At 71.6% G+C, this 57,671-nt stretch carries 39 protein-coding genes and 1 other RNA gene; 13 read left to right on the plus strand and 27 right to left on the minus strand.

The annotated features are described in order from the left end of the window. Positions 1 to 318 precede the first annotated feature (318 nt). Entirely contained in the window at positions 319 to 2,697 is a 2,379-nt protein-coding gene (locus B082_RS0132360; RefSeq protein WP_026250416.1) for a HelD family protein, read from the minus strand. A gap of 174 nt (positions 2,698 to 2,871) precedes the next feature. On the opposite strand from B082_RS0132360, the gene B082_RS0132365 reads away from it, so the two are divergent. Next, positions 2,872 to 3,411 carry a GNAT family N-acetyltransferase gene (locus B082_RS0132365; RefSeq protein WP_018555935.1) on the plus strand — a complete coding sequence of 180 codons (540 nt, stop codon included), beginning with the start codon at positions 2,872 to 2,874 and terminating at the stop codon, positions 3,409 to 3,411. 131 nt (positions 3,412 to 3,542) lie between these two features. On the opposite strand, the gene B082_RS0132370 is transcribed toward B082_RS0132365, so the two are convergent. Continuing rightward, entirely contained in the window at positions 3,543 to 4,115 is a 573-nt protein-coding gene (locus B082_RS0132370; RefSeq protein ID WP_018555936.1) for a GNAT family N-acetyltransferase, read from the minus strand. Between the two features lie 100 nt (positions 4,116 to 4,215). On the opposite strand from B082_RS0132370, the gene B082_RS0132375 reads away from it, so the two are divergent. Next, complete coding sequence (locus B082_RS0132375; RefSeq protein ID WP_018555937.1) at positions 4,216 to 4,794, plus strand: DUF1772 domain-containing protein; 579 nt, start codon at positions 4,216 to 4,218, stop codon at positions 4,792 to 4,794. On the opposite strand, the gene B082_RS0132380 is transcribed toward B082_RS0132375, so the two are convergent. The 10 genes from B082_RS0132380 to ftsE form a co-directional block, all read right to left on the minus strand. Then, entirely contained in the window at positions 4,743 to 5,894 is a 1,152-nt protein-coding gene (locus B082_RS0132380; RefSeq protein ID WP_026250417.1) for a uroporphyrinogen-III synthase, read from the minus strand. The two genes, B082_RS0132375 and B082_RS0132380, sit on opposite strands and share 52 nt — an antisense overlap. A 126-nt stretch (positions 5,895 to 6,020) precedes the next feature. Continuing rightward, positions 6,021 to 7,355 (minus strand): nitrate/nitrite transporter, encoded by a 1,335-nt coding sequence (locus tag B082_RS0132385; protein WP_018555939.1) that lies wholly within the window; start codon positions 7,353 to 7,355, stop codon positions 6,021 to 6,023. Positions 7,356 to 7,486: 131 nt separating this feature from the next. Beyond that, a complete protein-coding gene (locus B082_RS0132390) occupies positions 7,487 to 8,827 on the minus strand; it encodes an acyltransferase family protein (RefSeq protein ID WP_018555940.1) in 1,341 nt (446 codons plus the stop codon). Continuing rightward, positions 8,824 to 11,022 (minus strand): glycosyltransferase, encoded by a 2,199-nt coding sequence (locus B082_RS0132395; RefSeq protein ID WP_026250418.1) that lies wholly within the window; start codon positions 11,020 to 11,022, stop codon positions 8,824 to 8,826. Before B082_RS0132395 ends, B082_RS0132390 begins: the two co-directional genes overlap by 4 nt. Beyond that, positions 11,023 to 11,700 (minus strand): hypothetical protein, encoded by a 678-nt coding sequence (locus tag B082_RS0132400; RefSeq protein ID WP_018555942.1) that lies wholly within the window; start codon positions 11,698 to 11,700, stop codon positions 11,023 to 11,025. A gap of 342 nt (positions 11,701 to 12,042) precedes the next feature. Continuing rightward, positions 12,043 to 12,429: a transfer-messenger RNA gene (gene ssrA, locus B082_RS37645) on the minus strand. A gap of 122 nt (positions 12,430 to 12,551) precedes the next feature. After that, on the minus strand, positions 12,552 to 13,040 hold the full coding sequence (gene smpB, locus B082_RS0132405; protein WP_018555943.1) for an SsrA-binding protein SmpB: 489 nt from the start codon (positions 13,038 to 13,040) through the stop codon (positions 12,552 to 12,554). A gap of 18 nt (positions 13,041 to 13,058) precedes the next feature. Continuing rightward, on the minus strand, positions 13,059 to 14,240 hold the full coding sequence (locus tag B082_RS0132410) for a S41 family peptidase (RefSeq protein WP_018555944.1): 1,182 nt from the start codon (positions 14,238 to 14,240) through the stop codon (positions 13,059 to 13,061). Between the two features lie 68 nt (positions 14,241 to 14,308). Further along, entirely contained in the window at positions 14,309 to 15,226 is a 918-nt protein-coding gene (gene ftsX, locus B082_RS0132415; RefSeq protein ID WP_018555945.1) for a permease-like cell division protein FtsX, read from the minus strand. A 23-nt stretch (positions 15,227 to 15,249) separates the two neighbouring features. Next, positions 15,250 to 15,939 (minus strand): cell division ATP-binding protein FtsE, encoded by a 690-nt coding sequence (ftsE, locus tag B082_RS0132420; RefSeq protein WP_018555946.1) that lies wholly within the window; start codon positions 15,937 to 15,939, stop codon positions 15,250 to 15,252. 268 nt (positions 15,940 to 16,207) lie between these two features. On the opposite strand from ftsE, the gene B082_RS0132425 reads away from it, so the two are divergent. Continuing rightward, the gene (locus tag B082_RS0132425) at positions 16,208 to 16,405 is read left to right on the plus strand and encodes a hypothetical protein (protein WP_018555947.1); all 198 of its coding nucleotides are present in this window, start codon (positions 16,208 to 16,210) and stop codon (positions 16,403 to 16,405) included. Positions 16,406 to 16,491: 86 nt separating this feature from the next. Here B082_RS0132425 and B082_RS0132430 read toward each other — a convergent pair whose 3' ends face one another. The 4 genes from B082_RS0132430 to B082_RS0132445 form a co-directional block, all read right to left on the minus strand. Next, complete coding sequence (locus B082_RS0132430) at positions 16,492 to 17,172, minus strand: LPXTG cell wall anchor domain-containing protein (protein WP_018555948.1); 681 nt, start codon at positions 17,170 to 17,172, stop codon at positions 16,492 to 16,494. Positions 17,173 to 17,475: 303 nt separating this feature from the next. Next, the gene (gene prfB / locus B082_RS0132435) at positions 17,476 to 18,582 is read right to left on the minus strand and encodes a peptide chain release factor 2 (RefSeq protein ID WP_018555949.1); all 1,107 of its coding nucleotides are present in this window, start codon (positions 18,580 to 18,582) and stop codon (positions 17,476 to 17,478) included. Between the two features lie 92 nt (positions 18,583 to 18,674). Further along, a complete protein-coding gene (locus B082_RS0132440; protein ID WP_018555950.1) occupies positions 18,675 to 19,916 on the minus strand; it encodes a serine/threonine-protein kinase in 1,242 nt (413 codons plus the stop codon). Between the two features lie 207 nt (positions 19,917 to 20,123). Beyond that, positions 20,124 to 21,803: a serine/threonine-protein kinase gene (locus B082_RS0132445; RefSeq protein WP_018555951.1), complete on the minus strand. Its 1,680-nt coding sequence runs from the start codon at positions 21,801 to 21,803 to the stop codon at positions 20,124 to 20,126. 408 nt (positions 21,804 to 22,211) lie between these two features. Between B082_RS0132445 and B082_RS0132450 the strand changes: the two genes are divergently transcribed. From B082_RS0132450 to B082_RS0132470, 5 genes are all read left to right on the plus strand, one after another. Further along, the gene (locus tag B082_RS0132450; RefSeq protein WP_018555952.1) at positions 22,212 to 25,502 is read left to right on the plus strand and encodes an FHA domain-containing protein; all 3,291 of its coding nucleotides are present in this window, start codon (positions 22,212 to 22,214) and stop codon (positions 25,500 to 25,502) included. A gap of 658 nt (positions 25,503 to 26,160) precedes the next feature. After that, entirely contained in the window at positions 26,161 to 27,531 is a 1,371-nt protein-coding gene (locus B082_RS0132455) for an ABC transporter substrate-binding protein (RefSeq protein WP_199783879.1), read from the plus strand. Between the two features lie 4 nt (positions 27,532 to 27,535). Then, complete coding sequence (locus tag B082_RS0132460; RefSeq protein WP_078622711.1) at positions 27,536 to 28,960, plus strand: carbohydrate ABC transporter permease; 1,425 nt, start codon at positions 27,536 to 27,538, stop codon at positions 28,958 to 28,960. After that, positions 28,957 to 29,880 carry a carbohydrate ABC transporter permease gene (locus tag B082_RS0132465; RefSeq protein WP_018555955.1) on the plus strand — a complete coding sequence of 308 codons (924 nt, stop codon included), beginning with the start codon at positions 28,957 to 28,959 and terminating at the stop codon, positions 29,878 to 29,880. The genes B082_RS0132460 and B082_RS0132465 overlap by 4 nt, the downstream gene beginning before the upstream one ends. Before the next feature lie 391 nt (positions 29,881 to 30,271). Beyond that, the gene (locus tag B082_RS0132470) at positions 30,272 to 32,446 is read left to right on the plus strand and encodes a bifunctional glycosyltransferase/CDP-glycerol:glycerophosphate glycerophosphotransferase (RefSeq protein WP_018555956.1); all 2,175 of its coding nucleotides are present in this window, start codon (positions 30,272 to 30,274) and stop codon (positions 32,444 to 32,446) included. A 68-nt stretch (positions 32,447 to 32,514) separates the two neighbouring features. On the opposite strand, the gene B082_RS0132475 is transcribed toward B082_RS0132470, so the two are convergent. From B082_RS0132475 to B082_RS0132495, 5 genes are all read right to left on the minus strand, one after another. Continuing rightward, positions 32,515 to 32,889: an EamA family transporter gene (locus B082_RS0132475; protein ID WP_202453469.1), complete on the minus strand. Its 375-nt coding sequence runs from the start codon at positions 32,887 to 32,889 to the stop codon at positions 32,515 to 32,517. Between the two features lie 70 nt (positions 32,890 to 32,959). After that, the gene (locus tag B082_RS0132480) at positions 32,960 to 34,474 is read right to left on the minus strand and encodes a bifunctional glycosyltransferase/class I SAM-dependent methyltransferase (protein ID WP_018555958.1); all 1,515 of its coding nucleotides are present in this window, start codon (positions 34,472 to 34,474) and stop codon (positions 32,960 to 32,962) included. Continuing rightward, positions 34,471 to 35,670 carry a glycosyltransferase family 39 protein gene (locus B082_RS0132485; RefSeq protein WP_018555959.1) on the minus strand — a complete coding sequence of 400 codons (1,200 nt, stop codon included), beginning with the start codon at positions 35,668 to 35,670 and terminating at the stop codon, positions 34,471 to 34,473. The genes B082_RS0132480 and B082_RS0132485 overlap by 4 nt, the downstream gene beginning before the upstream one ends. 157 nt (positions 35,671 to 35,827) lie before the next feature. Beyond that, positions 35,828 to 39,370 (minus strand): CDP-glycerol glycerophosphotransferase family protein, encoded by a 3,543-nt coding sequence (locus tag B082_RS0132490; protein WP_018555960.1) that lies wholly within the window; start codon positions 39,368 to 39,370, stop codon positions 35,828 to 35,830. Between the two features lie 241 nt (positions 39,371 to 39,611). Beyond that, positions 39,612 to 40,235: a TetR/AcrR family transcriptional regulator gene (locus B082_RS0132495; protein ID WP_018555961.1), complete on the minus strand. Its 624-nt coding sequence runs from the start codon at positions 40,233 to 40,235 to the stop codon at positions 39,612 to 39,614. 338 nt (positions 40,236 to 40,573) lie between these two features. Between B082_RS0132495 and B082_RS0132500 the strand changes: the two genes are divergently transcribed. Together B082_RS0132500 and B082_RS0132505 are read left to right on the plus strand one after the other, a co-directional pair. After that, positions 40,574 to 41,482: an ABC transporter permease gene (locus B082_RS0132500; protein WP_018555962.1), complete on the plus strand. Its 909-nt coding sequence runs from the start codon at positions 40,574 to 40,576 to the stop codon at positions 41,480 to 41,482. Next, positions 41,475 to 42,266, plus strand: coding sequence for an ABC transporter ATP-binding protein (locus B082_RS0132505; protein WP_018555963.1), 792 nt, complete (start codon positions 41,475 to 41,477; stop codon positions 42,264 to 42,266). Before B082_RS0132500 ends, B082_RS0132505 begins: the two co-directional genes overlap by 8 nt. A gap of 426 nt (positions 42,267 to 42,692) precedes the next feature. Here B082_RS0132505 and B082_RS0132510 read toward each other — a convergent pair whose 3' ends face one another. The 3 genes from B082_RS0132510 to B082_RS0132520 form a co-directional block, all read right to left on the minus strand. Then, a complete protein-coding gene (locus B082_RS0132510) occupies positions 42,693 to 47,726 on the minus strand; it encodes an NAD-glutamate dehydrogenase (RefSeq protein ID WP_018555964.1) in 5,034 nt (1,677 codons plus the stop codon). 392 nt (positions 47,727 to 48,118) lie between these two features. Next, complete coding sequence (locus B082_RS0132515; protein ID WP_018555965.1) at positions 48,119 to 48,802, minus strand: HAD family hydrolase; 684 nt, start codon at positions 48,800 to 48,802, stop codon at positions 48,119 to 48,121. Between the two features lie 38 nt (positions 48,803 to 48,840). Then, positions 48,841 to 49,347: a DUF6912 family protein gene (locus B082_RS0132520; protein ID WP_018555966.1), complete on the minus strand. Its 507-nt coding sequence runs from the start codon at positions 49,345 to 49,347 to the stop codon at positions 48,841 to 48,843. Positions 49,348 to 49,637: 290 nt separating this feature from the next. On the opposite strand from B082_RS0132520, the gene B082_RS0132525 reads away from it, so the two are divergent. Further along, positions 49,638 to 50,057 carry an Rv3235 family protein gene (locus B082_RS0132525; RefSeq protein ID WP_026250419.1) on the plus strand — a complete coding sequence of 140 codons (420 nt, stop codon included), beginning with the start codon at positions 49,638 to 49,640 and terminating at the stop codon, positions 50,055 to 50,057. 749 nt (positions 50,058 to 50,806) lie between these two features. On the opposite strand, the gene secA is transcribed toward B082_RS0132525, so the two are convergent. Next, positions 50,807 to 53,635, minus strand: coding sequence for a preprotein translocase subunit SecA (gene secA, locus B082_RS0132530; RefSeq protein WP_018555968.1), 2,829 nt, complete (start codon positions 53,633 to 53,635; stop codon positions 50,807 to 50,809). Between the two features lie 240 nt (positions 53,636 to 53,875). Here secA and B082_RS0132535 point away from each other — a divergent pair, with 240 nt between their 5' ends. After that, a complete protein-coding gene (locus B082_RS0132535; RefSeq protein WP_018555969.1) occupies positions 53,876 to 54,466 on the plus strand; it encodes a GNAT family N-acetyltransferase in 591 nt (196 codons plus the stop codon). Between the two features lie 10 nt (positions 54,467 to 54,476). Further along, a complete protein-coding gene (locus B082_RS0132540) occupies positions 54,477 to 55,652 on the plus strand; it encodes a winged helix-turn-helix domain-containing protein (RefSeq protein WP_037711335.1) in 1,176 nt (391 codons plus the stop codon). 59 nt (positions 55,653 to 55,711) lie between these two features. Here B082_RS0132540 and B082_RS0132545 read toward each other — a convergent pair whose 3' ends face one another. Both B082_RS0132545 and hpf read right to left on the minus strand, forming a co-directional pair. Further along, positions 55,712 to 56,467, minus strand: coding sequence for a response regulator (locus tag B082_RS0132545; RefSeq protein ID WP_018555971.1), 756 nt, complete (start codon positions 56,465 to 56,467; stop codon positions 55,712 to 55,714). Positions 56,468 to 56,651: 184 nt separating this feature from the next. Continuing rightward, complete coding sequence (gene hpf, locus B082_RS0132550) at positions 56,652 to 57,341, minus strand: ribosome hibernation-promoting factor, HPF/YfiA family (protein ID WP_018555972.1); 690 nt, start codon at positions 57,339 to 57,341, stop codon at positions 56,652 to 56,654. Between the last annotated feature and the right edge of the window lie 330 nt (positions 57,342 to 57,671).

The raw sequence follows: 57,671 nt of genomic DNA on the forward strand, positions 1-57,671 counted from the left end.
CATACGAGAAGATGGGGGTGCGACGGAACCCCTGCCGGGGGCCGCGCGGGGGAACGGGGAAGGAAGAGGGGAACGGGGAAGGAACGGGGAGGGAACGCGAAGAGGCCCGCGCCACCGGAGGGTGACGCGGGCCTCTTCGTTCAGTTGAACGGCACCGGCCCGCCATGCTCGCCTCGCGGCAAGTGGTCGCTCGAAGCGACTAAGGTTGGGCCCGGGGGCTTGGATCGAGCCGGTGCCGCTTCCAGGCTAACAAACCACCTGGAAAAGTGATTCCCCCGCGCGGGTTGACCCGGAAAGCGACCGTCCGCCGCCCCCGCTTCAGTCCCTGAGCAGGTCCGGCACCCCGTCCCCGTCCGGCAGGTCGCGCTCCCCCGAGACCACCGTGAGCTGCTGCGTCGCCCGGGTCAGCGCCACGTACAGCACCCGCAGCCCCGCCGGGGACTCGTCCGCGATCTCGGCCGGTGAGACGACCACCGTGGCGTCGTACTCCAGACCCTTCGCCTCCAGGCTGCCCAGCGCCACCACCCGCTCGCCCAGCTCCGCGAGCCACTCGCGGGCCTGCGCGCGCCGGTTCATCGCCACGACCACCCCGACCGTGCCGTCCACCTCGCCGAGCAGCCGCCCCGCCTCCGCGCGCACGGTGCCGGCCAGGTCGCCGTCCCGCACGGTCTCGAAGCGCGGCACCACACCCGTGGAGCGGACCGCCGCCGGGGACTCCATGCCCGGCATCGCGAGCGCCAGCACCTTCGCGGCCAGCTCGGCGATCTCCGCCGGGTTGCGGTAGTTGACGGTCAGCGTGAAGTTCCGGCGCGGGCGGCTGCCCAGCGCCTCGTCACGGGCGGCCGCCGCCTCGTCCGGGTCGGACCAGGAGGACTGGGCCGGGTCGCCGACGATGGTCCAGGTGGCGTGCCGGCCTCGCCGGCCGACCATCCGCCACTGCATCGGCGTGAGGTCCTGCGCCTCGTCCACGATGACGTGGGCGTACTCCGTGCGCTCCGCCGCGAGCCGCTCGGCGCGCTCCCACTGGGTCTCCTCGCGCCGGGGCATCAGCTCCTCCAGGCCGGTGAGCTGGTCCAGCGGGTCCGCCTCGCGCTTGCGCTTGGGGCGGCTGGGAGTGCCGAGCAGCGTCTGGAGCTCGTCCAGGACCGCCACGTCGTGGACCGAGAGCGGCCCCCGCCCCGCGGCGTCCAGGCGCTTGAGGGAGCGCGCGAGCCGGCGCACCTCGCCCTGGTTGAGGGTGCGCCGCGCCCACCGGGCGAGCCGCTTCTCGTCGGCCATCGCGGCGAGCACCCCGCGCGGGGTGAGCTCGGGCCACCAGGCGTCCAGGAATTCGATGAACGGGGTCTCGGTGGACACGTCCTCGTCGAACGAGGAGCGCAGCTCGGCGGCCAGCTCGGGGTCGGTGTAGCGGCCCCGGCCGGAGGAACGATTCCACAGCGCGTCGAGCAGCAGCCGGCGGGCGCGCGGGCGCAGCAGGTTGACCGGGGCGGTGCCGCTGAGCACGTTGTTGCGGATGCGCCGCAGCTCGTCCTCCAGCAGCTCGACCCGGGCGCCGAAGGCCACCACGCGCAGCCGGGTGGGCGTGCCGGTGCGCTGCGGGGTCTCGTCCGCCCCGCCGAACTCCAGCTGCCCGTCCCGGGGCGCGGGGCGCGGGGCGGGCTGCTCCAGCGCGCCGCGGGCCGCCTTGCGCAGCACCGGGAGCATCCGCGAGGAACCCTTGATCCGGGCGACGGCCGGCTCGTCGTACGTGGTCGCCCCGTCCGGCCCCGCCGCCTCGTCGGAGAGCGAGCCGACGGCGCGGATCGCGACCTGCCCCTCCTCGCCGAGCGAGGGCAGCACGCCTTCGGTGTACGCGACCAGCAGCGGCGTCGGCGAGACGACGAGGATGCCGCCCGCGTACCGCCGCCGGTCCTGGTAGAGCAGGTACGCGGCGCGGTGCAGGGCGACCGCGGTCTTGCCGGTGCCGGGGCCGCCGGAGACCTCGGTGACGGAGGCGGCGGGCGCCCGGATCACGAGGTCCTGCTCGGCCTGGATGGAGGAGACGATGTCCCGCATGGTGTGGCTGCGGGCCTGCCCGAGCGCCGCCATCAGGGCGCCGTCGCCGACGACCGGGAGCTTGTCGCCGTCCAGGTACGCGGTCAGCTCGGGGCGCATCAGGTCGTCCTCGACGCCGAGGACCCGGCGGCCCTTGGAGCGGATGACGCGGCGGCGGACCACCCGGCCGGGCTCCTTGGGCGTCGAGCGGTAGAACGGCGCGGCGGCCGGGGCGCGCCAGTCGATGACGAGCGGGGCGTAGTCGGAGTCGAGGACCCCGATGCGGCCGATGTGCAGCGTCTCGGCGATGTCCGCGGTGCCGTCCTCGCGCACCACGTCGTCGGCGGGTTCGACGGAGGTGAAGGCGCCGTCGGGGCCGCGCTCGCCGTCCTTGCCCAGCAGCAGGTCGATCCTGCCGAAGAGGAAGTCCTCGAACTCGCTGTTGAGCCGGTTGAGGTGGATTCCGGCGCGGAAGACCTGGGCGTCGCGCTCGGCGAGCGCCCCCGGTGTCCCCACCTGGCCGCGTTTGACGGCATCGTTCATGAGAAATTCCGCCTCGTGGATCTTCTCCTCAAGGCGGTGGTACACACGGTCGAGATGTTCCTGCTCGACACCGATCTCCCGGTCCCGCAACGAATCGACAGCGGCATCCTGCGCGGCCACCGAGGCCCCCTTCTGACGTGCATTGGGCAGCCGTCAAGCCTATGCGACGGGGGCCCTTCGCGCACCTGCCGCCCCGCCCGCGCGGGGCGCTTCCGGATATCGATTGCGTGACGGGCCCCCGGGGCACCGCCGGTGCCGGGGCGGCCGCGTCAACTCCACTCGTACGATGACCGGATGAACGCCGATCCGCGCGACGACCGTCTCCTGGCCGGTTCCCTGGTGCTCCGCCCCTGGCTGCCCGGCGACCTCGGGGTGCTGCTCGACGCCTACCGCGATCCGGCGATCCGGGCGGGCTCGCGGGCGCCCGTGGCGGACGAGGCGGCGGCCGCCGCGTGGCTGCGGACCCAGGAGGAGGGCCGGGCCTCGGGTCTGCGGTACGGCTTCGCGGTGGTGGACCCGGGGCTCGGGGACGGTCCGGTGGGCAACGTCGCCCTCTCCTTCCCGGCGCCCGGCTCGCCCTCGGCCGAGGTGGGGTACTGGACGGCGGCGCCCGCACGCGGCCGGGGCCTCGCCCCGCGCGCCCTCGAAGCGCTCTCGGACTGGGCGTTCTCGCGGTTCGCCGGGGACGGGCTCGTCCGGCTCGAACTGCTGCACCAGGTGGGCAACGAGGCGTCGTGCCGGGTGGCGGAGAAGGCCGGGTACGCCTTCACGGAGCTGCTGCCCCCGTGCCCGCCGTGGCCGGACGAGGGCCACCGCCACACGCGCGCGGCGTAGCCGGGTCCTCCTGGGCGATGCGTCCGGCCATCAGGGCCACCGCCACGCGCGCGCGGCGTAGCCGGAGCACCACCGAGCCGGGTTCCACGAATCAACGCCACCGCACACGCGCGCGGGGTGGCCGGCCGGCCTCAGTCCCGCGCGCCGGTCACCGGGCCGTCGTGCAGGATGCGCTGGAAGAGCCGGTGGTCGCGCCACTCGCCGTCGATGTGGAGGTAGCGCGGGGCCATGCCGAACTCCTCGAACCCGCATTTTTCGAGCACCCGTTGGGACGCCGTGTTGTGCGGGACCGTGCCCGCTTCGATCCGGTGCAGCCGCAGCTCGTCCCGGGCCAGCCCGCAGATGAGCCGCACCGCCGCCGTGGCCAGGCCCCGGCCCGCGTACGCGACGTCCACCCAGTAGCCGAGGGTCGCGCTGCGGAACGGGCCGAGCACCACGGCGTTGAGGTTGAATCCGCCGACCGCCCGGTCCTCGCCGTCGCACAGCACCCACGGCACCACGCGACCCGCCGCCCGCTCCGCGAGGAGTCCGGCCAGCCGCTCGCGCTGCCCCTGCGGTGTGTAGAAGGAGTCGGGCCGCTCCGGCTCCCAGGGCTTCATGTACGCCCGGCTGCGGGTCAGCGAGGCGGCGAGGGAGGCGGCGTCGGACGCCGACGCGGGGCGCAGCCGGATCTCCGCGTCGAGCGGGTGCACGTCATCGATCATGACCGCACGCTATCCGGGCCGCCGATGGCGTGGACGCTCGCGTAGGCGGCTGCGCTTCCCGGCCATGGAACGGGCGCCTCGCCGCCCCTTCACTGGACCCATGACCACCACCGCCCGGCCCGACCGGCCGACCCCCGCATCCCACCGTCTCGTCCTCGGCGCCGCCGCCGTCACCACCGGTCTGACGGCCGGCACCTTCTACGCGTTCTCCTGCGCGGTGATGCCCGCGCTCGGGCGCAGCGACGACCGGACCTTCATCGCGGTCATGCGGGACATCAACGACGTCATCGAGAACCCGGTCTTCTTCGCCGGCTTCTTCGGCGCCCTGCTGCTGACCGCCGTCGCCGCCTGGCAGCACCGCCGCTCCCCCGGGCCGCGCGGGTGGATCGTCGCCGCGCTCGTGGTGTACGCCGTGGCGTTCCTGCTCACCTCGGGCGTCAACGTGCCCCTCAACAACGCCCTCGCCGACGCCGGGGACCCCGCGCGCCTCTCCGATCCGGCCGCCGTGCGGGACCGGTTCGAGGACGCCTGGAACGCGTGGAACACCCTGCGCGCCCTCCTGTGCACCGCCGCGCTCGCGCTCTTGCTGCGCGCCCCGTACGCCGGTGCGCGCCGGAGTGGCCCCGCTCAGGAACCGGCGTATTTGGCGTCGGCCGCCGGGTCCAGGGCCAGCCGGTAGCCGCGCTTGACCACGGTCTGGATCAGCCGGGGCACGCCCAGCGCGGTGCGCAGCCTGGCCATCGCCGTCTCCACCGCGTGCTCGTCCGTACCGCTGCCGGGCAGGGCGCGCAGTAGGTCGGCGCGGGAGACCACCCAGCCCGGCCGGCGGGCCAGGGTGTGCAGCAGGGCCATCCCGGCCGGCGGCACCGCGCGCAGCTCCTCGTCGACCAGGACGGCGTGGCCGCGGATCTCGACGCGGTGGCCGGCGACGGGCAGCGTGCGGGCGCGGGCGGGCAGTTCCCGGCAGATGAGCTGGACGAGCGGACCGAGCCGGAAGCGTTCCGGCTGGACGGTGTCGATGCCGCGCGCCTGCAACGGCACGGCGGTGACCGGGCCGACACAGGCGGGCACGACGTCGCCGCGCAGGGCGGTCACCGCCTCGGCGAGCAGCCCGCGCTCCTCGGCCCGGCGCAGCAGCGAGGCGGCGGCCGGGGCGCTGGTGAAGGTCACCGCGTCCAGGGCGCGCGCGACGGTGAGGTCCAGGAGACGGTCCAGGGGCGCGATGTCCTCCGGCGGCATCCAGCGGTAGACGGGGACGCCGACGACCTCGCCGCCGGCCTCCCGCAGCGACTCCACGAAACCGGGGAGGGGTTCGCCGTGCAGCTGGAGGGCGACGCGGCGGCCGTCGACGCCCTGGGCCAGGAGCCGTTCGAGGACCTCGGCCATGGACTCGGACGCCGGTGACCAGGTTTCGGTCAGGCCGGCGGCGCGGACGGCGCCCTTCACCTTGGGGCCGCGCGCCAGGAGTTCGACGCCGCGCAGGGTCTCCAGGAGCCGGTCGCCGATGCCCCAGCCGTCGGCGGCCTCGATCCAGCCGCGGAAGCCGATCGCGGTGGTCGCGACGACCACGTCCGGGGCGTCGGCGATCAGTTCCTCGGTGGCGGCGAGCAGTTCGCCGTCGTCGGCGAGCGGCACGATCCGCAGGGCGGGGGCGTGCACCACGGCGGCGCCCCGGCGCCGCAGCAGGGTGCCCAGCTCCTCCGCCCGGCGTGCGGCGGTGACCCCGACCGTGAAGCCGGAAAGGGGCCCGTGCTGTGCGTCGTGCTGTCCGTCGTGCATGAGGTCTACCCGGCTCTCGTCCCGCTGCTGCTCGATGGTGCGGAGGACCGAGCCTGCCAACGCCGCGTGACAGACCCGGTTCAGCCGTATTTCCCGCTCGTTACGGCGCCGGGCGCCGCCCCTGCATCATCCCACCTCGGCGTGGCTGAGCTGGGGCTTCGCGAGGGCCGCCGCGGCGGGGCGAAGGTATACCGCCCAGGTGAGCGCCGAACACACCGCGTAGAAGGCGAGGAAGGACCAGAAGGCGGCCGTTCCGGTGCCCGAGGTCTCGAAGGACCGGCGGAAGGCCAGGTTGACGGCGAGCCCGCCGAGCGCCCCGGCCGCGCCGATCAGGCCCATCGCCGCCCCGGACAGCCGCCGCCCCCGGGCCGCCGCCTCCTCGCCGCGCAGCCCCCGGGCGAGGGCCTGGGCGTGGAAGACGCCGGGGATCATCTTGTACGTCGAGCCGTTGCCGAGCCCGGACAGCGCGAACAGGGCGGTGAAGCCGACGAGGAACACGGGCAGTGACGCGGTGCGGGACGCGTATACGACGACGCAGGTCGCGGCGGCCATCGCGGCGAAGTTGACGAGGGTGATGCGGGCGCCGCCGTACCGGTCGGCCAGCCGGCCGCCGACGGGCCGGACCAGCGAGCCGAGCAGCGGGCCGATGAAGGTGAGCGAGGCGGCCTGGAGAGGGGTGCGGCCGAACCCGGTCTGGAGGACGAGCCCGAACGCGAAGCTGTAGCCGATGAACGAGCCGAACGTGCCGATGTAGAGCACCGCCATGATCCAGGTGTGCGGGTCGCGCACCGCGTCCTTCGCGGCCCCGGTGTCGTTCCGTACGGGCGCCAGGTTGTCCATGAAGAGCGCGGCGCACACCGCGGCCAGCAGGATCAGCGGGATGTACGCGCCGAGCACGATCCGCGGGTGCGCGGCCCCCGCCGTGCCGATCACCAGGAGCCCGGCCAGCTGCACCACGGGCACGCCGATGTTGCCGCCGCCCGCGTTGAGGCCGAGCGCCCAGCCCTTGTGGCGCAGCGGGAAGAAGGCGTTGATGTTGGTCATCGAGGAGGCGAAGTTGCCGCCGCCGATCCCGGTGAGCGCGGCCACCGTGAGGAAGGTGGCGTACGAGGTCCCCGGCTTCATCACCACGAGGGCGGCGACCGTCGGCACGAGCAGGGTGAGCGCGCTGAACACCGTCCAGTTCCGGCCACCGAACCGGGCCACCGCGAAGGTGTACGGCACCCGGACGAGGGCCCCGACCAGCGTCGCGGTGGAGATCAGGAAGAACTTGCCGGCCGGGTCGACCCCGTACTCCGGTCCCATGAACAGGACCATCACGGACCACAGGGTCCAGACGGAGAAGCCGATGTGCTCGGACAGGACGGAGAACCAGAGGTTGCGGCGGGCGATCCGCTCGCCCCTGGTCCGCCAGAAGGTCTCGTCCTCCGGGTCCCACTGCTCGATCCAACGGCCGGCCATCACGCGCCTCCACGGGGGGCTCGGGGGTGTTGTCCCGAACCTAGGGAGCGCGCGTTTCGGCGCGGTGCCGCGAGGTGACCTGTGGGCAACCTTGCTCTCACCGGGCCGGGGCCGGCCCGGTGAGACGGGGGTCAGTGCCGGGCGCGGGGTTTGCCGGTCCCGTTGGGCCAGAGCCTCGGGCGGCGCTTGGCCGCGACGTCCTCGACCCAGCCGACGGAGACGATCATCAGCCCTATCAGCGGCCAGATGAGGATGAGGGCCAGCGTGTTGTACGAGGCGTCGATGTAGGTGCCGAGGTGGTCGCCGACCCAGGGCACCTCCCACAGCTGGTCGATGATCGGGAAGGTGGCCATCAGCAGCAGGTTGTGCCAGAGGTAGATCGTCACCGCCCGGTTGTTGGCGAGCGTGACCAGACTGTCCCAGCCGGCCAGCCGCCCCGGCAGCTCCCGCCAGGAGGGCGCGTACTGGAGCAGGATCACGCAGAAGCCCAGCGACCAGGCGGACTGGGCGAGCGGGATCTCGTCCAGGTTCCAGCCCTCCTCGGTGAGGTGGCCGGAGGCCCACCACAGCGCGAAGGCCATGAGGATCGCGGCCAGCGACACCGAGAGGTAGCGCGGAACGGTCTTCAGCAGCCCGTCGTTGTGCGCGAAGCCGAGGATCCAGCAGGAGCCGAACACCGCGAAGTCGACCAGCCCCTCACCGGCCGTGCCCGGCACGGTGACCAGGCCGGTGCCGATGACGGCGGTGAGCCCGACCGGGGCGAGCATCGTCACCCAGGGCAGCTTCCGGAAGGCCTTCAGCAGCAGCGGGGAGGCCAGGACGAACCACAGGTAGGCGCGGATGTACCAGAGCGGCCCGAGGGCCTGTTCGGCCCAGGAGGACTCCAGGAGGCCGCTCTCGGAGCCGTTCTCCCAGGGGAAGGGCGGCGTGCCGATCGGGAGGACGTAGCAGGCCAGCTTGAGGAACCACCAGATGCCCTCCTCCCGCACCGGCTTCCAGCCCAGCAGGAAGACCACCGGTACGACGACCGCGGCGAACGCCCACATCGGCGGCAGCAGCCTGCGCACCCGGCTGCGGATGACGCTCCACGCGGGCCGTGAAAGCGACCGGGCCATCAGCGATCCGGCCAGGGCGAACATGACGCCCATGGACGGGAAGACGACGGTCAGCCACGCCCAGCCGAAGAGGTGGAAGACCACGACACGGACCAGCGCGACGGCCCGCAGCAGGTCGAGATAGCGGTCCCGGCCGCCCTTGGCGGGCGCCGGGGCGGGCGCCTGCTCGGGGGCGGGCGCGAGCGTCGCCGCGGGCGCCGGCTCCCGGACCCAGGGCTCGGGCGGCTCCGCCCACGGCGCCGGACCGCCGGCCGGGCGCGCCCGGTGCCGCGGCGGCGGCTGCACCGGGAACGGCACGGTGTGCGGCTCCCCGTACGGCTGCTGCGGGTGCCCGGAGGGGTGGTTCGGGTAGGTCATGCGACGGGCCTCCGGTCGTTGCCGCGCCTGCTCTGGGACTGCATCGCACCGGGCGCCTCGACGACCCCCGTACGGCGCAGCTTCTGCCAGCGCAGCCGGCCTCCGGTGAGAGCGGTGATCCAGGACTGGAGCAGCACCACGTACATGAGCTGCCGGTAGAGGACCTGCTGGAGGGGCAGCGAGATCAGATGCGTCATCCGCTCCCGGTCGAGCCGGAAGGCGTACGCGGCGCAGACGAGCTGCACCCCGAGGACGCCGAGCCACGCGACGACGGTCTTCTGGGTGGGGCCGAAGACGATCCCGTAGAGCAGGAAGACGTCGATGAGGGGGGCGAGCAGCGGGGCGACGACCATGAACAGGGCGACGAAGGGCAGTCCGACGCGTCCGAAGCGGCCCGAGGGACCCCGTTCGATGACCGCGCGGCGGTGCTTCCAGATGGCTTGCATCGTGCCGTACGACCACCGGTAGCGCTGCGACCAGAGCTGCTGGACGGTCTCCGGCGCCTCGGTCCAGGCGCGGGCGTTCTCCGCGTAGACGACGCGCCAGCCGTCCCGGTGCAGGGCCATGGTGACGTCGGTGTCCTCGGCGAGGGTGTCCTCGCTCATGCCGCCGATGCGGTCCAGCGCGTCCCGGCGGAAGGCGCCGACCGCGCCGGGGATGGTGGGCATGCAGCGCAGCAGGTCGTACATGCGGCGGTCGAGGTTGAAGCCCATCACGTACTCGATGTGCTGCCAGGCGCCGATGAGCGAGTCGCGGTTGCCGACCTTGGCGTTGCCCGCGACGGCCCCGACGCGCGGGTCGGCGAAGGGCTGCACCAGCTCACGGACGGTGGACGGCTCGAAGACCGTGTCGCCGTCCATCATGACGATGATGTCGTTGCGGGCGTGCGCGATGCCGTTGTTCAGGGCGGCGGGCTTGCCCGCGTTGCGCTGGCGCACCACCCGGACGTTCGGCAGGCGCATCCGCTGGACGATGTCCGCGGTGTCGTCCGTGGAGCCGTCGTCGATCACGATGACTTCGACCGGATAGTCACTTGCCACGAGCGAGTGCACCGTGTTCGCGATGCACTTGCTCTCGTTGTACGCGGGCACCAGGACGGTCACCGGGCGGGTGAGCGGTTCGCCCCAGCGGAAGCCGCGTCTGCGGACCCGCCGGGCGTGCGCGAAGGACAGCAGCAGCATCAGTCCGAAGCGGGCGAAGACCAGCACGCCGATGACGGCGAGGCCGACCACCATCACATCGGTGATGTGGTCCGAGACGTCCACGGCGTAGACGAACGCCTTGCCCTTCCACAGGTCGAAGCCGGTGACCGGGGTGTGCGCGCTGGGCGCGCCGAGGGCGTCGGTGAGGTTGGCGAACGTGTAGCCCTGCTTCTGCATCTTCGGCAGGAACTTCCCCAGGGCGGTGACGGTCTGCGACCGGTCGCCCCCGGAGTCGTGCATCAGGATGATCGCGCCCTTGCCGTGCCTGGGCGTGGCCCGCTTGATGATCGACCTGACGCCCGGCCGCTTCCAGTCCTCGCTGTCGGTGTTGTTGACGACGGTGAGGTAGCCGCGGCTGCCGACGTACTGGGTGACCGGCCAGGACTTGTTGTCCATGGCGTCGGCGTACGAGGAGTAGGGCGGCCGGAACAGCGAGGTGCGGATGCCGGCCGCGCCCGCCAGCACCAGCTGGTTCTGGGACAGCTCCCAGTCGATGCGGCTGGTGGACTGGTAGGAGAGATCGGGGTGGTTGAAGGTGTGCAGCCCGACCTCGTGGCCCTCCTTGACCATGCGCGCGACCAGGTCCGGGTAGCGCGAGGCCATGGTGCCGGTGACGAAGAAGACACCGTGCGCGTCGTACTTCTTCAGCTCGTCCAGCACCTTCGGCGTCCACACCGGGTCCGGGCCGTCGTCGAAGGTCAGCACGATCTTGTGGTCGGGGATGCGCAGGGACTTCGCGGGCTCGGTGGTGCTCCGGGCGTCGATGACCGGCCCGCCCTCCAGCACCTCGTCGGGCACGCGGTCGGTGCCGACCGGGTGCTGGACGCGGTGGTCGGCGAGGATTTCGCTGTGTACGTAGCCACGCAGCATCAGCATGGCGAGCAGGGCAACGAGAAACAGGAGGGGCAGCATGTAGCGCATGGGAAGTCTGCGCCGGCGCGTCTGCTTCTTCCTGTGGTTGTTGCGCCTGCCCCGGGGGGCAGGGGTGGTCATCTAGTTGGCGCCTTCTTGTTCTTGCGCGGGCGGGTCCGGGGGCTCGGCGGTGGGAGACGTGGTGTCGGGGGCCGGCGGATCCGGATCGGCGACCGGGGTCCCGTCGTCGGCGGGCCGCCCGGAGGCCGTCGCCTCCCCGGCGGGTGTGCTGCTGCCGCTGCTCCCGGCGGTGCCCGCGTCCCCCTTCGGGGTGGCCTGCGTCGAGGCGGCGGAGCTGGTTCCGGGGGCCGGGGAACGTTCGGTGCCGGTGCCGCCCGGCAGGGCCGCGCTGCTTCCGGGGTCGGGGGCGGGCTGCGAGGCGCCGGTGCTCGCACCGGGGGTGGCTTCGGTGCTGGGGCTCGCGTCGGGCGATGCGGGCGCCTGCACCTCTTCCGTCTTCTGGTGCTCCTCCTGGCCGGAGATCGGGAGGGAGGGGGCGCTGGAGTTGCCGCCGAGCATGGCGATGACCAGGGTCACCGCGTAACAGACGAAGACCGCGGCCAGGACCCAGCCGACCCGGCGCAGCGTCTTGCCGCGACGGCCGCTCTCGTCCACGAAGACGGGGCCGTCGGAGTCATCCGGAGCGCTGGGTTCCGGGAGGAGCTCGGAGAGCTGCCGTCCCAGGCCGTCCAGCTGGATGGTGACTTCGTTCGGCTCGTGTGTGTGCCCTGTCCGGGCATCTTCACGCCAAGTTTCCACTGGTGTACGCACTTCCCCCACTCAGGATCGGGTGCGCACAACTGACCGGCCGTGTGTCTCAGGACCGGGCCCCCACCCTGTCCACGAGCCCATACCACGTGCACCCGGTCCATGAATGTAGCGCACGCCGAGGACAGTCCGAACCCGCTGACCGTTGTTGTTCAACATGAGAGATACATCTGTTTTCGAACCGTGCTGCGACCGTCTCTCCGGTGGGAGCGCGGCACAGGCACGCACGCCGGGCGCACGCCCCCTCGCGCCGGACCCGCTCGTGAGCCTGTCCGGGCGCACAACGCGAGGACCCCGCTGCCGGTGGCAACGGGGTCCTCGTTCACATGGGAATTGTGGAGATGGCGGGAATCGAACCCGCGTCCAACGGTGCGGAACCAGGGCTTCTCCGAGTGCAGTCCGCTGCGCTTTTCTCGGCCCCGGAGGTCACACGGACAAGCCTCCGACAGGCCCAGTCACTGTTTGATTTCCTTCAGAGACCCGTGACCGGACTCAGAAGTTTAGATCCCTGAATGATGCCAGGATCCGGGTCGGGATCACCCCCGGGCTGACACTCCGCAGAGTCTTCGCTAGCTGCTAATTAGGCAGCAAGGGCGAAGGCGGAGGAATCGCGCTTGGAATTGGCGATTATTGGTTGCGACATATGGTTTACGAGATCATTGCCGCTTCCTCGACTCGCTTCCCCTGCTTCGACATCCGCTGTCGAAACCGATCATCCCCATGTTGATTTTTCAAAGGTGGTACACACCCTCGCCGGGGTGCAGTGCCATCGTACGTGACCAACGCGGGCCGATGCCAGCGTATTCCCGCCGGACCGGCCGGCGGCCGGTGCCGGGACCCGCTCAGGCGCTCCGCTGACGGCGGCGGGCCGCCGCCATGGCGCGGTTCGTCTCCCTCGTGTCCTGCTTCTCGCGCAGCGTCTGGCGCTTGTCGTACTCCTTCTTGCCCTTGGCGAGCGCGATCTCGACCTTGACCCGGCCGTTCAGGAAGTACAGGGCGAGCGGCACGATCGTGTGCCCGGTCTCCTGCGACTTCGACTCCAGCTTGTCGATCTCGGCGCGGTGCATCAGCAGCTTGCGCTTGCGCTTGGCGGAGTGGTTGGTCCAGGTGCCCTGGACGTACTCCGGGACGTGGATGTTGTGCAGCCACGCCTCGCCGCCGTCGATCTGGACGAACCCGTCGACCAGGGACGCGCGGCCCATGCGCAGCGATTTGACCTCGGTGCCCATGAGCACGAGGCCGCACTCGTAGGTGTCGAGGATGGTGTAGTCGTGGCGCGCCTTCTTGTTCTGCGCGATGAGCTTGCGCCCGGTGTCCTTTTCCTTAGCCATAGTGCGGCCATTTTCGCACTACGACCCACCCCCGAGGCCACTCAATACCGTCTCGGCCCGCTCCTGGGCCCGCGAGCTGACCGCGAGGTCCGGTGTGATGCCCTTCCCGTCGACCCCGCGCCCGGCCGGTGTGCGGTAGTGGCCCACGGTCAGCTCGGCCACCGAACCGCCCGCCAGCTCGCTCGGCATCTGGACGGAACCCTTGCCGAAGGTGCGCGAGCCGACCGTGACGGCGCGGCCCCGGTCCTGGAGGGCGCCCGTCACCAGCTCGGCCGCGCTCATGGTGCCGCCGTCGACGAGGACGACGACCGGGCGCTCGGTGTCCCCGCCCGCCCCCGCGTACAGGGCGTGCTGCTCACCGTGCACGTCGTACGTGGCGACCAGGCCGCCGTCCAGGAAGGCGGAGGCCGCGGTGACCGCCTCCTTGACGAGCCCGCCCGGGTTGCCGCGCAGGTCCAGCAGCACCCCGGCGCCCGCCGGCGCCTGCCGGACCGCGTCGCGCACCGCCGTACCCGAGCCCTTGGTGAACGAGCCGACCTCGATCAGCACCGCCCCGGCGGAACCGGAACCCCCGATCCGCCGCACGGTCACCGCCTCGACGGCGAGACGGGCCCGGCGCAGCGTCTCGGTCCTGCTGACGGTCCCGCGCCGGACGCCCAGGCTGACCGTGCTCCCCACCTCGGCCGATGTGGCGTCGCCGCGCAGCAGGGCCACCACGTCGGAGACCGGCAGGCGGTCGACGCGGCGGCCGTCGATGGTGCGGAGCAGGTCGCCCGCGCGGATGCCCGCCCGGTCGGCCGGGCTGCCCGGCTGGACGCGGGAGACGGAGACCTGCCCGTCCGCCGAGCGCCTGGCGGCGAGCCCGACCCCGGTGTACGTGCCGTCGAGGGCCTGCTCGAACTCCTGGTACTCCCGCTCGTCGTAGACGGCGCCCCAGCGGTCGCCGCTGCGGCTGACGACCTCCTCGGCCGCCTCCGTACCGGACTTGCCGTCGGCGACCGCCTCCGCGGCGGCCTCGGCCACCGCGTCGCGGTCGGCGGTGGCGGCCACGGAGCGGACGTGCACCGGGGGTTGCGGTTTCTCCCCGTAGGGCAGCGCACCGGTCGCGGCTCCGGCGGCGAGGACGCTCGCGAAGACCAACGTCAGGGCCGCCCCGCGGCGCAGACCGCGGGGCCCGACGCGACACTCGGGGTCCGACATGGCGCCGATTCTAGGACAACGTCCAGGGGGCGCATGGTGCGTTGGCCACGCGCCTCACGGGGCGCACATCACACCTTCAGGTACTTGCGCAGCGCGAAGAGAGCGGCAACGGCGGGCATCAGAAGGCCGATCGCCAGCACCAGGGGCAGCTTGGTGAGGACCGCGTCCCAGCCGATGAAGTCGATCAGATTCAGCTTGTCCTGGAGGGCGAGTCCGCCGTCGATCAGGAAGTAGCGCCCGGCCAGCAGCATCACGCAGGCCAGCACACCGCCGATCAGGCCGGCGAAGGCCGCCTCCATGATGAACGGCGCCTGGATGTAGAAGCCGGAGGCACCGACGAGCCGCATGATGCCCGTCTCCCGGCGCCGGCTGAACGCGGAGACACGGACGGTGTTCACGATCAGCATCAGCGCGATGACGAGCATCAGCGCCATCACGAACAGCGCGGCGACGTTCATGCCGTTCATCAGACCGAAGAGGTTGTCCAGGATGCTTCTCTGGTCCTGGACCGACTGCACCCCGTCCCGGCCGGCGAAGGCGGTGGCGACCACCTTGTACTTGGTCGGGTCGTGCAGTTTGACGCGGAAGGACTCCGGCATCTGGTCCGGCGTGATGTTGCCGGCCATCGGGGAGTCGCCGAACTCCTCCTGGTAGTGCTTGTACGCCTCGTCGGAGGACTCGTAGAGCACCTTCTCCACGACGTCCATCTTCTTGAGATCGGCTTGGATCTCGTCCTTCTGCTGCTTGGTGACCGCACCCTTGGCGCACTGGACCACCGTCTCCGCGTCGCCCTTGCCGCAGAGGTAGATGGAGACGTTGACCTTGTCGTACCAGTAGTCCTTCATCGTGCTGACCTGCTCGCGCATGAGCAGCGCGCCACCGAACAGGGCGAGCGAGAGGGCGACGGAGACGACGACGGCGAAGGTCATCGTGAGGTTGCGACGGAGGCCGACGCCGATCTCCGACAGGACGAACTGGGCGCGCATGGCGTCCTTTCAGTGCTGGGTGCTCAGTGCTGGTAGCCGTAGACGCCGCGCGCCTGGTCGCGTACGAGACGGCCCTTTTCGAGCTCGATGACGCGTTTGCGCATCTGGTCGACGATGTTCTGGTCGTGCGTCGCCATGATCACGGTGGTGCCGGTCCGGTTGATCCGGTCCAGCAGCTTCATGATGCCGACGGAGGTCTGCGGGTCGAGGTTTCCGGTCGGCTCGTCCGCGATCAGCAGCATGGGCCGGTTGACGAAGGCCCGCGCGATCGCCACGCGCTGCTGCTCACCACCGGAGAGCTCGCCGGGCATCCGGTCCTCCTTGCCGCCGAGTCCGACGAGGTCGAGGACCTGCGGCACCGCCTTGCGGATCTCGCCGCGCGGCTTGCCGATCACTTCCTGGGCGAACGCCACGTTCTGGGCGACGGTCTTGTTCGGCAGCAGCCGGAAGTCCTGGAAGACGGTGCCCAGCTGGCGGCGCATGTGCGGCACCTTCCAGTTGGACATGCGCGCGAGGTCCTTGCCGAGGACGTGGACGGCCCCCGTGCTGGCGCGTTCCTCACGCAGGATGAGTCGCATGAAGGTGGACTTGCCGGAGCCGGAAGAGCCCACCAGGAAGACGAACTCGCCCTTCTCGATATCGAGAGACACATCCCGCAGAGCGGGACGGCTCTGCCTCGGGTAGGTCTTGGAGACGTTGTCGAATCGGATCACGGATGCACCACGGTCGGCCGGGAGTAGGTGAGCGTGACCATACGCGAACCGGGCTCAGGCGTGCAGGCACGCGTACCGGGATGGGTGATTTACGGTGAAACGGCCCCGATTCCCGGGCGATGCGGCGGGGAATAGGCGGGGGCGTATCCGCCGGGACGGGCCGAAAGCCCGGCGAGCTGGCACAGTGGTAGGGGAACGGTTGCGTTTCCGTGAGCGTTGTGCGGAGAGATTGCTTGTGCGGCTCCGCCGCGCGGGAGGAGGAAAGCGCATGACCTATGACCGACTGGTGTGCGCGAACTGCGCGGCGCCGGTGAACGAGGGCCGGTGCCCCGTGTGCCGGGCGAGCCGCGAGCGGATGCGGGAGCAGGGACAGGGCCCGTTCGCCGGGATCAGCCCCGCGACGCTGGCCGTCCTGATGGTGGTGCTCCTGGGCGCCCTGGCCGTGCTGGCCCACCAGACCGTGTAGACCGACACCTGCCACCGGCTCACACGGGAGGGGCCCGGACCGCCGATCGCGGTCCGGGCCCCTCTCGTAGCTGTGCGTCAGCGCCCTCAGGCGGCCGTGCGGCTGTTCACCAGGCGCGGCAGGATGCGGAAGCCGATGCCTCCGGCGATCATCGTCGCGGCGCCGACCAGCAGGAACGTGGTCTCGGCTGCGCCGGTCTCGGCGAGCTCGTCCTTGCCCTTGCCCTGCTCGACCGGCTGGTTGCCGACCGAGTCGGTGTCGGTGTTGCCGCCGCCACCGGTCGAACCGGTCTGACCGGCGGTGGCGCTGCCGTCACCGGGGTCGGTCGGGTCGGTGGTCGGGTCCGAGGGGTCGGTCGGGTCCGTCGTCGGGTCCGTCGGGTCCGGGGTGGGGTCCGTCGGGTCGGTCGGCGGGTCCGTGGGATCCGTCGGGTCCGTGGGCGGGTCCGTGGGATCGGTCGGCGGGTCGGTCGGGTCCGTGGGCGGGTCCGTCGGGTCGGTCGGGTCCGTGGGCGGGTCCGTCGGGTCCGTCGGCGGGTCCGTGGGGTCGGTCGGCGGGTCCGTCGGCTCGCACCGCGGGTCGACCGGGCTGCACGGCTCGCCGTCGTCGTCACCCGGGTCGTCGGCCGACGACCCGGCGCCGATCTGCACCCCTGCGACATTGATGCCGACGGCCTGCGCCGCGCCCGCGGCGGTCAGCGAGGCACCCGCGGCGATGACCGCTCCCGCCGCGATCCGCGCGACGCGTACGCGCGTCTTCTTCGTCATGTACTGCTACCCCCAGTAGCCGTTCTCGTCAGTGGAGCAGCGGTATACGGGGTGGTTCTCCGGCAGGGTTCGCTCCGAGCGCCGGCTCACGTGGTGCTGTGGCCATGCCGCCCGCCCCCGCTCACAACCGTCCAGACATACACACGCTGCCCCAGCACCCTTGCCAGAGTTAAGGAGAACGTCAAGGCGGTTCCGGGGCGGTATGGCCGGTTTCAGGGGGAGTTGACGGCGCTTCAGGGCCACGACTGTGACGCACCCGCCACACCTTCTCCGTATTCCGGCCCGCGGGGCGCCGCCTGCCGGCTACTTCTCGCTCTGCTTGCGCCAGCGGATACCGGCCTCGATGAAGCCGTCGATCTCGCCGTTGAAGACCGCTTCCGGGTTGCCCATCTCGAACTCCGTACGCAGGTCCTTGACCATCTGGTACGGGTGCAGGACGTAGGAACGCATCTGGTTGCCCCAGGAGTTGCCGCCGTCGCCCTTGAGGGCGTTCATCCTGGCCTGCTCCTCCTGGCGGCGGCGCTCAAGGAGCTTCGCCTGGAGGACGTTCATCGCGGACGCCTTGTTCTGGATCTGCGAGCGCTCGTTCTGGCAGGAGACGACGATGCCGGTCGGCAGGTGGGTCAGGCGCACCGCGGAGTCCGTGGTGTTGACGCCCTGGCCGCCGGGGCCGGAGGAGCGGTAGACGTCGACGCGCAGGTCGGACTCGTCGATCTCGACGTGGTCCGTCTGCTCGACCACGGGCAGCACCTCGACACCCGCGAAGGAGGTCTGGCGGCGGCCCTGGTTGTCGAACGGGGAGACGCGGACGAGGCGGTGGGTGCCCTGCTCCACGGAGAGCGTGCCGTAGGCGTACGGGACCTCGACGGCGAAGGTGGTCGACTTGATGCCGGCCTCCTCGGCGTACGCCGTCTCGTAGACCTCGGTCTTGTAGTTGTGCCGCTCGGCCCAGCGCAGGTACATCCGCTGGAGCCGCTCGGCAAAGTCCGCCGCGTCGACGCCGCCGGCCTCGGCCCGGATGGTGACGAGCGCCTCGCGGGCGTCGTACTCGCCGGACAGCAGCGTGCGGACCTCCATCTCGTCCAGCGCCTTGCGGACGGCTTCGAGCTCGGCCTCGGCCTCGGCCTGCGCGTCCGCGTCGCCCTCGTCCTCGGCGAGCTCGAAGAGGACTTCGAGGTCGTCGATCCGGCCGCGCAGGGCCTCGGCCTTGCGGACCTCGGCCTGGAGGTGCGAAAGCTTGCTGGTGATCTTCTGCGCCGCCTCCGGGTCGTCCCACAGGGACGGGGCGGCCGCCTGCTCCTCAAGCAGGGCGATGTCCCCCCTCAGCGCATCCAGGTCAAGGACGGCCTCGATCGACCCCATGGTCGAGGAGAGGGACTTCAGCTCTTCGGAAATATCGACGACTGCCACGGGTCCAGCGTAACGGCTGTCGGCGCGTACGTTCCTCGGGCCGCCCGATCACCGCCCGACGGGCCGTCCGGGCGCGGCGGGCCGGGCCGCCCTCAGGGGGCCGCGGGGGCGGAGTTCCTGGTGTCCTGCGGGCCCTCGCCGGAGTCGTCGCCGCTCAGCGCGAACCAGCCGCCCACCCCGATCCCGGCCACCAGGAGGAGCGCGGCCGCGCCCAGGGTGAGGCGGCGCTTGCGGATGGCGGCGGACCTGTTGCGGGCCGAGCCGGGGCGGGGCCGGCCGGGGGCGCGCGGGGCGCGGGCGGTGCCCCGGGGGCCGCCGGACAGCTCGTCGGGGGCCGGGACGCGCATGCTCGTGTGGGTGTCCCGGTTGGAGTCCGGGGAGGAGCCGGGGACCAGCGGTACGGCTCCCCGCCTGCGGGGCTCGTCGCCGGCCGGGGTGTACTGCTGCTCGTCGTAGCCCTGCGGGGCCTCCGGCTCGTCGTCCGGCTCGTCCACCTCCAGCGGCGGGATGCCGGCCAGGTGCGGCAGCTGCTCACGGAGGCGGGCGGCCAGCTCGGAGGCGCGCAGCCGGGAGGCCGGGGCCTTGGCCAGGCACTGGACGAGCAGCTGCCACAGCTCGTCGGGGATGCCGGGGAGCGGGACGACGGTCTCGGTGACATGGCGGCGCAGGACGGCGCCGGGGTGGCCGCCGCCGAACGGCGTGAAGCCCGCGAGGAGTTCGTAGAGCACGGTGGCCAGCGCGTAGATGTCGACGGCGGCGCGCGGCGGCAGGCCCTCGACGATCTCGGGCGCCAGGTAGTCCGGGGTGCCGATGATCTTGGTGGTCTTGGTGCGGCGCGGGGTGTCGATGAGCTTGGCGACGCCGAAGTCGGTGAGCAGCGCGGGGTGGGCGTTGCCGGGGCCGAGCGGGCCCTCCATGTCGAGCAGGATGTTCTCGGGCTTGACGTCGCGGTGGACGATGCCCGCGGCGTGCGCTGCGGCGAGGCCGTCGGCGACGTCCGCGACGATGGCGACGGCGGCCTCGGGGGCCAGCCGGCGTTCGCGGTCGAGCCGGGTGCGCAGATCTGTGCCCCGGACCAGGTCCATGACCAGGGCGAGGTCGTTGCCGTCGACCACGAGGTCGCGGACGGCGACGACATGCGGATGGGCGAGCCCGAGCAGCGCGGTGCGCTCCTGGACGAAGCGGCCGACGAGCTCCTGGTCGGACGCGAGGTCCTCGCGGAGCAGTTTGATGGCCACGGGCCCCTCGGGGCCGTCCCCGAGCCACACCGTGCCGGCGCTGCCGCGCCCCAGTATTTGGTGGGCGGTGTACCGGCTGCCGATTTTCCGTGCCAAGACTGCTCCCTCAGCGGCTGGCGATGGACCCTCGCTCAACAACCCCCGGTCGACAAAGTTACGCGGCGATCGGGGGCCTGTGCGCCCTGGTTGGCGCCAACCTTCACTTCTGCGGGCGAATTGCCTCGGAATTGGTCCGCGGAAGTCGATATAGCTACAGAGTTGTGCGGCCGGCCGGGGTTCTCCGGCCGGCCGGTGGCGGCGCGGTCAGGCTTGGCCGCCCAGGTCGGAGATCCAGTCCTTCACCGTGGAGACGGCGTCGGTGATCGCGTGCCAGTAGCTCTGGCCCTCGCCGATCCAGTCCTTGAGCGGGGTGAGTTCCCAGATCAGCCAGCTCGCCACGACGAGCAGGACGAGCGTGAACAGGCAGCCCTTGAGGCAGCCGAGCCCGGGGATCTTCATCGGGTTGGCGCTGCGCTGCCTCGGCTCGCGGGGCGGGCGCTGCTGGGGCTGCGCCGGCTGCTGCGGCGGCGCGTACGGCTGTTGCTGCGGCTGCGGCTGGTACTGCTGTTGCTGCGGCTGGTACTGCTGCTGGGGCTGGGGCCTGTACTGCTGCTGTTGTTGTTGCTGCGGCTGGTACTGCTGCTGCCGGCGCTGGGGGTACTGCTGCGGCTGCTGCTGTTGCTGGGGGTACTGCTGCTGGCGGCGCTGCGGCTGCTGCGGCGGCTGCTGGCGCTGCGGGCGGCGGCGCAGCGGGTCCTGGCTCGGGTCGAGGTACTGGACCTGCGTCTGCTCGTTGCGGTCGCGGGCGGCCTGGAGCTGGGACTGCCAGGGGTGCGGCTCGTCGGAGGGCGGGACGCCGTCGTTCGGCGGCACGGGCGGCAGCACGGCGGTCGGGTCGGCCTGGGAACCGGCGCCGGGACCGCCGCTGTGCGGCAGCACGCTGGTGGGCGCGCCCGGGTCGTACGAGCCCGCGTTGCTCGGCAGCACCTGTGTCGGGTCGGCGGCTCCGGGGACCTCCGGGACCGCGGTGGGCGCCGGGTCGGGCGCGAGGAGGGCCCCGACGCCGTCGGCGGCCGCGATCTGCGCGGCGTTCGCGTGGACCCCGATGCCGGCGGCGACCGTACGCAGGCCGCGGGCCAGGCTCTCGGCGCTCGGCCTGCGGTCCGGGTCCTTGCTCAGGCAGCGCTCGACGACCGTCCACAGCGGTGCCGGGACGGTGCTGGGGCGGCGGGGCTCCTCGCTGAGGTGCCGTTGCAGGACTTCGAGCGCGGTGCCGCCGGCGAACGGCGGGCGGCCGGTGAGCAGCTCGTACAGCAGGATGCCGGCGCCGTAGATGTCGACGGCGGAGGTCTGCGGGCGGCCCTCGGCCGACTCCGGCGCCACGTACGCCGGGGTGCCGACGAACTCGTGGGTCCTGGTCAGGCCCGGGGAGTCGGCGAGGCGCGCGATGCCGAAGTCGGTGAGCATCGGGTGCATCTCGCCGTCGGGGTCGGCCAGCAGCACGTTGGCGGGCTTCAGGTCGCGGTGGACGACGCCGTCCGCGTGGCTGGCGGCGAGCGCGTCGGCGATCTGCGCGGTGAGCAGGGAGGCGGCGACCGGGGTGAGCGGCCCGTTGTCGCGGAGGTAGCGGTGCAGGTCGGGGCCGTCGACCAGGTCCATCACGAGGGCGAGGAGGTCGCCCTCGACGACGAGGTCGCGGGTGCGCACGATGTTGGGGTGGGTCAGCCGCAACAGGACGGAGCGCTCCCGCAGGAACCGCATCACGACGTCCGCGTCGTTGGCCAGCTCCTCCTTGAGGACCTTGATCGCCACGGTCTCGCCGGGCCGGCCGGTCACGGCCGCCTCGGCGCCCGCCTCCTCGCGCTGGCGGGCACGCCAGACGGTGCCCGTGGCGCCGCGTCCGAGCGGCTCCTCAAGCAGGTACTTGCTGCCTACCGGCCGCACGTCATGCGCTCCCTGCTGGTCGTGGTGGTCGATGGTTCTCGTCGGTGCTCGCGGTCCCCGGATGTCCGTCCGGAGTTTCCGGCCCACTCTAGTGCCGCGCCTGTGCCCCCGATCGCGGAGGAAGACGTCCGCGCGGACGGGAAGGTTGCCGGGCGGGGTACGGGCCGGGCCGGGAGAACCGGTCATGCGGCACTTTTGGGGCCACAGCAGACCTTTCAAGATCACTTACTGGTCACCGCCGGGCGTGTTGTCAGTGGCAGGTGCGAGGATGCCTCCAGCACGACTGTGGGTCGGGAGCCCCGCGGTGCGTGACGAACCTGTACCGGACGACGCGTCCGTGCCGGGTGGGGGGAATCACAGGGCGTTCCCCCTGCCGGGCACCACGCGCAGAAGGGACCGCTGACGGCGATGCAGATCCGGCTGACCGTCCTCGCGCCGCCCAGCGGCCAGACCCCGGCGCGCGCCTGCGATGTGCTGGTCACCGCCCCCGCGGGGACGGCGCTGGCCGCCGTCGCGTCCGGCCTGGCGATGGCCGTCGCCGGTCCCGACGGGTCCCTCGGCAGCGGCGCCGTGGTGCTCTTCGCCGGACGGGAGCGGCTGGACGCGCAGCGGTGCGCCCTCGGTGAACCGCCCCTGGTGGACGGGGCGGTGCTCTCGCTCCAGGCGCCCGGCGAGGGCGAGACGGCGGACGACCCCGTCCCCGCCCAGCTGCGGGTGATCGCCGGACCGGACGCGGGCGGGGTCCACCTGCTGCACGGCGGCACGATACGGATCGGCCGCTCCGCCGAGGCCGACGTCCCGCTGGACGACCCCGATGTGTCGCGGCTGCACTGCGAGGTCACCGTCGCGGACGACGGCCGGGTCACGGTGGCCGACCTGGGCTCCACCAACGGCACCTCGCTGGACGGGGCGGAGGTCCGCGACCGCCCGGTCCGGCTGAAACCCGGCGCGCTGCTGCGCCTCGGTGAATCGACGCTCAGACTCGCGTCGGGCGCGCGTACGCCGACGCTGCGGACGGCCCCGGACGGTGAGGGCCACCTGCGGGTGGCCAAGGCCCCGGCCGAGCCCGTCCCCGACCCCGCGTACGACGGTCCGGACGCCCCCGCCGCCCCCGGCAGCGGTCCCGAGGGCCGGCCGGCCGGCCACGACCGCCCCGAAACCGACGACGGGACCGGGTTCCGGCCGGGCTCGGCGGACGGGCATCCCGGCCGCTTCCCGGAGCAGGAGATGCCCCGGCGCGGCGGCATAGGCGCCTGGGCCCGCCGGTTCAAGGGCGGCAGGTCCGAGCCCGCGCCCGCGAGCGCCCCGGAGGCGCCCGCCCCGCCCGCCCCCGATGCCACGTTCACCTCGCTGCCCACCGCCCCGGAGGGCACCTGGCCCGATCCGGCGGCCATCCTGCTGACCGCCCTCGGGCCGGGCCCCCGGCTCTGGGAGCGCGACCCCGCGCACCCGGAGGCGCTGGTGGTCCGGCTGGGCACGACCGACCGGGCCGACCTGCCCGCCGTGCCGGTCACCGTCGGGCTGCGGGAGGCCGGTTCGCTGGGGCTCGCCGGTCCCCCGGAGCGGCTGTCCGGGCTCGCCAGGTCCGCCGTGGCGCAGCTGGCCGCGCTGCACTCCCCCACGGATCTGGAGATCGTGCTGATCAGCACGGACCGGTCGCGCACCGTCGAGGAGCGGCGCCGCGAGTGGGCCTGGCTGGGCTGGCTGCCCCATCTGCGGCCGATGCACGGCCAGGACTGCAGGCTGCTGCTGGCGTACGACCGCGACCAGGCCCTCGCCAGGACGGCCGAGCTGGTGCGGCGGCTGGATGACGGGCCGCTCGGCCCCGGCTGGGCGAGCCTGGACCCGGCGACGGTCGCCGAGGCGGCCGCGCGGCACGAGGGCCCGTTCACCGTGGTGATCGTGGACGGCGACCCGGGCTCGGCGGTGCTCCGGGAGAACACGGCCCGGCTGGCCGCGGCCGGTGCGGCGGCGGGCATCCATCTGATCTGTCTGGCCCGGACCCCGGCCGCCACGCCGACCTCGCCGGTCACCGCGACGTACGAGGCGGCGTGCCACGCCTCGATCGCCTTCCGCGAGTGCGGGGCGGTGGGGATGCTGAGCGGCGACGTGGCGACGGCGCTGCGGCTGCTGCGCACGGCGGGCGGGCGCGCGGCGGGGCACGGCACGGTCGCGGCGGTGGACGCGGTGTCGGCGCACTGGGCGCAGCGGTTCGGCCGGGCGCTGGCCCCGCTGCGCGCGGAGGGCTCGGCCGCGCTGCCGGGCCGCCAGGCGCCCGTGGCGCTCCCGCCGTCCACGCGCCTCCTGGACGAGCTGGGCCTCGCCCGTGCCACCCCGGCGTCCCTGATGGCCCGCTGGGCGTCGACGGCGGACGACCAGCCGGGGGCGACGGTGCGCGGAGCGGGCGGTGAGGCCCGTCCGGCGGCGCCGCGGGTGGGCGCCCAGCGGACGTCGTCGGAGTCGCTGGACTCCCCCGGTTCGGGGCGCTCCCGGTATCCGGGCCCCACCACGGGCGGCTCCGGCCGCACCCCGTATCCGAGCGCCGCCGAGCCGGCCCCGAGGACCCGGACGAGCACCGGCACGCCCTCCGGCGCCTCCGTCCCCCGCCCCGCCGTCTACGCCGGGCGGCCGGTCGTCGTGCTCGGGGCCGGGCCGCGCGGTCCGGTGAGTGTGGATCTCGCCGACGAGGGGCCGCACCTGCTCATCGAGGGCCCCGGCGGCAGCGGGCGTACGGAACTGCTGCGGGCCGTCGCCGCGTCGCTGGCGGCCGCCGCCCGGCCGGACCGGCTGGGCATCGTGCTGGTCGACGGGGCGGGCGGCGAGCGCGGCGAGAGCCTGCGCCCCTGCACCGAGCTGCCGCACGCGTTCACGCACCTGGTGGCCTCCGACCCGGTCAGGATGCGGGAGTTCGCGCAGGCGCTGGGCGGTGAGGTGAAGCGGCGCGCCGAGCTGCTGGGCGGGCTGGACTTCGCCGAGTGGCACAGCCGGCACGAGGCGGGAGGGATGTCCGCGCCCGTTCCGGCACAGAAGTCGGCGCCGGCCCAGGAGGCGGACCGGCGCGTGGCCGGCCCGCGCTCCGTCGGCGCGTCCGAGCAGCGGGGCGATGTCGAGGCGCCGCTGAGCGGCACCCTGCGGCTGCGCCCGGCCGCCGGCCGGACCGTGGACCCGGGGCCGTCGCCGCTGCCCCGGCTGGTGGTGCTCGTGGACGACTTCGACGCGCTCATAGCCCCGGCGCTCGGCAGTCCGGGGCGGCCGGCGGCCGGTTCGGTCGTGCGGGCGCTGGAGGCGGTGGCCAGGGACGGCGGCCGGCTGGGCATCCACCTGGTCGCGACCTCGGCCCGCCCCGACCGTACGGAGGACACCGAGCTGGCCCGCGGGGCGCGGCTGCGCATCGTGCTCGACCCGCCCGCCGTGCCGCCCTCGCCGGACGAGCCGGCGCCGGGCCGGGGCCGGCTCGGGCATCCGGACGGGCGGGTGACGCCGTTCCAGGGCGGCCGGGTGACGGGCCGCATCCCGCGTACGGCGACGCTGCGGCCGACGGTCGTCCCGCTGGAGTGGGAGCGGATGGGCGATCCGCCGACCCGCCGCCCGGTCCGGGAGCTGGGCAACGGGCCGACGGACCTGGCGCTGCTCGCCAGCGCGCTGGAGAGGGCGGCCCGCTCGGTCAACGCGGAACCGCTCACCCCCCTGCACGTCTGACGGAACCGGGCCCGGCCACCGCGAGATCCCGCACGCCCGGCCGAAGCCCCGAAGCCCCGCGCGCCCTCCCGCAATCCCGCACGCCCTCTCGCAATCCCACACGCCGGACGAGGTCCCGCGCGCCCTCCCGCAGTCCCGCGCGCCCTCCCGTAGTCCCGCACGCGCGGCCGCAGTCCCGCACGCCCGGCGCAGGCGCCCAGGGCCTGTCCGGCGGATCGTCGCGGGCCCGCGACGCCCGGCACGCGCCAGACACCGCGAGCCGATCCACGAAGATCCGACGGACAGGCCCTACACCCCGCGCGAGGGGCCGCGCCACCCCTGTACCCCCCCTCGGGGGACGCCGGCGGACCCCGTACGGGAGGCCGGGCCGACCCCTGGGAACGGGCCGCAACCCGAGCGCTACCCGAGTCATGCCGGAGCCACCCCTGAGCGGCGCCGGAGCCCCTCTCCTCCCTCATCCCCCAATGGCCGGATACCTGCACTGAGGTGACGTCACGAGCCCATCACGATCAAGGAGTTGGCCCCGAAGACGGTATTGCGGCGCCCGCACACCGGGCGTAGGACTGTGCCCACACGACGACGTGACGCACGACCGGCAGCGCGGGTTTTCCGAACCGGTGCCGGTCACGGCGCACGCGCACAGAGAGACGGGGCAGGAATGGGCACAACCCTTCGGATGCGCAGGGCAGCCGTGGTGTTCGCCGCCATCGGCGCACTGGCCCTCACCGGTTGCAGCGACGACGGTGACGGCGGAGACAAGAAGACGGACGAAGGCGGCTCCACGACGGGCAAGGACTCCACGCCGAGCGTCGTTCTACCGAAACTGGACGGTGAGAAGCTCTCTGTCGCCGCGGTCTGGACGGGTGCCGAACAGGCCAACTTCGTCAAGGTCCTCAAGGAGTTCGAGAAGCGGACCGGCGCAAAGGTGACGTTCGTCCCGGCGCAGGACCCGATCGTCAACTTCCTCGGTACGAAGATCGCGGGCGGGCAGCCGCCGGACGTCGCGGTGATCCCGCAGGTCGGGGCGATCCAGCAGGCCGTGGCGAAGAAGTGGGCCAAGCCGCTCGGTGACGAGGCGAAGGCCCAGCTCGGCAAGAACTACGCGAAGGTCTGGCAGGACCTCGGCGCGGTGGACGGCACCCAGTACGGCGTCTACTACAAGGCCGCCAACAAGTCGCTGGTCTGGTACAACACCGCGGTGTTCGAGAACGCGGGCGCGTCCGAGCCGAAGACCTGGAAGGAATTCCTGGCGACGGCCGAGACGGTGTCCGCTTCGGGCATCACTCCGGTCTCGGTCGGCGGCGCGGACGGCTGGACGCTCACCGACTGGTTCGAGAACGTCTACCTCTCCCAGGCGGGCCCGGAGAAGTACGACCAGCTGGCCCAGCACAAGATCAAGTGGACGGACCCGTCCGTCAAGGACGCGCTGACCTCGCTGGCCCAGCTCTTCGGCAAGCCGTCCCTGATCGCGGGCGGCGCCAACGGCGCGCTCCAGACCGAGTTCCCGACGTCGGTCACCCAGACCTTCACCGGGGGCGACCAGCCCAAGGCCGCCATGGTCTACGAGGCCGACTTCGTCGCCGTCAACATCGGGCAGACGAAGGCGAAGATCGGTACGGACGCCAAGGTCTTCCCGTTCCCCGCGGTCGGCGCCGAGTCGCCCGTGGTGACCGGTGGCGACGCGGCGATCGCGCTGAAGGACGGCAAGGGCGCCCAGGCGCTGCTGACCTGGCTGGCCTCCACCGAGGCCGCGAAGATCGCCGCCGAGCAGGGCGGGTTCATCTCGCCGAACAAGGCCCTGGACCCGGCCGCGTACCCGAACGAGGTGCAGCGCACGATGGCCAAGGCGCTGATCGCGGCCGGTGACGCCGTCCGGTTCGACATGTCCGACCAGACTCCGCAGTCGTTCGGCGGGACGCCCGGCAAGGGCGAGTGGAAGATCCTCCAGGACTTCCTGAAGAACCCGAAGGACATCGCCGGGACCCAGGCAGCGCTGGAGTCGGCGGCGGCCAAGGCGTACAAGAGCTGACGGCATGACGACAGCGGCAGCGGGGGGCGCCGACGAGGCGCCCCCCGCCGACAAGCAATCCTCAGGCGGGACTTCGGTACCCGCCCCCAGAAAGGCCGGGCCCGCCCCGTCCGGCTCCCCCGGCGCGCGGAGCGGACGGAGCGTGACGGGCACCCGCACGGTGATCGCGGCGGTCTTCCTGCTGCCCGCGCTGGTGCTGCTCGGGGCGCTCGTGGTGTACCCGATCGTGTACTCCGTCTACCGGTCGTTCTTCGACCAGGCGGGTACGGGCTTCGCCGGCATCGACAACTACAAGGCGCTGTTCACGGACGACACCATCCGTACGGCGGTCAAGAACAACGCGATCTGGGTGGTGTTCGCCCCGACGGTCGCCACCGCCCTCGGGCTGATCTTCGCGGTCCTCACCGAACGCATCCGCTGGGGCACGGCCTTCAAGCTGATCGTCTTCATGCCGATGGCGATCTCGATGCTCGCCGCGGGCATCATCTTCCGGCTGGTGTACGACCAGGCGCCGGAGCGCGGGGTGGCCAACGCGGTGTGGGTGGGCGTGCACGACACGTTCGCCGAGTCGTCGGGCTTCCCCAAGGCGCATCCGCTGCCCGTCCACCCGCTGAAGGCGGCGGGCGGCGGGGCCTTCGTGACGAAGACTCCGGTACGGGCGGGAGAGCCGGTCCAGCTGCCCCTGGTCGGCGTGCTTCCGGCGAAGATGCCGGGCGACGCCAAGCCGGCCAGGGCACCCGGGCCGGGGAACGACGGGGAGATCACCGGCACCGCGTGGCTGGACTTCACCAAGGGCGGCGGGGGCAGACCCAATGTCATCGACGCCAAGGAGCTGGGGCTCAAGGGCATCAAGGTGGAGGCCGTCAAGGACGGCAAGGTGGTCGCGTCGGCCACGGCGGGCGCCGACGGTACGTTCACGCTGCCCGCGTCCGCGGACGGCGCCGAACTCCGGCTCCCGGCTTCCAACTTCAAGGAGCCGTACAACGGCGTGGAATGGCTCGGCCCGAGCCTCGTGACGCCCGGCATCATCGGGAGTTACGTCTGGATGTGGGCGGGCTTCGCCATGGTGCTGATCGCGGCGGGCCTCGCCGGTCTGCCGCGTGAACTCCTCGAAGCGGCCCGGGTGGACGGGGCCAACGAGTGGCAGGTGTTCCGCCGGATCACCGTGCCGATGCTCGCCCCGGTCCTCGCGGTGGTGCTGGTCACGCTGATGATCAACGTGCTGAAGGTCTTCGACCTGGTGTTCATCATCGCGCCGGGCTCGTCCCAGGACGACGCGAACGTGCTGGCGCTCCAGCTGTACCGGTCCTCGTTCGGCACGGACGCGGACCTGGGGATCGGCAGCGCCATCGCCGTACTCCTGCTGCTGCTGGTGATCCCGGTGATGCTCTTCAACATCAGGCGGATACGGAAGGAGGGGCGCCGATGACGACTCCCTCGGCCACCACCGCCCCCGGCGGGCCGGACGGCGTCCCGGACATCGGCACGCTGAAGGCCCGGCGGTCGCGGGCCGCCCGGATCGCGGCGCGTGCGGGCGGCGGCGCGATGCGGGTCTTCCTGATCCTGGTTGGCCTGTTCTGGCTGATGCCGACCATCGGGCTGCTGCTGTCCTCGCTGCGCAGCCCGGAACGGATCGCGTCGACCGGCTGGTGGAAGATCTTCACCGCCCCGTCCGAGCTGACCTTCGACAACTACTCCCGGCTGCTGGACAATTCGACGTTCACCCACTCGCTGTTCAGCACGATCATGATCACCGTGCCCTCCACGGTGCTGGTGGTGGTGATCGGCTCGCTCGCCGGGTACGCGTTCGCCTGGATGGACTTCCCCGGCCGGGACTGGTGGTTCCTGCTGGTCGTGGGGTTGCTGGTGGTCCCGGTGCAGGTCGCGCTGATCCCCGTGTCGAAGCTGTTCGGCGAGATCGGGATCTTCGAGACGACGCTCGGGGTGATCCTGTTCCACACGGCCTTCGGGCTGCCCTTCGCGATCTTCCTGCTGCGCAACTTCTTCGCGGAGATCCCCCGGGAGCTGCTGGAGGCGGCGCGGCTGGACGGGGCGGGTGAGATCCGCCTCTTCACCCGGGTCGTGATGCCGCTGGGCGGGCCGGCCATCGCCTCGCTCGGGATCTTCCAGTTCCTCTGGGTCTGGAACGACATGCTGGTCGCGCTGATCTTCGCGGACTCCGGGTCCCCGCCGATCACGGTGGCGCTCCAGCAGCAGGTGCGGCAGTTCGGCAACAACATCGACGTGCTGGCGCCCGGCGCCTTCATCTCGATGGTGATCCCGCTCGCCGTCTTCTTCGCCTTCCAGCGCCAGTTCGTCTCGGGCGTGATGGCGGGGGCGGTCAAATAACCGGCGGGACATACGCGCATACGCGAGCAGGCGGGGCGGTCCGGCAGTCACGGGCCGCCCCGCCCTGCCGCGTACGGACTGTTGGGGCCTTTCGCTCGGGTCGGACCGGGCTCGCGGGGTCTGACCCAGACGACCGGCCCTGATGCCCCCGCGCACGGGCCGGGGCGCCCGGCATCCACCCGTGCGCCCCGAATTGCCCAAGGTTCACTTACTGTCCCGGGTAGTATGATAAGTGGGGCCTTCATCAGCCGCGCGGTCGACCACTCATCCGGGCCCGACGCGCCCGTCTCTTCGACCCTCGTACGTCTGCCCGCCCCCTGACCGTCCTGCGGAGCACACCCCCAGTACGCTGTGTGCTCCCCCAGTACGCACAGTCCGAGAAAGAGTCCGTATGCCCCGGCTGAGTGTCATCATCCCCGTCCGTCGCGCCCGAGGCAGTCTGCGCGAGTGCCTGGAGTCGGTGCTCTCCCAGTCGTTCACGGACATCGAGGTCATCGGGGTCGACGACGGTGCTCCGGACGGCTCCGGCCTGGTTCTGGACGAGTTCGCCGCACGCGACAGCCGCGTACAGGCCGTGCACCTGGCGCCCGGCGCCGGCGCGCACGGACGGCGCAACGCCGGTGCCGAGCGGGCGACCGGGGACTACCTCCTCTTCCTGGAGGGCCACTACATCCACCTGCCCGGCGCGCTCCAGGCCATCGCCGACCGGCTGGAGGCCACCGGCGACCCGGACGCCCTGCTGTTCGGCCACCGCAAGCGCCCCTTCCGCGGCAAGACCCGCTCGACCAGGTCGCTGGAGAAGCTGGCCGCGATGCCCGAGGGACCGTTCACCCTCGCCGAGCGCCACGACCTCCTCGACATCGCCCCGGTGTCCTGGAACCGGGCGGTGCGCCGCACCCTCGCCGAGCGCGAGAGCCTGGTCTTCGGCCCCGGTCCGCACGGCGAGCGGATGTACGCGCTGGAGGCCGTCGCCGTCGCCGCTTCCGTCGCCACCCTGGACACGGCCTGCGTCGAGCACCGCACGCAGCGCCACCTGCCGGGCCTCGTGGACGACGCCGAGCCCTCGGTCGGCTCGACGCCGCTGGAGCTCGTCGACGCGTACGACGCGCTGATGACCTTCGTCGAGGCACGCCCGGCCCTGAAGCCGGTGCGCGGCCTCCTCTTCGACCGCGCGGTCCAGGAGCTGCTGTCCGCCTACCCGGGGGTGACCAAGCGCCGCCGCCAGTACGTGAGCGCGGTCGCCTCGTTCCACGGCGCCCACCGCCCGGACGGCTTCAAGTTCCCCGGCGGCGCCAAGGGCCTGCGCCCGCAGCTGATGGGCGGCGGGAAGTACGCCGCGCTCGGCGCCCTGGACACCGCGCTCGCCACCCGCCGCAACCTGCGCTCCGCGCCAACCACCGCGCGCGCGAAGGCGAAGAAGCAGTTCACCAAGCGCTACTACACGGCGCAGCGCAAGCTCCCGCTCGACCCCAAGCTGGCCGTGTACGCCGCCTACTGGAACCGCGGCGTCAGCTGCAACCCCGAGGCGATCTACCGCAAGGCGAAGGAACTGGCCCCGGACATCCACGGGGTGTGGGTGGTGTCGAAGAACCAGGTGGACTCGGTGCCCGAGGGCATCGACTACGTGGTGCCCGGCACCCGTCGCTACTGGTCGGTGCTGGCCCGCGCCACGTACTTCTTCAACAACGTCAACTTCCCCGACCACCTGGTCAAGCGCCCCGGCCAGATCCATGTGATGACCCATCACGGCACTCCGCTGAAGATCATGGGCATGGACCAGCAGAACTACCCGGCGGCCGCCCAGGGGCTCAACTTCGACCGGCTGCTCAAGCGCGTCGACCGCTGGGACTGGAGCGTCTCCGCCAACCCGCACTCCACCGAGGTGTGGTCCCGCGCCTACCCGAGCGCCGCGCGTGCGCTGGAGACGGGCTACCCGCGCAACGACGTCTTCGCGACGGCGACCGAGGAGCAGATCGCCAGGATCCGCGAGGACCTCGGCATCCGCCCCGGGCAGCGCGCCCTGCTGTACGCGCCGACCCACCGCGACTACGAGTCCGGCTTCACCAACCGCCTGGACCTGGACAAGTTCTGCGCGGAGGTGGGCCCCGACACCGTGGTCCTCATGCGCGCCCACTACTTCTACGGCGGGGCGGGCCTGCCCGAGAACGCGTCGGTCATCGATGTCTCCACGTACCCGCGCGTCGAGGACCTGTGCCTGGCGGCGGACGCGCTGATCACGGACTACTCGTCGGTGATGTTCGACTACGCCCACCTCGGCCGCCCGATCGTCATCCACGCCCCGGACTGGGAGACGTACCGCACGGTGCGCGGTGTCGTCTTCGACCTGCTCTCCGGGCAGCCGGGCGAGACGCCGGGCGCCGTGGCCACGACCACCGAGGAGCTGGCGGCGGCCTTCACCGACGGCAGCTGGGACAGCCCGGAGAACGAGGCGCTGCTCAAGGCGTTCAAGGAGCGGTTCTGCCCGTACGACGACGGCCGCGCCTCCGAGCGCGTCGTGCGCCGCGTCCTGCTGGGCGAGGAGCCGCCGGCCGCCGGGACCGTCTGAGTCCGTACGACGCCGAAGGGCCCGCCACCGGAGCGTTCCGGTGGCGGGCCCTTCGGCGTCGTACGGACTCAGCCCTGTTGACCGGCCATGACCGTGACGAGGCCGACCACCACGAGCAGCGAGCCGCCCCAGGTCCACAGCGAGGTCCGCTCGTGCAGCACGGTCGCCCCGGCGAGCACGATCAGCAGGTAGCCGAGCGCGTTGAAGGGGTAGGCGACGGAGAGCGGCACCTTGGCCAGCGTCGTCATCCAGGCGAGCGCGGACACCGCGAAGACCACCAGGCCGAGCACGACCCAGGGGCTGCCGGCGGCGCGCAGCGCGACGGAGCCGCCGTCCCGCCCGGCGGCGGCAGCGGCGCCCTTCATCCCGTGCTTGAGCATGATCTGGCCGCCCGCCGACGAGAACACGGCGAACAGGAGCAGCAGCACACTGGGGAGGGTCAAGGCCTTGCTCCTGACTGCGGGGGCGGGGGGCTCGGGCGCCGGGACCGCGGCGGGCCCGGGGCGGGGCGCCTCAGACACCGACCCGGTCGGCGGGGACGTACTGTCGGTTGAGGATGTCCTGTACATCGACGTGCTCTCCAGCGATGATCGTCTCGGCCGCATGCGGGGTGAGCAGTGCGACGTGCTGATAGCCGAACAGCGTCGGCCGGACACGGGTCAGCAGCCGCGACATCCCGCCGAGCACCGCGGCGAGCGGTCCCCGGCCGAGCAGCGACCAGAACGGCGCCCCGGTGGACGCGAGGTCCAGGACGTCGTATCCGGCGGCGCGCACGGTGCGGCGCAGGCTGGCCCGGGTGAAGAAGCGCAGATGCGTTTCGTCGAGGATGCCCCGGCGGTCGTAGCCGAAGGCCCCGACGGCGACCCGCAGCCGGGAGTACCAGTGGCTGAAGTTGGGCACGGACAGCAGCACCCGGCCGCCGGGCCGCAGCACGCCCGCGACCTCGGCGAGGACGCGTTCGGGGCGGGAGAGGTGCTCGATGACGTCCCCGGCCACCACGTAGTCGAAGCCGGTGCCGATGTCCGCGGGCAGCCCCTCCTCCAGGTTGGCGAGGTGGAAGTGGGTGCACCTCTCGCGGACGCCCGGCACCTCGACGTAGTCCACGCCGGTCACCTCGTGGCCCAGGGACTCCAGGCGTTCGGCGAACAGGCCGCCGGAGCAGCCGAGATCGAGGACCCGGCCGGGAGGCAGCCGGCGCATCTTCTCCAGGATGACGGCGTGCGAGGAGCCGTCGCCCTCCTTGAAGGCGTAGTCGACGGGCTTGGGGATCCAGGGGCAGGTCCCGAACCCCTTGACGGCCAGCCGGTATTCGAGGACGTCCTTGACGACGTCCTTGGCGTACTTCATGCCGTTGACGTAGCAGATCTCGTCGCCGTAGTACGTGGGCACCGGGATCTCCTTGATCCGCATGCCCGCGTTCAGCAGCTGGACGATGATCTGGGTGTCGAAGTCGAAGGCGTCGGTGTTCCGGTCGATCGGCAGCTGCTTCAGGGCGGCGACGCTGTAGGCGCGGTAACCGGAGTGGAATTCGGTCAGTCCGGAGCCGAGCAGGCCGTTCTCCAGCCGGGTGAGGACGCGGTTGCCGAGCCACTTGTACATCGGCATGCCGCCCTTGAGGGCGCTGCCCGACGTCATCATCCGTGACCCGAACACGGCTTCGCACTCGCCGCGTTCGATGGGGGCGACCATCTCGGGGAGGAGTTCGGGGGCGTACTGTCCGTCGCCGTGCAGCAGCACGACGATGTCCAGTCCGTGCTCGGCCGCCAGGGCGTATCCGGCCTTCTGGTTGCCGCCGTAGCCGAGGTTCTTGGTGTGCCGCATCACCACGGTCCGCGGCATTCCCTCGGCCTGCGACCAGCGGCAGCCCGCGGTGAAGGTCGCGTCGTGGCTCGCGTCGTCGAGGATGAGGACCTCGTCGATCCGGGACCGGAAGTCCTCCGGAATCCGGTCGAGGGTCTTCTCCAGCGTTGTCTCCGCGTTGTACGCGACCACCAGGATGCCGATCCTGGGACTCGGGCTTTCCTTCACGGGGCGTTCTCCAGTTGCGCTCGGGGGGCGGTTTCGGTCGACGGATGGACAGGGCCGGTGGCCGCGAGGACCCGGCGCAGACCGGTGGCGAGCCCGGCCGCCAGTACGAGCCAGCCGGCGGCGCCCAGGTACAGCACGGGCTCGCTCCAGCGCACGGCGGAGCGCCCGCTGTAGCCGAGTACGGCGACCAGGCCGACGACCGCGCTGTACGTGAACCCCTCGGCCGCGCCGAGTACGAACATCCCGGCGGCCGCCCAGGTCAGGTACTGGAGGCCGGAGGCGGTGGACAGGAGCAGCAGCAGGCCCAGGGTGAGGGCGACGACACCGGGGAGCTGGGCGGGCCGCAGCCAGGCGAGCCGGATTCCGGCGGCCACGCAGACCAGCACGACGAGGAAGTGGCCGCCGCCCTGCATGAAGGTGATGACGGACTCGGGCAGCCCGATGACGTCCGCGAACCGTACGAGGCCCCACAGCCGGTAGCTGCCGCCCGCGTACTCCAGGACGTTGCGCTCCAGGTCCAGCGGCACGGTCACCAGGGCCGGCCCCCACACGAGCGCGCCGAGCCCCGCGAAGCCCGCGGCGAAGCGGACCAGGACCGGGCGCCCGCCGCGCAGCGCGGCCACGAACAGGGCGGGGATCACCACCACCGGGATGAACTTGACGCTGATCGAGAGCGCCGCGGCCACGCCCGCGGCGAGCGGCGCCTTCCGGTCGGCCAGCAGGTGGGCCGCGGCCAGGGCGAAGGCGATGGCGACCGCGTCGGTGTTGCCGTGGTAGCCGGAGGTGGAGATGAGCACCGGGCTGACGGCGACGCCGATGCCGCAGAGCATCGCGGTGCGCGGGGCGGCCCGGCGGCGGACGATCTCGAACACGAGGAGCGCGCAGCAGAAGTCGGCGGCCGACGCGGGGATCCTGATCAGGGTGGAGAAGGAGAGGCCGAGGCCGGTGAGGCCGTCCAGCCCCATCAGCATCCAGCCGGCCAGCGGTGGGTGGTTGTAGACGGGCAGGCCGGGAAGCGGGTGCTCGTAGATGCGGACGGGGCCGTACACGGTGATGGCCTCGGCGAACCCCCGGAAGATGCGCACGTCGGCCGGGCCGGGCGAGTTGGCCGCGATGATCATGCGGGCGATGAAGCCGGCGACCGCCGCGAGGAGTACGGTGGTTCCGGCCCGCCGTACGTCCCTTTCGCCCCACATTCGGATACCCATGGAAGCAGAACGTAGCAAGGAGGCGACGCTAAGCAACGCACCGAACCGTCACCGTCGCGTAAACCCCCGCCCCGGACACACCCGTGCCCGGCCGGTGGCGGTACCGGCCGGGCACGGGAGGGGCGGTGGGCCCCAGGGGTGTCGGCTACAGCATGCGGTCGACCACGCGGGCGGTCGCCCGGCCGTCGTCGAGGTCGCAGAAGTCGTGCCGGAACTGCTCGTACGCCTTGGCGTGTCCCGCGATGGCCCGCTCCGGGTCGCGCAGCGCCTCGATCAGGTCGTCGGAGCCCGGGATCAGGGGTCCGGGCGCCCGGGACTCGAAGTCGAAGCTGAATCCGCGCAGCGTGTCGCGGTAGTGCTCCAGGTCGTAGGTGTGGAAGAGCATCGGCCGCCCGGTCTGGGCGAAGTCGAACATCAGCGAGGAGTAGTCGGTGACCAGGGCGTCGCTGATGAGCATGAGTTCACCGACGTCGGGGTAGCGGGAGACGTCGCGGACGAAGCCGGTGCCGCTGTCCGGGAGCCGGTCGGTGACCATGTAGTGACGGCGCACCAGAAGCACGGTGTCGTCGCCGAGTTCGCGTTCGGCGGCGGCCAGGTCGAGCTGGAGGCCGAGCGAGTAGCGGCCGCCGCCCAGGCGCTGGTCCTCGCGCCAGGTCGGCGCGTACAGGACGACGCGCTTGCCGGCCGGGATGCCGAGCTTCTCCCGTACCGCCGCGGCGACCTTGGCGCGGTCGGGGGCGTGGAAGATGTCGTTGCGCGGATAGCCGCACTCCAGGACCTCGCCCTCGAAGCCGAACGAACGGCGCAGGACGGGCGTGGAGTACGTGTTCGGCGAGACCAGGAAGTTCCACTGCTTGGCCCGCTCGGCGAGGGTGGCGATGTAGGCGGCGTTCGCCTGGGCGGTGCCCGCGAGTTCGAGGCCGATGCGCTTGAGCGGGGTGCCGTGCCAGGTCTGGACGACGGTCTGGTCCTCGCGCCGCACGAACCACTCGGGCAGCTGCGTGTTGGTGACGATGTAGCGGCTGCGGGCCAGCGCCTCGTGCCAGGCGACCGAGCCGTGCTCGACGGCGGTGGCGCCCTCGGGGATGATGGCCTGCTGGTCGCGGACGACCCAGAGGTGCTCCACCTCGGTGCCCCGGCGCACCAGCTCCTCGTAGACGGCGCGCGGCGAGTCGGAGAACTGGCGGCCGTCGAAGGTGCTGTAGAGGGCGGCGGCGCGCACCGGTTCGGTGCGCTGGGCCGCGTAGGCCTCGCTCAGCAGGCGCTTGGCGCGCGGGCCGCGTTCGGCGGCGCCGAGCACGGAGCCGGAGACGACGAGGAGCTGGTCGCCGAAGCGCCGTTCCAGGGTGTAGTCCCGGCCGGAGAGGTGGCGGGTGACGGGCAGGGTGTGGAAGGCCGAGGCGGGGATGCGCAGCGCGCGGTCGCGGCTCTCGTCGGCGGCGCCCCTGTCCCGGAGGAAGAAGTACCAGTTGCCCTCGCCCAGCGGCAGCGCGCCGCCCGGTCCCTCGACGGCGTCGGGCCGCAGTTCGGCGCGGAAGCGGCGCGCGTCCTCGGGTCCGGTGAACTCGACCGGGAAGATCTGCTCCTCGCGGTGGCTGCTGTTCTGCGCGACCAGCTCGACCGGGTGCTCCGGGTCCTCGGGGTAGGTGCCCTCCAGGAACAGCCGGCCGTCGTCCGTCCAGCTCGCCAGTTCGACGGCGGGCTGCACGGGGCGGTCGCTGATCACCAGGTTGCCGCGCGCGCTGGCGAAGAAGGCCAGCTCGCCGGCCCCGCCGCCGGAGGAGTCGGCGAGGGGGTAGCGGCCGGGCGGCACCGCGCCCGGTGTGTCGAGCGACGCCTTCAGGCCGCCCGGGCCGGTCAGGTGGACGCTGTACGCCATGCTCCTGGGCGCGTCGTCCTCCGTGGGGCGGGCCTCCTCGATCGCGGGGAGCCGGAGTTCGGCGGTGAAGCGGCTCCAGCCGGCGGCGGGGCCGCCGCCTCCGCTCACGGTGACCGGGACCTCGTACGTGGCCTTGGTGGCGCCGTGCGTCAGACGCAGCGTCAGTTCGCCCTTGACGAGGCGGGACCGGACCACGCCGGTGACCCGGACGGTGCCGGCCGTGTCGCCCGCGTCGTGCGACTCGAACCGGGCGTCGACCCGCTCGGCGTGCACCACCAGCTTGTCGCCCTCGAAGGCGGGCACGATGCGGTGGTCACCGTCGGGGCGGTGGACGGGCGGCGCGACGGAGGCCTCCCGGACGGACGGGTAGGCGCGGCGCAGCAGGCCGTTCCTGGCGATGCCGACCTCGAACTGCCAGGTGAGCTGCTTGGGGCCGCCGTCGCCCCGGATGCGGAGCTTGGAGGCGTCGACCGAGGTCTCGAAGCCGGATCGGTGGTAGTCGTGCAGGCTCTGGCGGGCGCGGGCGGTGGCCTCGGGCTCGTCGACCCGGCGCAGCCGCAGCGGGACGACGTTGCGCCGGCCGGCGCGGAGCCAGCCGATCCGGAACTCGCTGGGCCCGGAGGTGACGGGCAGGTTGCGGACGTACGCGTAGCCCTTGAGGTGCAGCTTGCCGTCGCGCCACCGGGCGTCGCGCAGCCGGGCGGCGAGCGGCAGGTCGCGGTCGGCGACGCGCAGCACCGGGGCGGGCACGGGCCGGGTGAGGACGGGGTAGTTGGCCTGGCGCCGGCGCACACCGCTGACCTCGAAGGCGCCGGGTTCGCGCTTGTCCTGGATGAGCAGCGCCAGCAGCTCGTCCATGCGGTGCTCGCGCACCAGGTACCACATCACGCGCAGGCGCAGCGGAAGCCCGTCGAGCACCGAGGGGTCGACCTGGTCGAGGAACTTGTTGGTGTACGTGAGGAACGCGGCGCGGTATTCCTCGTCGCCGTCGGGCAGGACCTCCATGAAGTACCAGAGGTCGTTGGCCAGCGCGTGGTCCTCGTAGTGGTTCTTGTCGGCGGGCGTGCGGTTCTGGGCCAGGAACGTCGAGACGCCCTGCACGTGCGCGACGCGGTCGCGGACGCCCCGGACGACGGCCCGGCTGGTGGTGATCGAGCCGGGGCGGTCGCGCCAGTGGTAGACGGGGTCCTTGATGATGTCGACCGACTTGGCCAGGAAGTGCGCGGGCAGCACGACGGGGATGTCCTCGTACAGCGCGCCGACCGGGAAGGCGAACTCGTTCTTGTCCCAGAAGGAGCGGCGGAAGACCTTGTTGCAGGCGATGCGGTCGCCGAGGAGGTCCAGGTCGCGGGAGACGTGGGTCTTCAGCCGGGTGGTGGCCATCGGCTTGCGGAACATCGGCGACTGCTGGAGCTTGCCGCCGCCCCGCAGGCGCAGCACGTTGCCGGACGCGAGGTCCGAGCCGGTCTCCTCCAGGGCGCCGACGAGCAGTTCGTACGCGTTCGGCGGGATCACGTCGTCGCTGTCGACGAAGGCCAGGTAGCGGCTCTCCGGGTCGCAGTTGCGGACACCGGTGTTACGGGCGTGCCCCAGTCCGCCGTTCTTCTGGCTGACCAGCTTGAAGCGGTCGTCCTGCGCGGCGAATTCGGCGGCCAGAGCGGCACTGCCGTCGGTGGACCCGTCGTCGACCATCACCACCTCGAGGTCGGTCATGGTCTGCTCCGCGAGGGACTTCAGGCAGTCCGTCAGGAAGAGTTCCACGTTGTAGACGGGGACAACGACACTGAGCCGTGGCGGCATGTTGAGCACGTCCGTTCATCAAGGGCCTGGCTATCCGTAGGGCTCAACCGTATGGACGGTCGGGGGTCACCGGTTACGGTCCCGAACGAGTGACTACGCCTGCACCGTGCTCGCCTGCCCGGGGCTTCACCCGGGCGGTCCTGGTGCACGGTGAACGCGTGCTCCGGAAGGCCCGGTGGGCGGCCCGCCCACCAGACTAACCGATGGAAGGGTGACCCCTACAAGCACGCTTGGACACATGATCGAAGCGTCACACGGCGGGGTCCGCCCGGTGTGTGAGAGCGGCCACGGCGGAGGCGGCGAGGTCGTCCAGATACCCCGCCGGCAGCTCCCCCCGGACCACCGCGAGCCGCCAGTAGAGCGGGCCGACGATCAGGTCGAGGGCGCGGTCGGGGTCGCTGTCCGGCGGCAGCTCTCCGCGTGCGACGGCGTCCCGGACGACCACGGCGGCGACGCCCTGCTGGGGGTCGAGCAGGGCGGCCTTGATGGCGTCGGAGATCTCCGGGTTCCGGGCCGCCTCGACCAGCAGGTCCGGGATGACCTGGGAGGCCAGCGGGTGGCGCAGGGCGTACGCGGCCAGTTCGAGCACGGCGCGCACGTCCCCGTACAGCGAGCCGGTGGCCGGGGCGGGCATGCCCTGTGCGGCGACGGCGGAGACCAGGTCCAGGACCAGGTGCAGCTTGGACTTCCAGCGCCGGTAGACCGCGGTCTTGCCGACGCCCGCCCGCCGCGCGATGCCCTCGATGGACATCCGCGCGAAACCGACCGCCGCCAGCTCCGCGAACACCGCGCTGCGGATGGCGTCGGTCACGTCCTCGCGCAGGACGGCGGCTCCCGCCGGGGCTCGGCGGCGGCTTCCGGGGTCGGTGGTCATGGCCGAATCATAGTCCGCGACGACGAAACGGTTGCGTTCCGGCGTCGGAGCGTCCTACCCTCGGCGTAGCGACGATACGGTCCCGTCCCGTCGCCGCGCAGTCCTTTTCCCCGCCACGCGGCCCCGCTCGCGGGCCCCGAGCCGCCGGTTCCTCTTCCCCGTCCCGCCCTGCCCGCATCCCCTTCCCCGCCCTGCCCGCTTCCCTGCCCTGCCCGCTTCCCCCGCTTCCCCGCTTCCTCCGCCTCCTCCCGTCGAAAGCGATCGTGGTGAGCCAGACAACAGCCCAGGCCCCGGCGGACGCCCCGCCGCCCGCCTCCCCGCCCGTACACGAACCGCCGGTGCACGAACCGCCGGTGTACGAACCGCCCGTGTACGGATCGGGCGAGCTGGCGGCCCTCGCAGCACGGCACGGACTGACCGTGAGCGGGGCGCGGCCGTCGCTGCCGGCGTACGTACGGCAGCTGTGGGGGCGGCGGCACTTCATCACGGCCTTCGCCACCGCCAAGCTCACCGCCCAGTACAGCCAGGCGAAGCTCGGCCAGATCTGGCAGATCATGACCCCGCTGCTCAACGCGACGGTCTACTACTTCATCTTCGGCATCCTGATGAAGACCAAGCACGGCGTGCCGGACTACGTCCCGTTCCTAGTCACGGGCGTCTTCATCTGGACCTTCACCAGCTCCTCGATCACCGCGGGCACCCGCGCCATCAGCGGCAACCTCGGGCTGGTCCGGGCGCTGCACTTCCCGCGCGCCTCGCTGCCCGTCGCGCTCGCCCTGCAACAGCTCCAGCAACTGCTCTTCTCGCTCGGCGCGCTGACCCTGATCCTGCTGGCCTTCGGCCAGTACCCGCGCCCGTCCTGGCTGCTCGCGGTGCCCGCCCTGGCCCTCCAGGCCGTCTTCAACACGGGCGTCTCGATGGTCGTGGCCCGCCTGGCCGCGCGCACTCCGGACATCGCCCAGCTCACCCCGTTCATCCTGCGCACCTGGATGTACGCGTCGGGGGTGATGTGGAGCATGGACACGATGCTGCGGGGCAACAGCGTCCCGCACCTGGTGAAGCTCGCCCTGGAATTCAACCCGGCGGCCGTCTTCATCGACCTCATGCGGTTCGCGCTCATCGACAGCTTCGGCGCGGGCCAACTGCCCCCGCACGTATGGGCCGTCGCAGCGGGCTGGGCACTGGTCTGCGGCGTGGGCGGCTTCATCTACTTCTGGAAGGCCGAGGAGAGTTACGGACGTGGCTGAGCACACGGATTCCGCGGTGCCGACGGTCGTCGTCGACGACGTCCACATCACCTACAAGGTCAACGGCGCCCGCACCGGCAGGGGCAGCGCCACCTCCGCCCTGAGCCGCATCACCTCGCGCCGGAAGAGCCCGGGGGTGCGCGAAGTGCACGCCGTGAAGGGCGTCAGCTTCGCCGCGTACAGGGGCGAGGCGATCGGGCTGATCGGCTCCAACGGCTCGGGGAAGTCCACCCTGCTGAAGGCCATCGCCGGCCTGCTGCCCGCCACGAAGGGCCGCGTCCACACCCACGGACAGCCCTCGCTGCTCGGGGTGAACGCGGCACTGATGAACGACCTGACCGGTGAACGCAACGTCGTGCTCGGCGGCCTCGCGATGGGCATGACCCGCGCGGAGATCCGCGAGCGCTACGAGGAGATCGTCGACTTCTCCGGTATCAACGAGAAGGGCGACTTCATCACCCTGCCGATGCGCACGTACTCCTCCGGTATGGGCGCCCGCCTGCGCTTCTCGATCGCCGCCGCGAAGAACCACGACGTCCTGCTGATCGACGAGGCCCTGTCGACGGGCGACGCGAAGTTCCAGCGCCGCAGCAAGGACCGGATCATCGAACTCCGCCGCCTGGCCGGCACGGTGTTCCTGGTCAGCCACAACAACAAGTCGATCACCGAAACCTGCGACCGGGCCCTCTGGCTGGAGGCCGGCACGCTACGCATGGACGGCCCGGCGAAGGAGGTGGTGGCAGCCTACGAAAAGTCCACCCACCCCACCCGACGCCCCACCTGAGGCCCAACTCAAGCCATCGCACTCCCCCACGAGCCCGCCACTCCCCCTCAAGCCGCCGCCCCGAGCGACCCGGCGCTCACCCGAGGCCCAACTCAAGCCATCGCACTCCCCCGCAAGCCCGTCACGCCCCCCAAACCCGTCACGCCCCCCAACCCGTCACGCCCTCTCAACCCGTCACGCCCCCCAACCCGTCACGCCCTCTCAAGCCCGTCCGGCGATTGAGGACAAGCCCCCAGCCACGGACCGCGGCAACGCTTCCGAGCCACGCCCGACCCGTCCGGCGATTGAGGACGTCTTTCAAGCCCGTCCGGCGATTGAGGACAAGGCCCGAGCCGGAAACACCGCGGCACCCCCAGCCCGTCCGGCAAGGACAAGGCGGCCACCGGGAAACCCCGGCAGCCGCCTCACCTCACCGCCACACCACGCCTACACGTGCGTACGCAGCAACGTCCGCATCGTCCGCATGGCCACCGACAGGTTCGCCAGGTCGAACGCGTCCGACCCCTGGATCTCCTCCAGCGTGGACCGCGACCGAGCCAGGATCGCCGCGTTCTTCTCCTCCCACGCCTCGAACCGCTCCTGCGGCGAGGACGCCCCGTCGCCCACGCTCAGTACATCGCCCGTGAGCGCCGCGTGCGCCGCGTACAGGTCCTCACGGATGGACGCACGGGCCATGGACTGCCAGCGGTCGGCCCGCGGCAGCTCGATGATCCGGTCCATCAGCTGGGTGATCCCCAGCCGGTCCGCGAGGTCGTAGTACACCTCGGCGACCGCCAGCGGATCCTTGCCCGTGCGGTCGGCGATCGCCACGATGTCGAGCGCCGGGAAGGCGGACGAGAAGCCGGCGACGCGCTGCGCCAGCTCGTCCGGGACGCCCGCCTCGGTGAGCTCGTCGAGAATGCCCTGGTACCACTCCTGGTCGGCACCCTTCAGCATCTTGGGCAGCCCGGCCCACACCTGCTCGACGCCGTCGCGGAAGAAGTCGACCGTCTCGGAGATGGCGAGCGGCTGCGGCCGGTTGCCGAGCAGCCAGCGCGAACCCCGCTCGACGAGCCGGCGCGAGTGCAGCCGGATACGGGTCTGCACAGCGGCGGCGACCTTGTTGTCGAGAGCCTCGACGGCGTCCCACACCTGGCTGAGCCCGAAGATCTCGCGGGCCGCGAACTGCGCCCGCACGATCTCCTCGATCGAGGCACCGGTCTCTTCCCGCAGCCGGTGCAGGAAGGTCGAACCACCGCTGTTGACCGTGTCGTTGACGAGGACCGTGGTGATGATCTCGCGCCGCAGCGCGTGGGCGTCGACCGCCTCGGCGTAACGCTCGCGCAGCTGCTGCGGGAAGTAGGCGTGCAGCAGCTTCTGCAGGTGCGGGTCGTCCGGCAGGCTGGTCCCGATCAGCTCCTGCGCCGCCGTGATCTTCGTGTACGCGAGCAGCACGGCCAGCTCGGGCTGGCTGAGCCCCTTGCCGGCGGCCAGCAGCTCACGGATCTGCCGGTCGGTGGGCAGGAACTCCAGGGCCCGGTCGAGATATCCGTCGCGGCCCAGCCGGCGCATGAACCGCTGGTGGGCGTGGAGCAGCGAGGGCGCCTGGGTGACGGCGTTGGCCAGGGCGGTGTTCTGCGCGTAGTTGTTGCGCAGCACCAGGCGGCCGATCTCGTCGGTCATCTCGGCGAGCAGCTTGTTGCGCTGCTTGACGGTCATGTCGCCGTCCCGGACGAGGCCGTTGAGCAGGATCTTGATGTTCACCTCGTGGTCGGAGGTGTCCACACCGGCGCTGTTGTCGATCGCGTCGGTGTTGATCCGGCCGCCGCCCCGGGCGAACTCGATCCGGCCGAGCTGGGTGGCACCGAGGTTGCCGCCCTCGCCGACGACCTTGGCGCGCAGGTCGGCGCCGTTGACGCGGATCGCGTCGTTGGCCTTGTCGCCGACGTCCGCGTTCGACTCGGCGGAGGACTTGATGTACGTGCCGATGCCGCCGTTCCACGCCAGGTCGACGGGGGCCTTGAGGATGGTCTGCATCAGCTCGGCGGGCGTCATCTTGATGACCCCCGGCTCGATGCCGAGCGCCTCGCGCATGTGGGCGTTGACCGGGATGGACTTGGCGCTGCGCGGGTGGACGCCGCCGCCCGCGGAGATCAGCTCCTTGTCGTAGTCGGCCCAGGAGCTGCGCGGCAGGTCGAAGAGGCGGCGCCGCTCGGCGTAGGAGGTCGCGGCGTCCGGGGTCGGGTCGATGAAGATGTGCCGGTGGTCGAAGGCGGCGACGAGCCGGATGTGCTCGGAGAGCAGCATCCCGTTGCCGAAGACGTCGCCCGACATGTCACCGACGCCGACGACGGTGAAGTCCTCGGTCTGGGTGTCGTGGCCGAGCTCCCGGAAGTGCCGCTTGACGGACTCCCAGGCGCCGCGGGCGGTGATGCCCATGCCCTTGTGGTCGTAACCCGCGGACCCGCCGGACGCGAACGCGTCACCGAGCCAGAAGCCGTAGTCGACGGCGACCTCGTTGGCGATGTCGGAGAACTTCGCGGTGCCCTTGTCGGCGGCGACCACGAGGTAGGTGTCGTCCTCGTCGTGCCGGACGACGTCCTTGGGCGGCACGACCTCGCCGGCCACCAGGTTGTCCGTGATGTCGAGCAGCGCGGAGATGAAGGTGCGGTAGGCGGCGACGCCCTCGGCCATCCAGGCGTCCCGGTCCACGGAGGGGTCGGGAAGCTGCTTGGCGACGAAGCCGCCCTTGGCGCCGACCGGCACGATGACGGTGTTCTTCACCATCTGCGCCTTGACCAGGCCGAGGATCTCGGTGCGGAAGTCCTCGCGCCGGTCCGACCAGCGCAGTCCACCGCGGGCGACCTTGCCGAAGCGCAGGTGGACGCCCTCCACGCGCGGCGAGTAGACCCAGATCTCGAACGCCGGGCGGGGCGCGGGCAGGTCCGGGATGGACTGCGGGTCGAACTTCATCGACACGTACGCGTGCGGCTCGCCGTCGTCCCCGTGCTGGAAGAAGTTGGTGCGCAGGGTCGCCTTGATGACGGTGAGGAAGGACCTCAGGATGCGGTCCTCGTCCAGCGAGGCGACCTGGTCGAGGGCGCCGTCGAGCTCTTCGAGGAGCCCGTCGATCAGCTCGGTGCCCGCGCTCTGGCGCCCCGGGGACATCCGGGCCTCGAAGAGCGAGACGAGCAGCCGGGTGGTGTGGACGTTGTTCTGGAGGGTGGACTCCATGTAGTCCTGGCTGAACGTGGAACCGGCCTGGCGCAGGTACTTCGCGTAGGCGCGCAGCACCATGGCCTGCCGCCAGTCGAGACCGGCGCTCAGTACCAGCGCGTTGAAGCCGTCGTTCTCCGCCTCGCCGGTCCAGACCGCGGCGAAGGCCTCCTGGAACCGCTCGCGGGCGCCGTCGGCCAGGTAGCCGGCGCTGCCGGTGCCCTGCGGCATCCGCAGCCCGAAGTCGTAGATCCAGGCGTGGGTACGGTCGGCGCAGCGCAGCTCGTACGGGCGCTCGTCCACGACCTCGACGCCGAGCCGCTGGAGGGCGGGCAGGACGGCGGACAGCGAGACCTGCTCGCCGGTGCGGTAGATCTTGAAGCGGCGCTCGCCGGGGGCGGCGCCGACCGGCTCGTACAGGCTGAGGGAGAAGTTCCGCTCGCTGTCCTTGAGGGCTTCGAGGTGGACCAGGTCGGCGACGGCGGCGCGCGCCGAGTGGTCGGCCTTGTAGCCCTCGGGGAACGAGTGCCCGTACTGGCGCAGCAGTTCGGCGGCGCGCTCCTCGCCGCACTCGGCGTTCAGCGCCTCCTGGAAGCCGTCGGCCCAGGAGCGGGCGGCCTCCACCAGGCGGGCCTCGATGCGGTCGGCCTCGGCGTCGGTGAGGCTCGGCAGCTCGCTGCCCTGGGCGACCCGGACGACGAAGTGCAGCCGGGACAGGATCGACTCGGTGTTCCAGGCGGTGAAGTCGACGCTGGTGCCGTTCAGCTCCTCCTTGAGGATGTCGATCAGCCGCAGCCGCACACCGGTGGTGTAGCGGTCGCGCGGCAGGTAGACGATCGCGGAGTAGTAGCGGCCGTACTCGTCCTGGCGCAGGTAGAGCCGCAGCCGGCGGCGCTCCTGGAGGTAGAGCACCGAGGTGACGATCGAGCGCAGCTGGTCGACGGGCGTCTGGAACAGCTCGTCGCGCGGGTAGGTCTCCAGGATCTGGAGCAGGTCGCGGCCGTCGTGGCTGTTGGGCGTGAAGCCCGCGCCGTCCAGCACCTCGGCGACCTTGCGGCGGACGACGGGGACCCGGCGCACGGACTCGGTGTAGGCGGCGGACGAGAACAGGCCGAGGAAGCGGCGCTCACCGATGACGTTGCCCTCGGCGTCGAACTTCTTCACGCCGACGTAGTCGAGGTAGCTGGGGCGGTGCACGGTCGCCCGGCTGTTGGCCTTCGTCAGGACGAGCAGCTTGTGCTCGCGGGCCTTGGCGCGGGCGTCGGCGGGCAGCCGGTCGAAGGAGGGGCTGACCGGGTGCGCCTCGTCCTCGGTGTGGTGCGGGTCCGAGCGCAGGATGCCGAGGCCGGTGCCGGGGACGGCGGCCAGCGCGTCGTCGTCCTTCAGCTCGTACTCGCGGTAGCCGAGGAAGGTGAAGTGGTCGGCGGCGAGCCAGCGCAGCAGTTCCCTGGCCTCGTTGATCTCGTCGTCGGCGAGGTCGTCGAGCGGCTCGCCGGGCAGGTCGTCGGCGATGCGCAGCGCCGCGTCACGCATCTTCTCCCAGTCCTCGACGGTCTCCCGTACGTCGGACAGGACGCGCAGCAGGTCGCTCTGGATCTGCTTGAGGTCGGCGCGGTCGGTCTCGCGGTCGATCTCGACGTGGATCCAGGACTCGACGACCGCGTCGTGCGGCAGCGCCGCCTTGGCGTCCTTGGCCCCCTTGGCGTTCTTCCGGCCGAGCTGGGGGCCGGTGGAGATACCGGCGCCCTCGGTGAGGACCTCGACCAGCTTGCCGGTCAGATCACGCCGGACGATGACCTGCGGGTGGATCACGACGTGGATGCCGCGGCCCTGGCGGGTGAGCTCGTTGGTGACGGAGTCCACGAGGAACGGCATGTCGTCGGTGACGACCTCGATCACGGAGTGGCTGCACGTCCAGCCGTTCTCCTCGACGGTCGGGGTGTGCACCCGGACGTTCGCCTTGCCCTGGGGCCGGTCCTCGGCGAGCCGGTAGTGGGACGAGGCGGCGCCGAAGACGTCGACCGGGTCCCGGCCCGCGATGTCCTCGGGAGCGGTGTGGAGGTAGTAGCGCTGGAGATAGGAGAGCAGGACGTCCTGGCGGGAACCCTCCTGACCGGCCCCCGTGCCGTCGTCGGCCGAGGCGGCCGCGACGCGCACCCGGGCCGCACCGCCCGGCCCGCCGACACCACCGCCCGGGCTGTTGTCAGCTACCTTGGCAGCCCGTGCGAGCAGCTCGGCCTTGGCTTCGTCCAGCTTGGTCTGCATGTCCTCTGGCTCCTGTCGCGCGCCGTTGCGTGACGTAGGTGAAAAGGTCGGCGTAACGCCAAGACGCGGGGTTTCCGGTCTGGGTCGACGCTATGCCGCGATGAGAGATCCCCGGGACCTTATTGGCCATTTTCGGCGGTCGGGCCGGGTAAGAAGGATCAGTCGGGACGACCCGGGCACTGTGGCGCTCCGGGCGGCGGCCGGGGGCTTCGCTGCCCCCGAGGCGTATCGCGCTGATCACGGGGTCCAGGCTATCTCGCCCGCGCCCGTCACCGTCACGTTCCGGATGTGTACAAAAGAACGCCACGAAATTTGACACTCCGGACAGACGGGGCCCGCCGTGCGGGGAGTGGCCGCCGCACCCGGGAACGGCCCACCCGACCGGGAACGCCCTACTCCGCCAGCCGCTCCGCGAGGGCCATGGCCTCGGCCAGGCTGTCCACGACGGGCACACCGGCCTCCTCCAGGCCTGCCCGGCTGTGCGAGCCGCCCGTGTAGAGGACCGCCTTGGCCCCGACGTGGGCGGCGGCCACGGCGTCGTCCACCGCGTCACCTATGACGACCGTGCGGCGCGGGGATATCCCGCCCAGGGCCGCGAGCTCCGCGAGGTGCCGCTCCATGTACTGCGCCTTGCTGCCGCCGGACGGTCCGGTGCGCCCGTCGACGCGCACGAAGTGCCGCTCGATGCCGTACCCCCGTACGACGGGGACCAGCTCCTCGTGCTGGTACATGCTCATGATCGACTGGCTCCGCCCGGTCAGCTGCCACTGGGCGAGCAGCTCGGCCGCGCCGGCGGTCAGCCCACAGGCGTCCCGCTGCGCGGTGTAGTGGCGGTGGAAGGCGCTGTCCATGCGCTCCCACTCGGCGTCGGTGGGAAGGCGGCCCATCAGCCGCTCGTAGAAACGGGGTATCGGGATGCAGTACGTCTCCCGGTACTGCTCCACGGTGATCGGGGCCAGGCCGATCTCGCCGAACGCGGCGTTGGTCGCGCCGACGACGGCGGTGTTGTCGTCGAGCAGCGTGCCGTTCCAGTCCCAGACCAGATGCGTGCGGCGGTTTCCCGGCGTAGTACCCATGCCCAGAAAAATACTCGCCCCCACTGACAACGGACCGGCTACCCGATGAGGTGGGGAATCTCCTGCACCCCGAACCAGAGCAGCTCGTGGTCCTCGGCGCCGTCCACGGTGAACTGCGCGTCGTCGTCACCGAGGTCCGCGGCCCCGAGCGCGGCGGCGGCGGCCGTGACGTCCTTGTCCGCGTCGTCGGAGTCGACGTGGACCGCCGCGGCGTCGGTCAGCCGCACGGCGGCGGGGATCCTGACCTCGCCGAGCGAGGCGGCGTCGAGAATGTGGTCCGGGTCGGCGACCGCGGCATTGTCCGGGACGTCGACGGCGACGACGACCCGGCGCCGGGCGGCCTGCGGGTCCCCGGCGATCAGCCGCAACGAGGCGGAGGCGGCCCGGCTGAGCGCCGCGTACTCCAGCTCCTCGATGTCGTCGGAGACGTACCACTCGCGCAGGGCGGGGGTCACCGCGTAGGCGGTGAGCGGACCGGGCCCCAGTTCGCCGGCCCGGTGCGCCGCTGCGAGACCGGCGAGGGTCAGGGGAACGTACACGCGCATGGCTGGGCCGCTTTCGTAGTCGGAGACCCCCTCAGGATACGTGGCGACGTCCCCCTTTGGAGTTACGCGTACGGGCCCCGCCCCGTCCACCCGGTGACGTCCGCTCACCCTGCCCGGCCCGCCCCGGGCCCCCGCTCCGGCAGGCCCCGACCACCCGGACAGGTGAATTCGAGCCGGTACCCGACCGGCCCCACCCACGCTTGCGGCGGCCCCCGCGCCCCCGTAGAAGATCACCAGCAGAAGTTACCGCCCGGTATTCACCGGGCCTCTGGAGCACGGGGGCTACAGCGATGACCACGAACAGGACCCGGCCCGCAGGCCGGCACGACGCCCGCAGGCCCGAGACCGTACCCGCCCAACGCCACCGGACCCCGAGGCGCATGCGCCCCCACCACTGGTTCGCGGAACGCCTGCTGGCGGTTCTGAGCGGCCAGCGCCCGGTCCACTGGATGCTCGGCCACACCATCGGCGAGGCCTACGACCAGCTCGCCGAACTGGCCCCCCACACCCCCCTCAGAACCCGAGGCACCCGCCCGGTCATCCGCCTCTGCCGAGGCGCCCAGCCGGCCCCCGGCGTGGTGGAGGCCTGCGCCAGCATCGCCGCGGGCGAAGAGGTACGAGCCATGGCCTTCCGCCTGGAACAGGGCCCCGACCTCCGCTGGCGCTGCGCGGCGGTGGAACTGGGCAACACCCCGATGCGAACACGATGACCCACACCCCCCAACAAACCCGCGCCCCTCCGAACCCCCGGCCCACCCGCCCACGCCGACGCCCTTCCCCCTGCCACACCGGCGCCAGCACCCGCGGGGCCTCCGCGGGGCCGCAGGGGCGGATGGGGCGCAGGGGCTCGGCAGGGGCGCAGCGCCGCAGGGCGTACGGGGCGCAGGGCCGACCGAGGCGCAGGGCGTACGGGGCGCAGGGCGTACGGGGCGCAGGGCGTACGGGGCGCAGGGCCCGCAAGGCCACAAGGCGTACGGGCCGACCGAGGCGCGGGGCCGCGAGGGCGACCGAGGCCCCTGCAGGCGCCGCAGAGGGCTGGAGCGGCTGACGGGGTCCCCCGGGGCTTCATAGGGACCGCGGAGCGCCCGTCGGCCCGCAGCGGGCCTGTCAGGGGCCTACGGACCCCTGACAGGCCCGCATGGCGGCCCGCAGAGGTCCCCAGAGCCCCAGGGGGCTTCTGCGGCCTCATGGGCCCCTTCTGCGGCTCTGAGGGCCCTCCGGGCGGCCGAGCAGGGACTTCAGGAACCCCACCGCCCCACCCCAGCCCCTCCGGCGCTTGAGGAGCGGGGCCCGGGGCAGCGCCCCGGTTTCGGGAAGGGGCGGGTAGGGGAACAAGCCCGCCGCAGGCGCCCCACACCCGCACCCTCACACCCCCAGCCGCCCCGCCCCTCACACACAACGGCCGGGCCGGACACCAATCGGTGTCCGGCCCGGCCGCAAACCACGACGTCAGCGCAAGCTACTTCTTACGCCGCCGCCCCCCACCGCCCCCACTCTTCTGCGCCTTGCGCCGCTCCGCCCGAGTAAGCCCGTCCGACCCGGCCCCGGCACCCGCACCGGCCCCACCGTCCGCGTTGGAGAAGTCGCCCTCGACAACCCCGCCCTCCCCGTCCACCGTGGGAGCGGAGAAGTGCAGCCGGTCCGGCCGCTGCGGAGCGTCCAGCCCCTTGGCACGGATCTCAGGCCGCGCGGCCGGCACCGCGTCCTCCTTGGTCAGCGACGTCTCCGCGTCCTGGACCGGCACCTCCTCGACCTGCTGTTCGACCTGGACCTCCAGGTTGAACAGGTAGCCGACGGACTCCTCCTTGATGCCCTCCATCATGGCGTTGAACATGTCGAAGCCCTCGCGCTGGTACTCGACCAGCGGGTCCTTCTGCGCCATGGCCCGCAGGCCGATGCCTTCCTGGAGGTAGTCCATCTCGTAGAGGTGTTCACGCCACTTGCGGTCCAGCACCGACAGCACCACGCGCCGCTCCAGCTCACGCATGATCTCGGAGCCGAGCGTCTTCTCCCGCTCGTCGTACTGCTCGTGGATGTCGTCCTTGACGGACTCGGCGATGAACTCCGCGGTGACCCCTGCCAGGTCCCCCGCCGCCTCCTCCAGCTCGTCGACGGTGACCTTCACCGGGTAGAGCTGCTTGAACGCGCCCCACAGCCGGTCCAGGTCCCACTCCTCGGCGAAGCCCTCCGCCGTCTCCTGGCGGATGTAGTCGTCGATGGTGTCGTCCATGAAGTGGCGGATCTGCTCCTGGAGGTCCTCGCCCTCCAGGACCCGGCGCCGCTCGCCGTAGATGACCTCACGCTGCCGGTTGAGCACCTCGTCGTACTTCAGGACGTTCTTACGCGTCTCGAAGTTCTGCTGCTCGACCTGCGACTGCGCCGACGCGATCGCCCGCGTCACCATCTTGTTCTCGATCGGCACATCGTCGGGCACGTTGGCCATCGACATGACGCGCTCGACCATCTGCGCCTTGAACAGCCGCATCAGGTCATCGCCGAGGGACAGGTAGAAGCGGGACTCGCCCGGGTCGCCCTGACGGCCGGAACGACCGCGCAGCTGGTTGTCGATACGGCGCGACTCGTGCCGCTCGGTGCCCAGGACGTAGAGCCCGCCCAGGTCCTTGACCTCCTCGAACTCCGCCTTCACCGCCTGCTCGGCCTTCTCCAGCGCGGCGGGCAGCGCGGCCGCCCACTCCTCGACGTGCTCGACGGGGTCGAGGCCCCGCTGCCGCAGCTCGGCCTCGGCGAGGTCGTCCGGGTTGCCGCCGAGCTTGATGTCGGTGCCTCGTCCGGCCATGTTCGTCGCGACGGTCACCGCGCCCTTGCGGCCGGCCTGGGCGACGATCGTCGCCTCCCGGTCGTGCTGCTTGGCGTTGAGCACCTCGTGCTGGACACCGCGCTTGGAGAGCTGCTGCGAGAGGTACTCGGACTTCTCGACGGAGGTCGTGCCGACGAGGATCGGCTGCCCCTTCTCGTGCTTCTCCGCGATGTCGTCGACGACGGCGGCGAACTTCGCGACCTCGGTGCGGTAGATCAGGTCCGACTGGTCGGCGCGGACCATCGGCCGGTTCGTCGGGATCGGCACGACGCCCAGCTTGTAGATCTGGTGGAACTCGGCGGCCTCGGTCATCGCCGTACCGGTCATGCCGGAGAGCTTGCCGTAGAGGCGGAAGAAGTTCTGCAGGGTGATCGTGGCGAGGGTCTGGTTCTCGTCCTTGATGTCCACCCCTTCCTTCGCCTCGATCGCCTGGTGCATGCCCTCGTTGTAGCGGCGGCCGGCGAGGATACGGCCGGTGTGCTCGTCGACGATCATGACTTCGCCGTCGATGACGACGTAGTCCTTGTCCTTCTTGAAGAGTTCCTTGGCCTTGATGGCGTTGTTGAGGTACCCGACGAGGGGGGTGTTCACCGACTCGTAGAGGTTCTCGATGCCGAGCCAGTCCTCGACCTTGGAGACGCCGGGCTCGTGGATCGCGACGGTCCGCTTCTTCTCGTCGACCTCGTAGTCGCCGGTCTCCTCGATGCCCTTGAGCGGGTTGCCCGCCTCGCCCTTGGTCAGGCGGGTGACCAGCTTGGCGAAGTCGCCGTACCACTTGGTGGCCTGGTCGGCCGGGCCGGAGATGATCAGCGGCGTACGGGCCTCGTCGACCAGGATCGAGTCGACCTCGTCGACGATCGCGAAGTTGTGGCCGCGCTGGACCAGCTCGTCCTTCGACCACGCCATGTTGTCGCGGAGGTAGTCGAAGCCGAACTCGTTGTTCGTGCCGTACGTGATGTCGCAGGCGTACTGCTCACGGCGCTGGGCCGGAGTCATGTTCGCGACGATGCAGCCGACGTCGAGGCCGAGGAACTTGTGGACCCGGCCCATCATCTCGGAGTCACGCGAGGCGAGGTAGTCGTTCACCGTGATCAGGTGCACGCCCTTGCCGGACAGGGCGTTGAGATACGCGGGCAGCGTGCCGACGAGGGTCTTGCCCTCACCGGTCTTCATCTCCGCCACGTACCCCAGGTGCAGCGCGGCACCACCCATGATCTGGACGTCGTAGTGGCGCTGGCCGAGGACGCGCTTGGCCGCCTCGCGGACGGTCGCGAACGCCTCGGGAAGCAGGTCGTCCAGGCTCTCGCCGTCCGCGTACCGTTCCTTGTACTCGTCGGTGAGCGCCCGCAGCTCGGCGTCGGAGAGGTTGACGAAGTCCTCTTCGATGGAGCTGACCTGGTCCGCGATGCGGTGCAGTTTGCGCAGGATCTTGCCTTCGCCTGCACGCATGAGCTTGTTGAAGACGGACACTGAGGCTGGTCTCCTTGCCGGTCGGGCCTGGCACTGGGTCGTGTTATGGACTCTGGCGCGGGCACGGCAGGTGGGCCCCACCGCAACGGCCATCGTAAGCGAGGACCCCGCCGCGCCGGGAGGGCTGCCACCGCGTTGTCCCCGCGGTGCCCTTCCGAGTCAACGGACGAAGGGTGCGGAAGGTGCCGGGAAACGCGAAAAGTCCTCGCTTCCCCGCCGCCGTCTCACCAGAATCCCTTCATGGAACCGATCATTCTCACCACCGGCCGCCTGCGGCTGCGCCCCTTCGCCGCGGACGACGCGGACGCGGTGTACGAGGCCTGTCAGGACCCGGACATCCAGCGCTGGACGGTGGTCCCCTCGCCGTACGGCCGCCCCGACGCGGAGTTCTTCACCGCGCGGCTCTGTCCGGACGGCTGGCGGGACGGCTCGATGTACAACTTCGCCGTGGTGCCCCGCACGGGCGGGGCCCTCATAGGCGCCCTCGGCATCAACCGCCGGAGCGGACCGGGCACGTACGAGGTCGGGTTCTGGACCGCGAAGGAGCACCGGGGCCTCGGCTACATGACCGAGGCGGTCCTGTGCGCCGCCCGCTGGAGCTTCACCTCGCTGGGCTGCGACCGGCTGGAGTGGAAGGCCGAGACCGGTAACGTCCCGTCGCGGGCCGTCGCGCTGCGGGCGGGCTTCCGGATGGAGGGCGACCAGCGCTCGGGGCTGCTCAACAAGGGCGTGCGCCGCGATACGTGGGTCGGCGCGCTGCTCCCCTCCGACCTCGGCCTGCCCAGCACCCGGGTCTACATCCCGGCGGGCGATGTCAGTGCCGCCCCATAAAGTGCGGGGCATGACGTCTGTGCAGCCACCCGCAGTCGAACTCTCCGCCGACCAGGCCCGCAGGATCGCCCTGCGCGCCCAGGGCTTCCTCGGCGCCCCGGACCGCCGATCCGGGGTGCCCGGGGTGCTGCGCCACCTCGGCGCCGTACAGCTGGACACGATCTCGGTGCTGGCGCGTTCGCACGAACTGATTCCGTACGCGCGCCTGGGCGCGATCGGCCGGCGCACGGTCGAGGAGGCGTACTGGTCGGGCGGCCGCGCCTTCGAGTACTGGTCGCACGCGGCGTGCATCCTGCCCGTCGAGGAGTGGCCGCACTTCGCCTTCCGCCGCCGCGCCTACCGCGCGCGCCCGCAGTGGCACCACGACCTGCCCGACGGCGCGTACGACACGGTCATCAAGCAGCTGACCGCCCAGGGCCCGCTGACGGCGACGGAACTGGGCGGCGCGAAGAACGGCGGGGAGTGGTGGGACTGGTCGGCGTCGAAGGTCGCCGTCGAGCGCGCCCTGATGTACGGCGAGGTGGTGTGCACCGAGCGGCGCGGCTGGAAGCGGATCTACGACCTCGCGGAGCGCGCCCTGCCCGACGCCGTGCTGCACGACGATCTGGACGACGCGGAGTGCCTGCGCCGACTGGTGGCGCTCGCCGGGCAGTCACTGGGCGTGGGCACCCGGACGGACATCGCGGACTACCACCGGCTCAAGGGGGAGCAGTTCGACGCGGTGGTGGCGGATTCCGGTCTGGTCCCGGTGACCGTGCAGGGCTGGGCGAAACCGGCCTGGGCGGACCCGGCGGCGCTGGCCGTCGAACCGCGCGGCCGGCACCGGACGACGCTGCTGTCGCCCTTCGACTCGCTGGTCTGGGAGCGTGCGCGCACCGAGCGGATCTTCGGCTTCACGCACCGCCTTGAGGCGTACGTGCCCAAGCCGAAGCGGATCCACGGCTACTTCGCGATGCCGCTGCTGGCCGGCGGCAGGCTCCAGGGCCGGGTCGACCCGGCCCGTGACGGCACCACGCTGATCGCCCGGCAGGTGTCCCTGGCGGGCAGGAAGGCCGTGGCGCCGATGGCCCAGGCTCTGGTGGAGGCCGCGTCCTGGGTCGGCTGCACGGACGTCCGGCTGGAGCGGGTGGAGGCGCCGGAGCTGCGCGGGCCGCTCACGGCGGAAATCGCCCGCCTCCTGGCCTGACCGCGCCGGGCGCGCCGCCGTTCGCCGCGTCGTGCCCGCGGGTCAGTCGTGCCCGCGGGTCACCTGATTTCGAGGATCTTCTCCCGCATGGCATAGACCACCGCTTCCATGCGGGAGTGCAGCTGGAGCTTCTCCAGAATGTTGCGGACGTGGTTCTTCACGGTGTTCTCGGAAATGAACAGTTCCTTCGCGATATCGCGATTGTTCATGCCGGTGGCGACCAGTTTGAGGACTTCGAGTTCGCGCTCGGTGAGCCGGGGCGCCGGTACCAGCCGGCGTTCATCGGTCCGCTGGATCATCGATTTGAACTCGGTGAGCAGTTTGGACGCCATGGACGGGCTGATCTGGGACTGCCCGTCGGCGACCGCGCGAATCGCGGTGGACACCTCGTCCGTGGAAATCTCCTTGAGGAGATATCCCGTGGCACCGGCCTTGATGGCGTCGTAGAGGTCGGCCTCCTCGTCGCTGATCGTCAGCATGATGATCTTCGCACTGGGGGCCACCTCCTTGATCGAGGTGCAGGCCTCGATGCCGCCCCGCCTGGGCATCCGCACATCCATCAGCACGATGTCCGGGAGCAGGTCGGCCGCCTTGTCGACCGCCTCCGCCCCGTCCCCCGCCTCGCCGACGACCTCGATGTCCTCCTCGTGCGCGAGGACGATCTCCAGACCTCTGCGGAAAAGGGCGTGGTCATCGACCACCAGGACCCTGATCGGCTCCTTGCGGTAGCCGTTGTCCCGGTCGTCACCGGCCGGGACGGCCGCCGTTTCGCCGGCGCCCCTCGCATCGCGCACGGGCCCGAAGGTGTCCGCCATCGTTCCTCCCCCTGAAGGCCACGGCCTGAAGTTCACGAACTGTCCGCCAACGGCAGTTCACAGAGCACCGATTGGCTTGGGCCGCCATGATTTCATGCCGTGGCGCTCAGCGCGGTGATCCCTCGGTGGCACACAGGTGCCCCTGGGGGCGCACAGACGCTCCAGGGGCACCTGCCAGGTGGCGTCAGCCGCCGAGCGCACCGCCGGCGCCGCCCGCCTCATCGGCGGCCAGCGGATCGGTCCTCAGGTGGATGACACCGTAGTCGTAGGCGTGCCGTCGGTAGACGACACTGGGCTCCTTCGTCTCGTTGTCGACGAACAGATAGAAGTCGTGTCCGACCAACTCCATCTCGTAGAGCGCCTGGTCGAGCGACATGGGCGCCGCGACGTGCGTCTTCTCGCGCATCACCAGCGGCCCTTCGCCCTGGACTTCGAGCGAGCCGATCCTGGTGGTGGGTACGGGCTGTGCCGTCTCGTCGGCGATCAGTTCGCCGTCGCCGTTGAACGATGCCGCGTCCGGCACCATTTCGCCGACCTCCGCAGCGGGGATGCGCCCCGAACCCCGACGGCTGTAGCGCTTGTCGTGCTGCTTGCGCAGCCGGGCCTCCAGCTTGCCGGTGGCCAGGTCCAGCGCTGCGTACGGGTCGCCTGCGGCCGCTTCTGCCCTGATGACCGGTCCACGCGAGCGGAGCGTGATCTCTACCCTGTCGGAACGGTCTGCCTGACGAGGGTTCGGCTCCTTGGACACCTCCACGTCGAGGCTGATCACCTTGCCGTCGAACTTCTGGATCTTGTCCAGCTTCAGCTTCTCGGCCACGTGCTTGCGGAACCGCTCGGGCACCTCGGTCTTGCGGCCCTTGACGACGATGTCCACGCAGAACTCCGTTCCCGGATCACTCCGCTCAGTGGCGGAGCATCTCCCTTTTGCACCTGGCTCCGGTGACGACCGGAGCCGCGGACTCGGTGACTTCCACCTCCTCCTCCCCCGTCGGCAGGGGATCCACCCCACCGAATTTCCGGTTCTTCGGCTACTGCCGGCTACTGGTGGGTCGCCTACCCGAAACCTGATGGTGCATTCGTCGAGGTTTGGCATTCACCATTCCTCACAACCGAACATAGCCTGCCCGGACGGATGTCGGCACCCGCTACTCACGCGTACCTCCGTTCAGGTCTCTTTACCCACTCACTACCTGCAACGATGCAA

This window comes from Streptomyces sp. ATexAB-D23, from assembly GCF_000373645.1.
GTDB classification, from domain to species: Bacteria; Actinomycetota; Actinomycetes; order Streptomycetales; family Streptomycetaceae; genus Streptomyces; species Streptomyces castrisilvae.

What these genes read in the sequence shown, in the direction of transcription:
- B082_RS0132365 (WP_018555935.1), top strand. Translation starts at nt 2,872, where the DNA reads ATGAACGCCGATCCGCGCGACGACCGTCTCCTGGCCGGTTCCCTGGTG.
- B082_RS0132370 (WP_018555936.1), bottom strand. Translation starts at nt 4,115, where the DNA reads ATGATCGATGACGTGCACCCGCTCGACGCGGAGATCCGGCTGCGCCCC.
- B082_RS0132375 (WP_018555937.1), top strand. Translation starts at nt 4,216, where the DNA reads ATGACCACCACCGCCCGGCCCGACCGGCCGACCCCCGCATCCCACCGT.
- B082_RS0132380 (WP_026250417.1), bottom strand. Translation starts at nt 5,894, where the DNA reads ATGCACGACGGACAGCACGACGCACAGCACGGGCCCCTTTCCGGCTTC.
- B082_RS0132385 (WP_018555939.1), bottom strand. Translation starts at nt 7,355, where the DNA reads ATGGCCGGCCGTTGGATCGAGCAGTGGGACCCGGAGGACGAGACCTTC.
- B082_RS0132390 (WP_018555940.1), bottom strand. Translation starts at nt 8,827, where the DNA reads ATGACCTACCCGAACCACCCCTCCGGGCACCCGCAGCAGCCGTACGGG.
- B082_RS0132395 (WP_026250418.1), bottom strand. Translation starts at nt 11,022, where the DNA reads ATGACCACCCCTGCCCCCCGGGGCAGGCGCAACAACCACAGGAAGAAG.
- smpB (WP_018555943.1), bottom strand. Translation starts at nt 13,040, where the DNA reads ATGGCTAAGGAAAAGGACACCGGGCGCAAGCTCATCGCGCAGAACAAG.
- B082_RS0132410 (WP_018555944.1), bottom strand. Translation starts at nt 14,240, where the DNA reads ATGTCGGACCCCGAGTGTCGCGTCGGGCCCCGCGGTCTGCGCCGCGGG.
- ftsX (WP_018555945.1), bottom strand. Translation starts at nt 15,226, where the DNA reads ATGCGCGCCCAGTTCGTCCTGTCGGAGATCGGCGTCGGCCTCCGTCGC.
- B082_RS0132425 (WP_018555947.1), top strand. Translation starts at nt 16,208, where the DNA reads ATGACCTATGACCGACTGGTGTGCGCGAACTGCGCGGCGCCGGTGAAC.
- B082_RS0132430 (WP_018555948.1), bottom strand. Translation starts at nt 17,172, where the DNA reads ATGACGAAGAAGACGCGCGTACGCGTCGCGCGGATCGCGGCGGGAGCG.
- B082_RS0132450 (WP_018555952.1), top strand. Translation starts at nt 22,212, where the DNA reads ATGCAGATCCGGCTGACCGTCCTCGCGCCGCCCAGCGGCCAGACCCCG.
- B082_RS0132455 (WP_199783879.1), top strand. Translation starts at nt 26,161, where the DNA reads ATGGGCACAACCCTTCGGATGCGCAGGGCAGCCGTGGTGTTCGCCGCC.
- B082_RS0132460 (WP_078622711.1), top strand. Translation starts at nt 27,536, where the DNA reads ATGACGACAGCGGCAGCGGGGGGCGCCGACGAGGCGCCCCCCGCCGAC.
- B082_RS0132465 (WP_018555955.1), top strand. Translation starts at nt 28,957, where the DNA reads ATGACGACTCCCTCGGCCACCACCGCCCCCGGCGGGCCGGACGGCGTC.
- B082_RS0132470 (WP_018555956.1), top strand. Translation starts at nt 30,272, where the DNA reads ATGCCCCGGCTGAGTGTCATCATCCCCGTCCGTCGCGCCCGAGGCAGT.
- B082_RS0132485 (WP_018555959.1), bottom strand. Translation starts at nt 35,670, where the DNA reads ATGTGGGGCGAAAGGGACGTACGGCGGGCCGGAACCACCGTACTCCTC.
- B082_RS0132495 (WP_018555961.1), bottom strand. Translation starts at nt 40,235, where the DNA reads ATGACCACCGACCCCGGAAGCCGCCGCCGAGCCCCGGCGGGAGCCGCC.
- B082_RS0132510 (WP_018555964.1), bottom strand. Translation starts at nt 47,726, where the DNA reads ATGCAGACCAAGCTGGACGAAGCCAAGGCCGAGCTGCTCGCACGGGCT.
- B082_RS0132515 (WP_018555965.1), bottom strand. Translation starts at nt 48,802, where the DNA reads ATGGGTACTACGCCGGGAAACCGCCGCACGCATCTGGTCTGGGACTGG.
- B082_RS0132520 (WP_018555966.1), bottom strand. Translation starts at nt 49,347, where the DNA reads ATGCGCGTGTACGTTCCCCTGACCCTCGCCGGTCTCGCAGCGGCGCAC.
- B082_RS0132525 (WP_026250419.1), top strand. Translation starts at nt 49,638, where the DNA reads ATGACCACGAACAGGACCCGGCCCGCAGGCCGGCACGACGCCCGCAGG.
- B082_RS0132535 (WP_018555969.1), top strand. Translation starts at nt 53,876, where the DNA reads ATGGAACCGATCATTCTCACCACCGGCCGCCTGCGGCTGCGCCCCTTC.
- B082_RS0132540 (WP_037711335.1), top strand. Translation starts at nt 54,477, where the DNA reads ATGACGTCTGTGCAGCCACCCGCAGTCGAACTCTCCGCCGACCAGGCC.
- B082_RS0132545 (WP_018555971.1), bottom strand. Translation starts at nt 56,467, where the DNA reads ATGGCGGACACCTTCGGGCCCGTGCGCGATGCGAGGGGCGCCGGCGAA.